Source organism: Pseudolabrys sp., from assembly GCF_035943735.1.
Taxonomy (GTDB): domain Bacteria; phylum Pseudomonadota; class Alphaproteobacteria; order Rhizobiales; family Xanthobacteraceae; genus Pseudolabrys.
Genome location: NZ_DASZBV010000016.1, coordinates 443,995 through 498,487, shown reverse-complemented (window position 1 = coordinate 498,487; position 54,493 = coordinate 443,995). Strand labels below are relative to the sequence as shown.

At 66.8% G+C, this 54,493-nt stretch carries 57 protein-coding genes (2 of these 57 running past the window's edge); 25 read left to right on the top strand and 32 right to left on the bottom strand.

Annotation, left to right across the window (positions count from 1 at the left end):
• From VGV41_RS10810 to mddA, 4 genes are all read right to left on the bottom strand, one after another.
• Positions 1–142: the 5' portion of a DUF3320 domain-containing protein gene (locus VGV41_RS10810; protein WP_326863824.1), read on the bottom strand. 4,595 nt of this gene lie to the left of the window's left edge; only the first 142 of its 4,737 coding nucleotides appear in the window; it begins with the start codon at positions 140–142; its stop codon lies off the left edge, out of view.
• 187 nt (positions 143–329) lie between these two features.
• Positions 330–1,184, bottom strand: a complete 855-nt coding sequence (locus VGV41_RS10805) for a fumarylacetoacetate hydrolase family protein (protein ID WP_326863823.1) — start codon at positions 1,182–1,184, stop codon at positions 330–332.
• Between the two features lie 117 nt (positions 1,185–1,301).
• Positions 1,302–1,451, bottom strand: coding sequence for a hypothetical protein (locus VGV41_RS10800; RefSeq protein WP_326863822.1), 150 nt, complete (start codon positions 1,449–1,451; stop codon positions 1,302–1,304).
• Positions 1,452–2,026: 575 nt separating this feature from the next.
• Positions 2,027–2,758 (bottom strand): methanethiol S-methyltransferase, encoded by a 732-nt coding sequence (mddA, locus tag VGV41_RS10795; RefSeq protein WP_326863821.1) that lies wholly within the window; start codon positions 2,756–2,758, stop codon positions 2,027–2,029.
• Between the two features lie 153 nt (positions 2,759–2,911).
• Here mddA and VGV41_RS10790 point away from each other — a divergent pair, with 153 nt between their 5' ends.
• Complete coding sequence (locus VGV41_RS10790) at positions 2,912–4,444, top strand: winged helix-turn-helix domain-containing tetratricopeptide repeat protein (RefSeq protein WP_414705086.1); 1,533 nt, start codon at positions 2,912–2,914, stop codon at positions 4,442–4,444.
• A gap of 221 nt (positions 4,445–4,665) precedes the next feature.
• Here VGV41_RS10790 and VGV41_RS10785 read toward each other — a convergent pair whose 3' ends face one another.
• The 4 genes from VGV41_RS10785 to VGV41_RS10770 are packed head-to-tail and all read right to left on the bottom strand — an operon-like array spanning position 4,666 to position 7,683.
• Positions 4,666–5,532 (bottom strand): isocitrate lyase/PEP mutase family protein, encoded by an 867-nt coding sequence (locus tag VGV41_RS10785; protein WP_326863820.1) that lies wholly within the window; start codon positions 5,530–5,532, stop codon positions 4,666–4,668.
• Positions 5,533–5,541: 9 nt separating this feature from the next.
• On the bottom strand, positions 5,542–6,522 hold the full coding sequence (locus VGV41_RS10780; protein ID WP_326863819.1) for a tripartite tricarboxylate transporter substrate binding protein: 981 nt from the start codon (positions 6,520–6,522) through the stop codon (positions 5,542–5,544).
• Positions 6,523–6,565: 43 nt separating this feature from the next.
• The gene (locus tag VGV41_RS10775) at positions 6,566–6,943 is read right to left on the bottom strand and encodes a carboxymuconolactone decarboxylase family protein (protein WP_326863818.1); all 378 of its coding nucleotides are present in this window, start codon (positions 6,941–6,943) and stop codon (positions 6,566–6,568) included.
• Positions 6,940–7,683 (bottom strand): GntR family transcriptional regulator, encoded by a 744-nt coding sequence (locus VGV41_RS10770; RefSeq protein ID WP_326863817.1) that lies wholly within the window; start codon positions 7,681–7,683, stop codon positions 6,940–6,942. Before VGV41_RS10770 ends, VGV41_RS10775 begins: the two co-directional genes overlap by 4 nt.
• A 200-nt stretch (positions 7,684–7,883) precedes the next feature.
• Between VGV41_RS10770 and VGV41_RS10765 the strand changes: the two genes are divergently transcribed.
• Positions 7,884–8,786 carry a sugar ABC transporter substrate-binding protein gene (locus VGV41_RS10765; protein WP_326863816.1) on the top strand — a complete coding sequence of 301 codons (903 nt, stop codon included), beginning with the start codon at positions 7,884–7,886 and terminating at the stop codon, positions 8,784–8,786.
• Positions 8,787–8,792: 6 nt separating this feature from the next.
• Here the strand turns inward: VGV41_RS10765 and VGV41_RS10760 are convergent, their stop codons facing one another.
• Positions 8,793–9,785 (bottom strand): tripartite tricarboxylate transporter substrate-binding protein, encoded by a 993-nt coding sequence (locus VGV41_RS10760; protein ID WP_326863815.1) that lies wholly within the window; start codon positions 9,783–9,785, stop codon positions 8,793–8,795.
• A gap of 234 nt (positions 9,786–10,019) precedes the next feature.
• On the opposite strand from VGV41_RS10760, the gene VGV41_RS10755 reads away from it, so the two are divergent.
• The gene (locus VGV41_RS10755) at positions 10,020–10,373 is read left to right on the top strand and encodes a hypothetical protein (RefSeq protein ID WP_326863814.1); all 354 of its coding nucleotides are present in this window, start codon (positions 10,020–10,022) and stop codon (positions 10,371–10,373) included.
• A 122-nt stretch (positions 10,374–10,495) separates the two neighbouring features.
• Here the strand turns inward: VGV41_RS10755 and VGV41_RS10750 are convergent, their stop codons facing one another.
• Positions 10,496–11,548: an ornithine cyclodeaminase family protein gene (locus VGV41_RS10750; RefSeq protein ID WP_326863813.1), complete on the bottom strand. Its 1,053-nt coding sequence runs from the start codon at positions 11,546–11,548 to the stop codon at positions 10,496–10,498.
• 40 nt (positions 11,549–11,588) lie between these two features.
• The gene (locus VGV41_RS10745; protein ID WP_326863812.1) at positions 11,589–12,572 is read right to left on the bottom strand and encodes a tripartite tricarboxylate transporter substrate binding protein; all 984 of its coding nucleotides are present in this window, start codon (positions 12,570–12,572) and stop codon (positions 11,589–11,591) included.
• A gap of 147 nt (positions 12,573–12,719) precedes the next feature.
• On the opposite strand from VGV41_RS10745, the gene VGV41_RS10740 reads away from it, so the two are divergent.
• On the top strand, positions 12,720–13,625 hold the full coding sequence (locus VGV41_RS10740) for a LysR substrate-binding domain-containing protein (protein ID WP_326863811.1): 906 nt from the start codon (positions 12,720–12,722) through the stop codon (positions 13,623–13,625).
• A gap of 70 nt (positions 13,626–13,695) precedes the next feature.
• On the opposite strand, the gene VGV41_RS10735 is transcribed toward VGV41_RS10740, so the two are convergent.
• Positions 13,696–14,670 carry a tripartite tricarboxylate transporter substrate binding protein gene (locus tag VGV41_RS10735; protein ID WP_326863810.1) on the bottom strand — a complete coding sequence of 325 codons (975 nt, stop codon included), beginning with the start codon at positions 14,668–14,670 and terminating at the stop codon, positions 13,696–13,698.
• Between the two features lie 103 nt (positions 14,671–14,773).
• The gene (locus VGV41_RS10730; protein ID WP_326863809.1) at positions 14,774–15,553 is read right to left on the bottom strand and encodes an SDR family oxidoreductase; all 780 of its coding nucleotides are present in this window, start codon (positions 15,551–15,553) and stop codon (positions 14,774–14,776) included.
• A gap of 347 nt (positions 15,554–15,900) precedes the next feature.
• Between VGV41_RS10730 and VGV41_RS10725 the strand changes: the two genes are divergently transcribed.
• Positions 15,901–16,134, top strand: a complete 234-nt coding sequence (locus tag VGV41_RS10725; RefSeq protein WP_326863808.1) for a hypothetical protein — start codon at positions 15,901–15,903, stop codon at positions 16,132–16,134.
• 85 nt (positions 16,135–16,219) lie between these two features.
• Here the strand turns inward: VGV41_RS10725 and VGV41_RS10720 are convergent, their stop codons facing one another.
• Positions 16,220–16,600 (bottom strand): response regulator, encoded by a 381-nt coding sequence (locus VGV41_RS10720; protein WP_326863807.1) that lies wholly within the window; start codon positions 16,598–16,600, stop codon positions 16,220–16,222.
• A gap of 191 nt (positions 16,601–16,791) precedes the next feature.
• Between VGV41_RS10720 and VGV41_RS10715 the strand changes: the two genes are divergently transcribed.
• The 4 genes from VGV41_RS10715 (at position 16,792) to VGV41_RS10700 (ending at position 20,488) form a co-directional block, all read left to right on the top strand.
• Positions 16,792–17,448 (top strand): class I SAM-dependent methyltransferase, encoded by a 657-nt coding sequence (locus VGV41_RS10715; RefSeq protein ID WP_326863806.1) that lies wholly within the window; start codon positions 16,792–16,794, stop codon positions 17,446–17,448.
• A gap of 110 nt (positions 17,449–17,558) precedes the next feature.
• Positions 17,559–18,368 carry a UDP-2,3-diacylglucosamine diphosphatase gene (locus VGV41_RS10710; RefSeq protein ID WP_326863805.1) on the top strand — a complete coding sequence of 270 codons (810 nt, stop codon included), beginning with the start codon at positions 17,559–17,561 and terminating at the stop codon, positions 18,366–18,368.
• A gap of 11 nt (positions 18,369–18,379) precedes the next feature.
• The gene (locus VGV41_RS10705; protein WP_326863804.1) at positions 18,380–19,441 is read left to right on the top strand and encodes a glycosyltransferase family 1 protein; all 1,062 of its coding nucleotides are present in this window, start codon (positions 18,380–18,382) and stop codon (positions 19,439–19,441) included.
• Positions 19,442–19,498: 57 nt separating this feature from the next.
• Positions 19,499–20,488: a threonine/serine dehydratase gene (locus VGV41_RS10700; protein ID WP_326863803.1), complete on the top strand. Its 990-nt coding sequence runs from the start codon at positions 19,499–19,501 to the stop codon at positions 20,486–20,488.
• Positions 20,489–20,491: 3 nt separating this feature from the next.
• Here the strand turns inward: VGV41_RS10700 and VGV41_RS10695 are convergent, their stop codons facing one another.
• The gene (locus VGV41_RS10695; RefSeq protein ID WP_326863802.1) at positions 20,492–21,049 is read right to left on the bottom strand and encodes a hypothetical protein; all 558 of its coding nucleotides are present in this window, start codon (positions 21,047–21,049) and stop codon (positions 20,492–20,494) included.
• A 76-nt stretch (positions 21,050–21,125) separates the two neighbouring features.
• Here VGV41_RS10695 and VGV41_RS10690 point away from each other — a divergent pair, with 76 nt between their 5' ends.
• A complete protein-coding gene (locus VGV41_RS10690) occupies positions 21,126–22,295 on the top strand; it encodes an MFS transporter (RefSeq protein ID WP_326863801.1) in 1,170 nt (389 codons plus the stop codon).
• Here VGV41_RS10690 and VGV41_RS10685 read toward each other — a convergent pair.
• The 3 genes from VGV41_RS10685 to dgcA form a co-directional block, all read right to left on the bottom strand.
• Positions 22,221–22,820 carry a hypothetical protein gene (locus VGV41_RS10685; RefSeq protein ID WP_326863800.1) on the bottom strand — a complete coding sequence of 200 codons (600 nt, stop codon included), beginning with the start codon at positions 22,818–22,820 and terminating at the stop codon, positions 22,221–22,223. The genes VGV41_RS10690 and VGV41_RS10685 overlap by 75 nt on opposite strands.
• Before the next feature lie 255 nt (positions 22,821–23,075).
• Positions 23,076–23,258 (bottom strand): hypothetical protein, encoded by a 183-nt coding sequence (locus tag VGV41_RS10680; protein ID WP_326863799.1) that lies wholly within the window; start codon positions 23,256–23,258, stop codon positions 23,076–23,078.
• Between the two features lie 89 nt (positions 23,259–23,347).
• Positions 23,348–24,337: an N-acetyl-D-Glu racemase DgcA gene (gene dgcA, locus VGV41_RS10675; RefSeq protein ID WP_326863798.1), complete on the bottom strand. Its 990-nt coding sequence runs from the start codon at positions 24,335–24,337 to the stop codon at positions 23,348–23,350.
• 157 nt (positions 24,338–24,494) lie between these two features.
• Here dgcA and VGV41_RS10670 point away from each other — a divergent pair, with 157 nt between their 5' ends.
• From VGV41_RS10670 to VGV41_RS10660, 3 genes are read left to right on the top strand one after another with little or no spacing between them, the layout of a single operon-like run.
• Complete coding sequence (locus VGV41_RS10670) at positions 24,495–25,625, top strand: MlaE family lipid ABC transporter permease subunit (RefSeq protein WP_326863797.1); 1,131 nt, start codon at positions 24,495–24,497, stop codon at positions 25,623–25,625.
• 3 nt (positions 25,626–25,628) lie between these two features.
• Positions 25,629–26,435 (top strand): ABC transporter ATP-binding protein, encoded by an 807-nt coding sequence (locus VGV41_RS10665; protein WP_326863796.1) that lies wholly within the window; start codon positions 25,629–25,631, stop codon positions 26,433–26,435.
• Between the two features lie 23 nt (positions 26,436–26,458).
• On the top strand, positions 26,459–27,379 hold the full coding sequence (locus tag VGV41_RS10660; RefSeq protein WP_326863795.1) for an MlaD family protein: 921 nt from the start codon (positions 26,459–26,461) through the stop codon (positions 27,377–27,379).
• Positions 27,380–27,463: 84 nt separating this feature from the next.
• On the opposite strand, the gene VGV41_RS10655 is transcribed toward VGV41_RS10660, so the two are convergent.
• On the bottom strand, positions 27,464–31,717 hold the full coding sequence (locus tag VGV41_RS10655; protein WP_326863794.1) for a hypothetical protein: 4,254 nt from the start codon (positions 31,715–31,717) through the stop codon (positions 27,464–27,466).
• 411 nt (positions 31,718–32,128) lie between these two features.
• Here VGV41_RS10655 and VGV41_RS10650 point away from each other — a divergent pair, with 411 nt between their 5' ends.
• The 3 genes from VGV41_RS10650 (at position 32,129) to VGV41_RS10640 (ending at position 34,172) form a co-directional block, all read left to right on the top strand.
• The gene (locus tag VGV41_RS10650; RefSeq protein ID WP_326863793.1) at positions 32,129–32,467 is read left to right on the top strand and encodes an Hpt domain-containing protein; all 339 of its coding nucleotides are present in this window, start codon (positions 32,129–32,131) and stop codon (positions 32,465–32,467) included.
• A 94-nt stretch (positions 32,468–32,561) separates the two neighbouring features.
• Positions 32,562–32,882: a 2Fe-2S iron-sulfur cluster-binding protein gene (locus tag VGV41_RS10645; protein ID WP_326863792.1), complete on the top strand. Its 321-nt coding sequence runs from the start codon at positions 32,562–32,564 to the stop codon at positions 32,880–32,882.
• Positions 32,883–32,945: 63 nt separating this feature from the next.
• Positions 32,946–34,172, top strand: coding sequence for an FAD-dependent oxidoreductase (locus VGV41_RS10640; RefSeq protein ID WP_326863791.1), 1,227 nt, complete (start codon positions 32,946–32,948; stop codon positions 34,170–34,172).
• Between the two features lie 101 nt (positions 34,173–34,273).
• Here the strand turns inward: VGV41_RS10640 and VGV41_RS10635 are convergent, their stop codons facing one another.
• The 3 genes from VGV41_RS10635 to VGV41_RS10625 all read right to left on the bottom strand — a co-directional run bounded on the left by VGV41_RS10635 (position 34,274) and on the right by VGV41_RS10625 (position 36,933).
• On the bottom strand, positions 34,274–34,726 hold the full coding sequence (locus tag VGV41_RS10635; protein WP_326863790.1) for a thioesterase family protein: 453 nt from the start codon (positions 34,724–34,726) through the stop codon (positions 34,274–34,276).
• A gap of 8 nt (positions 34,727–34,734) precedes the next feature.
• Positions 34,735–35,475, bottom strand: a complete 741-nt coding sequence (locus VGV41_RS10630; protein WP_326863789.1) for a transporter substrate-binding domain-containing protein — start codon at positions 35,473–35,475, stop codon at positions 34,735–34,737.
• Between the two features lie 75 nt (positions 35,476–35,550).
• Entirely contained in the window at positions 35,551–36,933 is a 1,383-nt protein-coding gene (locus tag VGV41_RS10625) for a hypothetical protein (protein WP_326863788.1), read from the bottom strand.
• Between the two features lie 73 nt (positions 36,934–37,006).
• Here VGV41_RS10625 and VGV41_RS10620 point away from each other — a divergent pair, with 73 nt between their 5' ends.
• Positions 37,007–38,179: a VWA domain-containing protein gene (locus VGV41_RS10620; protein WP_326863911.1), complete on the top strand. Its 1,173-nt coding sequence runs from the start codon at positions 37,007–37,009 to the stop codon at positions 38,177–38,179.
• Positions 38,180–38,240: 61 nt separating this feature from the next.
• Here VGV41_RS10620 and VGV41_RS10615 read toward each other — a convergent pair whose 3' ends face one another.
• Entirely contained in the window at positions 38,241–38,690 is a 450-nt protein-coding gene (locus VGV41_RS10615; RefSeq protein ID WP_326863787.1) for a hypothetical protein, read from the bottom strand.
• A gap of 163 nt (positions 38,691–38,853) precedes the next feature.
• Between VGV41_RS10615 and VGV41_RS10610 the strand changes: the two genes are divergently transcribed.
• On the top strand, positions 38,854–39,108 hold the full coding sequence (locus tag VGV41_RS10610; RefSeq protein WP_326863786.1) for a DUF6455 family protein: 255 nt from the start codon (positions 38,854–38,856) through the stop codon (positions 39,106–39,108).
• A 12-nt stretch (positions 39,109–39,120) separates the two neighbouring features.
• Here VGV41_RS10610 and hemN read toward each other — a convergent pair whose 3' ends face one another.
• The gene (gene hemN / locus VGV41_RS10605) at positions 39,121–40,446 is read right to left on the bottom strand and encodes an oxygen-independent coproporphyrinogen III oxidase (RefSeq protein ID WP_326863785.1); all 1,326 of its coding nucleotides are present in this window, start codon (positions 40,444–40,446) and stop codon (positions 39,121–39,123) included.
• On the bottom strand, positions 40,443–40,658 hold the full coding sequence (locus VGV41_RS10600; protein ID WP_326863784.1) for a ChaB family protein: 216 nt from the start codon (positions 40,656–40,658) through the stop codon (positions 40,443–40,445). The genes hemN and VGV41_RS10600 overlap by 4 nt, the downstream gene beginning before the upstream one ends.
• A gap of 296 nt (positions 40,659–40,954) precedes the next feature.
• On the opposite strand from VGV41_RS10600, the gene VGV41_RS10595 reads away from it, so the two are divergent.
• Complete coding sequence (locus VGV41_RS10595) at positions 40,955–41,398, top strand: hypothetical protein (RefSeq protein ID WP_326863783.1); 444 nt, start codon at positions 40,955–40,957, stop codon at positions 41,396–41,398.
• A gap of 134 nt (positions 41,399–41,532) precedes the next feature.
• Here VGV41_RS10595 and VGV41_RS10590 read toward each other — a convergent pair whose 3' ends face one another.
• The 4 genes from VGV41_RS10590 to VGV41_RS10575 form a co-directional block, all read right to left on the bottom strand.
• Entirely contained in the window at positions 41,533–43,185 is a 1,653-nt protein-coding gene (locus VGV41_RS10590; protein WP_326863782.1) for an L-lactate permease, read from the bottom strand.
• Positions 43,186–43,312: 127 nt separating this feature from the next.
• On the bottom strand, positions 43,313–43,540 hold the full coding sequence (locus VGV41_RS10585) for a hypothetical protein (RefSeq protein ID WP_326863781.1): 228 nt from the start codon (positions 43,538–43,540) through the stop codon (positions 43,313–43,315).
• A gap of 107 nt (positions 43,541–43,647) precedes the next feature.
• Positions 43,648–44,193 carry a PRC-barrel domain-containing protein gene (locus VGV41_RS10580; RefSeq protein ID WP_326863780.1) on the bottom strand — a complete coding sequence of 182 codons (546 nt, stop codon included), beginning with the start codon at positions 44,191–44,193 and terminating at the stop codon, positions 43,648–43,650.
• Positions 44,194–44,359: 166 nt separating this feature from the next.
• Positions 44,360–45,868: a hypothetical protein gene (locus VGV41_RS10575; RefSeq protein ID WP_326863779.1), complete on the bottom strand. Its 1,509-nt coding sequence runs from the start codon at positions 45,866–45,868 to the stop codon at positions 44,360–44,362.
• A gap of 133 nt (positions 45,869–46,001) precedes the next feature.
• On the opposite strand from VGV41_RS10575, the gene VGV41_RS10570 reads away from it, so the two are divergent.
• The gene (locus VGV41_RS10570) at positions 46,002–46,643 is read left to right on the top strand and encodes a hypothetical protein (protein WP_326863778.1); all 642 of its coding nucleotides are present in this window, start codon (positions 46,002–46,004) and stop codon (positions 46,641–46,643) included.
• 233 nt (positions 46,644–46,876) lie between these two features.
• Positions 46,877–47,125, top strand: a complete 249-nt coding sequence (locus VGV41_RS10565; RefSeq protein WP_326863777.1) for a hypothetical protein — start codon at positions 46,877–46,879, stop codon at positions 47,123–47,125.
• Positions 47,126–47,217: 92 nt separating this feature from the next.
• On the opposite strand, the gene VGV41_RS10560 is transcribed toward VGV41_RS10565, so the two are convergent.
• On the bottom strand, positions 47,218–47,742 hold the full coding sequence (locus VGV41_RS10560; RefSeq protein WP_326863776.1) for a histidine phosphatase family protein: 525 nt from the start codon (positions 47,740–47,742) through the stop codon (positions 47,218–47,220).
• 118 nt (positions 47,743–47,860) lie between these two features.
• On the opposite strand from VGV41_RS10560, the gene VGV41_RS10555 reads away from it, so the two are divergent.
• From VGV41_RS10555 to VGV41_RS10545, 3 genes are all read left to right on the top strand, one after another.
• Positions 47,861–49,213 carry an FAD-dependent oxidoreductase gene (locus tag VGV41_RS10555; protein ID WP_326863775.1) on the top strand — a complete coding sequence of 451 codons (1,353 nt, stop codon included), beginning with the start codon at positions 47,861–47,863 and terminating at the stop codon, positions 49,211–49,213.
• 141 nt (positions 49,214–49,354) lie between these two features.
• Positions 49,355–50,158, top strand: coding sequence for a MipA/OmpV family protein (locus VGV41_RS10550; protein ID WP_326863774.1), 804 nt, complete (start codon positions 49,355–49,357; stop codon positions 50,156–50,158).
• A gap of 40 nt (positions 50,159–50,198) precedes the next feature.
• Complete coding sequence (locus VGV41_RS10545) at positions 50,199–50,915, top strand: hypothetical protein (protein WP_326863773.1); 717 nt, start codon at positions 50,199–50,201, stop codon at positions 50,913–50,915.
• 43 nt (positions 50,916–50,958) lie between these two features.
• Here VGV41_RS10545 and VGV41_RS10540 read toward each other — a convergent pair whose 3' ends face one another.
• Complete coding sequence (locus VGV41_RS10540) at positions 50,959–51,804, bottom strand: MoxR family ATPase (protein WP_326863772.1); 846 nt, start codon at positions 51,802–51,804, stop codon at positions 50,959–50,961.
• Between the two features lie 66 nt (positions 51,805–51,870).
• On the bottom strand, positions 51,871–54,111 hold the full coding sequence (locus tag VGV41_RS10535; protein ID WP_326863771.1) for a tetratricopeptide repeat protein: 2,241 nt from the start codon (positions 54,109–54,111) through the stop codon (positions 51,871–51,873).
• Positions 54,112–54,295: 184 nt separating this feature from the next.
• On the opposite strand from VGV41_RS10535, the gene msrB reads away from it, so the two are divergent.
• Positions 54,296–54,493 carry the 5' portion of a peptide-methionine (R)-S-oxide reductase MsrB gene (msrB, locus tag VGV41_RS10530; RefSeq protein WP_326863770.1) on the top strand. Its footprint extends 312 nt past the window's final position, so 198 of the gene's 510 nt are visible here — the first part of the coding sequence; the start codon lies at positions 54,296–54,298; the stop codon falls past the right edge of the window.

Below are 54,493 nucleotides of genomic sequence, written 5' to 3'. Positions count from 1 at the left end.
TTAGTTCATCGACTATCTGGATTGCGCGGATATTGCGGGTGCGAAGGGGAACGTGAATAAGTCGGTTTCGAATTCCCAGATCAAGAAGCGCTTTGCGTTCCAATAATAGTCGATTTCGCAGCGATACTGACGATTCAGGCATTGCGTTCCTCTGTACGCTGGCCCGCTTCCGGGCTCTTCTCACAGTTGCGTATAAGAGGGGATAATCGTCTTAAGCGCAATTCGCCACAAGATATCGAGCGGAAAGTCGTTGAAATCTGAACAATAATCCCAATCCTGACCAAGTGAATACCACCCTCCGCTTTGGAGGGTGGTACCGTTGCAACCCCTCACTTCTTCGCCGCGACCACCTTCTGCTTCTGCTCGCCGAGGCCCTCGATGCCGAGGGTGACGACGTCGCCGACCTGCAGGAATTTCGGCGTCGGCTTCATGCCGAGCGCGACGCCCGGCGGCGTGCCGGTGATGATGATGTCGCCCGGCTCGAGCACCATGAACTGCGACACGTACCAGACGATGTGCTCGCAATCGAAGATCATCGTCCTGGTGTTGCCGCGCTGGCGCTTCTCGCCGTTGACGTCGAGCCACATGTCGAGGTTCTGCACGTCCTTGATCTCGTCTCTGGTGACGAGCCACGGACCGATCGGGCCGAACGTCTCGCACGACTTGCCCTTCATCCACTGGCCGCCGGAGCGCTCGATCTGGAACGAGCGCTCGGACACGTCGTTGCCGACGAAATAGCCGGCGATCGCCGCCTTCGCCTTGTCCTTCTCCAGGTAGCGCGCGCGGCGGCCGATGACGATGCCGATCTCGACCTCGTAGTCGAGCTTGGTCGAGTCGCGCGGCGTGACGGTGTCGTCGTTCGGGCCGCAGATCGAGGTCGTCGTCTTCGAGAAGATCACCGGCTCCTTCGGCACCGGCATGCCGGCTTCCGCGGCGTGGTCGGAGTAGTTGAGTCCGATGGCGATGAAGTTCCGGACGTTGCCGACGCAGGGGCCGAGCCGCGGCTTGCCGGCGACCGGCTTCATGCGCTTGAGGTTGAGCTTCTTGATCTTGGCCAGCCCGCCGGACGCCAGCATCGCGCCGTCGATGTCCTTCACGACTTTCGACAGATCGCGGATCTTGCCGTCCTCGCCGATAATGCCGGGTTTCTCCCGCCCCGCCGCGCCATACCGGACAAGCTTCATCGCAACTCTCCTTGGGATTTTCTGTGAGGACGGCCGGGACTCCAGCCGGATCGGCGCGGATCATGCGTCGCCGGCGCAACAGCGGCAAGAGGGGCGAAGACGGGCGACGAGGGGCGCCTAGAGCAGGGGTTCGCGGCCCTTGCCGAACAGGCGGCGGATGAGCGCCGGCAGCAGCGTCGCGGCGGCGAGGAATACCAGCCCGGCGCCGGCGACGATGAGCCAGTTGGTGGCCGAGGGGCCGATCAGGTCACGGAGGGGTGAGAGCATGTCCGGCTTCGGGCCACACTGCCGGCGCGGGTCGCGCCGCATGAGAGCCACCGTGAAGTGTAGGCGGGCCCTGCGCGGCGCTCCATAAAGCGCCGGTAAAGAAGCGCGGCCGCGGCGACAAGCCTGCGGCAAGCCGCGGCGTGAGCGTTGCCTTGGGCGGTGGGTGGCCACCGCGGCGGGCCGGCCTGGCCACATCACAGGTTGTGGCACCATACCGTTCCGCCGCAGCCGGCGGGCTAGCATCGACATCCGGGGCCTTCGCGGCACGCGCGGGTTGTTTCGGCGTGGCCGCCAGCGGCGCCTAGGGACAGCGGTTTTCCTATACCGGCATCGCCGCCGGCGGCGCGCTGTCGTCGATGTTCTGGAATCCGGCGACGGCTGACTCGCCGCCGGCTCGCCCGTCGTCATCGGCTACAGCGACGGCTGGTTCACCTCGACCGGCGCCGAGTACAAATGGAACGAGAGACCCGGCGCCGGAGAAGACTGCGGAGATGTTTACGAAGTGGGGAAGGGGAGCGGCGAGTCCGGAAACGGCCAGAAGCAGACGCGCCGACGCCTTCGGATCGAGGTAACGGTCAGGCCGATTTGCGCCAGGGCACGATCATCGACACGCGTTGCCGGTAGCGCCTGTAGTCGTCGCCAAAGACCGTGGTCAGGTCGTGCTCCTCCAGCATGATGCCGACGAAGATGTAAGCGGTGGTGACCGCTGCGAACAGAAGGTGCCCCATCGTCATCTTGGGTGCAGCCCAAAATGCAATGATGAAGCCAAGATAAATCGGGTGGCGCACGAAATTATAATACAGCGGCGTGCGAAAGCGGGGGGGCGGCATGGGCCGTCCGGTGAGATTGTTGGCGACTTGGTGCAATCCGAACAGCTCAAAGTGATTGATCAGGAACGTACTGGTGAGAACGATCAGCCAGCCGACAAGCGATAAGCCGATGACGGCCATCGCGATTCGTGGATCGTTGATCTGCCAGGCCAGTCCCTGGATCGGGCGCCATTGCCAGAACAGCAAGACAAGCGCGAGGCTTGAGAACAATACATAAGTGCTCCGCTCGACCGACTTCGGAACGAGACGAGTCCACCATTGCTTAAACTGCGGGCGCGCCATCACGCTGTGTTGAATGGCGAATATGGACATCAGCAAGATGTCGATCGTCAACGCTTCGAGCAGAGGCGCCGCCGCGCCAGTGTCAATGGTTTTCGGAACGCCAAGCGCGCTAACGAATCCGATGGCATAGAGAAACACCACGAAAAATACGAAGTAGGAAACGATGCCATAGAGAAGTGCCAACAGGCGTCCCATAGGACCCTCCGTTTTGCTGCCGTACCTGGGCTTGGATAGTTGAGGAGCAGCGGAAAGCCTTTGACGGACGCTTGATTTACTCATCAGATCATCATGATTGTTGGTCCAGACGCTGCGAAACCCCGCTGCCGCGGGGCGAGCGGGAGTGGCAATTTGCTATATTCTTTCGGGGCTTACGGGCTGGACACTGGCACGCGCGAACTCAAGCGCGGGGCCGAACTGGTCGCGATCGAACCGCAGGTGTTCGACCTCCTGGTGTTTCTGATCGAGAATCGAGACCGCGTCGTTAGCAAGGACGATCTCATCAGTTCGGTTTGGGCTGGGCGGATCGTGTCGGATTCGACACTGACCAGCCGCATCAATTCGGCCCGCAAGGCAATCGGGGATAGCGGTGAGCAGCAAAACCTGATCCGCACCGCCGCGCGGAAGGGCTTTCGTTTTGTCGGCGCTTTGCGCGACGAGCCGCCGCTACCGCCGACGAGTGTGATGTTTCCATTGCCCGACCGCCCCGCCATCGCGGTGCTTCCCTTCACCAATATGAGCGGCGAACCGGAGCAGGAATATTTCTCCGACGGCATAAGCGAGGACATTATCACCGCGTTATCGAAACTACGGTGGTTCTTCGTGATCGCGCGCAATTCCTCGTTCATCTACAAGGGCAAGGCTGTCCACATGAAGCAAGTCGCCAAGGAGCTGGGCGTCGGTTATGTGGTGGAGGGTAGCGTGCGCAAGGGTGGCGACCGTGTGCGCATCACGGTGCAACTCAATGATGCCGCCACCGGCAGCCACATCTGGGCGGAGCGGTACGATCGCGATCTCGCCGATGTCTTCGCCGTACAGGACGAGATCACCGAGGCCATTGTCGCGGCGATCGAGCCGCAGCTTTATGCCGCGGAGAACTTCCACGCCCAACGCAAACCGCCGGGTAGCATGGACGCCTGGGACCTGGTGATGCGGGCGCTGTCGCATTATTGGCGCGTGACACGCCAGGACAATGTCGTGGCCCAGGCGCTGCTGGAAAAGGCGATCAGTATCGACCCAAACTATGGACAGGCGCTCGGAGTGCTTGCCACCAGCCATACCTTCAGCGCCCACATGGGCTGGGAGGACATGGTCACTTCGGCACCAATCGCCAAGGCCGCTGCGCTTGCGGCCCTCCGAACCGATAGCGAAGATCCTTGGGCCCATCATGCGCTGGGATGTGTCTATTTGTTCATGCGGCGTTTCGATGATTCGCTAGCCGAGTTCGAGGTCGCACTTCGGCTCAACCCGAATTTCTCGCTCGCGCAAGGCTACCACGGCCTGGCTCTGTCGTATTGCGGACGCTGGCAGGAGGCTGACGGAGCGGCACGTCGTGCTATCCGCTTAAGCCCGCGCGATCCGTTTTCGGCGGTCTATTATGGCATCGCTGCTTATGCGCAATTCCTCGGGCGTGACTATGCCGAGGCAATGCGTCTTTCCCGCGAGGGCCTTCGTCAACGAGGCGATTTCGTCGGTGCCCACCGCGTGTTGACAGCCGCTGCGGGAATGGCCGGAGACAAGGCTGCTGCCGAATTGGCGCTGTATGAGCTTCGCCGCGCGCAACCAAATATTTCGCTGGACTGGATCGCGACCCACATGCCGATCATGCGGGACGAAGATCTGGAGCACTACCTGGAAGGCTTCCGGCGCGCGGGTTTGTCTTAACTTTGCCGTGTATGACAACGCCGGCGCCGCTCGGCGAGCCTTTTTTTGCACCAGCTCGTGCAGAGCATGCCGAAGCATTGTGTGCTGCGGCAGGGGCGATCTCCGCGGACCTCGCCAATCTTCGCTAGGCTGCGGAGACGAGCACGACGACGCAGGAGCGGGCGGGCGCCCGCCGGTCCGCCGGCACCCGCCCATTTCCGCCGGATCAGGTCGCGAGGATGTCAGCCGACACGCTTCGTGGTTCGCTTTTCGATGTCCAGAAGCTTTTGCAATCCGGTGGTGTCGTGCGCGCGTTTCATTTCCGCGACCGCGCCGCCTTTGCCCAGCAGCGGGTCGACCTCGCCGCGCGCGAGGGCTTCGTACGACTGGCGCACCGCCTTGTACATCGCCGCGAAGGCGGTGCCCGACGAGGCCGCGAGACGATAGCCGAGCTTCGTCAATTCGGCCGGCGTAATGCCGAAGCTCGAAAAGCCGTCCTGGGGCGCGAACATCATCAACGGGGCGGGAAGCCGTTCGGCGATCCGGCGCAGCTCCTCCGGATCGCGGGAGTGGATGAACAGCATATCGGCACCGGCGCAGTGGTACATCTCGCCGCGGCGAAGCGCCTCGTCGAGGCCGTGCAGACGACGTGCATTGGTGCGCCCGATAACGATGAGATTGGGATCGGTGCGCGCGGCGACCGCTTCCTTGATCTTGTCGACCATCGACTCGGGCGGAATGAGGTTCTCCTCGCCGATATGGTGCTGCACCCGCCGCGGCAGATACTGGTCCTCGATCTCGATGGCCGCGAAGCCGGCGGCTTCCGACATCGCGATGGTGCGGTGGATGTGCACCGGCTCGCCCCAGCCGCCGCCGGCGTCGAGAACGATCGGAATCCTGCTCACGCTGCGGATGTCGACGGCCACCTGGACCATGTCCGAGAGGCTGAGGTTGGCTTCCGTCACGCATTTGAGCCAGCCGAGCGAGCCGCCGCTGAGATAGACCGCCTTGAAGCCGGCGTCTTCGGCGAGGCGCGCCATCACCGGGTTCAATGCAACGGGCGCGACGACGAAATCGCCGGCGTCGACGAGTGCCTTCAATGTCTGCATTGGAGTTCCTTACTCGGCACCGAGCTTGATGCCCGTATCGCGCACGAGCTTCTGCAGCTTTTCGATGTCGCTCTTCATGTGTTTGTTGAACGCCTCCGGCCCGGCGCCGGGGACGGTCTGGATGCCGTGCACGTCGAGCTTGCTGCGCACGTCGTCGCTCTTGAGGGCCTTCTGCAGCGCGTCGCCGAGGATGGCGATGCGGTCCGCCGGCGTGCCTTTCGGCGCGACGAAGCCCGACCAGATGGCCATGTCGACGCCATTCACGCCCGCCTCGGCAAGCGTCGGCACATCGGGCAACTCCTTCTCGCGCGTGTCGGACGTGACCGCGAGCGGGACAAGCTGGTGGTCGCGGATCATCGGCAGCGCGGTGGAAATCGGCGCGAACATGATCTGCACGCGGCCCGCCAGAAGATCGGTCATGGCTTGCGAGCTGCCTTTGTACGGGACGTGCGTGAGCTTGATCTGCTCTTCGTGCGCCATGTATTCGGCGGCCAGATGCGACACGGCGGCGGCGCCGGACGAGCCGTACATGATGCTGCCGGGCTTCTCCTTGGCCTTCGCGATCAGTTGCTTGACCGACGTGATGCCCGCCGACGGATGCGCCACCAGCACGCTCGGCGTCGTGATCGCCACACCGATCGGCGCGAAGGCGGTGAGAATGTCGAACGGCGGCTTCGGCGTCGAGATTGCATTCACCGCATTGGCGTTGCCGGCCTGAAACAAGGTGTAGCCGTCGGGATTGGCGGTGGCGACGGCTTCGCCGGCGATCGAGGTGCTGGCGCCCGGTTTGTTCTCGACAACGACCTGCTGCCCGAGTTCGGTCGACATCTTGGCGGCGATCACCCGCGCGGCGATGTCGCTGGCGCCGCCGGCGCCGAAACCGACGAGAATGCGGATCGGGTGGTCCGGAAATCCGGCAGCGTGACCGGCCGCCGTCAGAAACAGCACGGCCGCGGTCGCCGCCGCTAGCCTCGATGTCGCCTTCAACATTGTTGTTCTCCCTTCGCCAGGCCGACAGGAGCGGCCATTGTTGTCATGCTTTGTCCGGAAACAGGCCGCTGATCATTTCACCGGCGAGATTGAACGCGGCAACGCCGCGGAAGAGCGTCGCCAGGCCCGCCGTGGCATGAAGCTCCTCGACGGTCGCGCCGGCCTTGACCGCCGCGCGCGCGTGGTTGGCCGCGGCCTCCGATGTCTGCGCCAGCAGGACGGCAAAGCAGATGAGCTGCACCGTCTTGGCGTCGAGCGCGTCGGGCGTGAGCGCGGCGATCCGCCAGTCCTCGAGCGCCGCGACGAGATCAGGGTCCACCGCCATGCCGAGCTTGAGCCGCTTGGCGATCTTGGGCGGCACGTGGCCGATCATGTCCTGATAGCGCCGCTCGAAGTCGGCGAGCGTTTTGTCTGTGCTCATCGTCTGTCCGTCGTTCGTGAGGAGCCCGGCCGGCCCGAACGGCCTTGCGGTTTTTTAGGCTTCGGTGACGGCGAGGCGGCCGCGCCCGGCTCGGACGTCAAGGCGCGGCGGACGTTCACGCCGGTTCGCGCGATGTGCTGGCGGAGCAGGGCGCAGGCCTGGTCGACCTTGCGCGCCATCGTCAACTCGGCGATGCGCGTGTGCTCGCCCGGCACGTCGCGGTCGCCGGCATGCGTGCGCAGGAACAGCCGCCGGTAGCGGTCGCTGTGATCGTGCAGCAGGGAGCAGAAATTCAACAGCAGCGGCATCGCGCAGGCCGACAACAGCGACATGTGGAAGGCGCGATGCGCGCTTTCCCATTCCTGCAGCCCGCTGCCGGACGGCGCCCGGCCGGTGCCGAGCAGCCGATGCAGCGCGGCGGCTATGCCGCTTTCCCACGCCAGATCGCCGTGCTCCATCGCGGCGCGGAGCGCCATGCTCTCGAACTCGATGCGCAGGGTGGTGATTTCCTTGAGCGTGGCTTCGGATACGGGCGGCATCCGGAAACCGCGTTGTGCCTCGACGTCCACGAGGCGCTCGGCACTCAGGCTCATCAGCGCCTCGCGCAGCGGGCTGAGACTCACGCCAAGTTCGTCGCGCAGGTCGGTCAGCCGCAGCCGGTCGCCCGGCTTGAACCGGCCGGCGACAATCGCCTGTCGCAGGTGGTCGACGAGCGCGGCGGTCAGCGTTCTGTCGGTCACGTGGATGTCCGCTCCGATCGTCATAACCGATCCGCGCAAAATCGATTTTATCGTAATCTATCGATTTCGACCTTGGCCGACTTTCGCCCTGCGGTCAGTTCGAACGGGCGGGTTGCCCGCAAGCGCGCCGGCTTCCGCCCGCGGCGGGCCCCTGATACCGATCTCGGTCGCGTGAATGTCCGCGAGACCCGAGTGCCTGCATGCCGCGCCGCATTGCCGTCTTCACCAAGAACCGGGTCAACCCCGGCTACCAGGGCGCCCGCATCGGCGCCGACCGCACCGCGGCGCGGCTCGGCGTCGTCACCAGCCATTACGTTCCCGTCCAGCCGGATGATGTCGACGAACAGATCGCGCTCATCGAGCGCGCCATCGCCACGCGCCCGGACGCGGTGCTCTTCACGCCGGTCCACGAGACGGCGGTCAACGACGCCATCGTGAAGTTCGACGCCGCGCATATCCCGCTGGTCAACATCGTTGCGCGCACGACTGCCGGACGGCGCGTGTGCTTCGTCGGTTCGGATGACGAAGCCCTGGGCCTGGACCTCGCGCGCTATCTCTTCGACGCGATGTCCGGACGCGGTGACGTCGTCATCGTCGAAGGCGCGGCCGCATCGCCGACGAGCAGAGCGCGCCTTGCCGGATTTCAGCGGGCGCTCGCGCAGCATCCCGGAATAAGTGTGCGCGTGTCGCTGCGTGGCGACTATCGCCGCGATATCGCCAGGCAAGCCTGGCTCGAGGCCGCCGACCGCCTCGATGGCGTCGACGCTGTCCTGTGCGCGAACGACCATATGGCTCTCGGCGTCCTCGACGCGATGGCCGAGCGAGGCATCGACCGGCTGCCGTCGATTGCCGGCGTCAACGCCACCCCGGACGCGATCGCGGCGATAACGTCGGGGCGCATGCTGGCGAGCGCCAACTTCGACGCCATGGCGATGGGCGCCATCGGGATGGAAGCGGCCATCCGCCATCTCGACGGTGAGCGCATCCCGTCTGAGATCATCCTGCCGGTGCAGATCGTCGATCGCCGCAATTGCGCGGACTGGAGCCGCCCCTTCGAGGAGCGGCTCTGTCCCGCGTGGGACGCGGTGATCGCGCGGCGGTGAGCGCCGTCAGCCGCCGGCCTTGATATTCGCCGCGCTGATGATCGGCACCCACTTGTCCAACTCGGCCTTCTGGAATGCGCCAAGCGCTTCCGGGGTCATCTGCTCCGGCGGGTAGAAATCCTGCCCGAGATCCGCCAGCCGCTTGTGCACGGCCGGGTCGGCGATCGCCGCAATGGCCGCCTTGTTGAGCTTTTCCACGGCGTCGCGTGGCGTGCCCTTCGGCGCCCAGATGGCATTCCACTGCAACAGGTACAATTCCGGCACGCCCGCTTCGTCCACGGTCGGCACGTCGGGTATGGCCGCCAGACGCTTTTTGGACATGATGGCATAGCCCTTGATGGTGCCGGCGCGGATCTGCGGGATCGACGAGGTCGGCGTATCGATCAGCATGTCGACGCGGCCGGCCAGCAGATCCTGCATCATCGGCGCGGCGCCCTTGTAGGGGATGAATTGCTGGCGCGTGCCGACCATCTTGTCCATGAACACGCCGCCGATGTGGCCGAAGCCGCCGACGCCGGACGTGCCTTGCCGCACCGTGCCGGGATGCGCCTTGAGATAGGCGATGAGCTCCTTGAGGTTGTTGGCCGGCAGATCCTTGCGTCCGACGATGAGCCCGGGATTGTTCGACAGCAGGGCGATCGGCTGGAAGTCGGTCAGCGTGTCGTATTGCAATTTGTAGATCGCGGCGTTGGCGACGTGCGTGCTCCATTGGCCGAGAATGAGCGTGTAGCCGTCGGGCGCGGCATGCGCGACGCGGCCGACACCGATGCTGCCGGCCGCGCCCGCAACGTTCTCGACGATGATCGGCTGGCCCAACGTCCGGCGCATATGGTCGCCCATGATGCGCGCCAAAGTGTCGACCGGGCCGCCGGCCGGAAAGGGCGCGACCAGGGTGATCGGCCGCGTCGGATAGGCGTCCGCCCGTGCGAGGTTTCCGAGGACCGGCAGGGCGGCGGCGCCCGCGGCCAGTTGCAGCATATTGCGGCGAGACAATTTCATGAGACCCCCCTGTGTCGTCGCGCGAGCGTGCGGTCCGACTGTCATTTTTATGACTTTGACGCTTTGAGCGCCCGCGGCCTTGTCGGCCGGGCGTATCAGGATGCCGAAACCGGCTTCCCCCGACAACTCATTATTTGTTCTCGCAATCCGGAACCCAACAAGGGAGGGCGCGGTTCCTCGGGGTGCGGCGGACTGCGGCCAATCCGGCCTCGCGCACGCATTTTGGAGCTATCGATGGACAAAAAGCTCGCAGGTCTTCTCGGCGCTGTCGCCGGCCTGGCGACGACGGGCGCCGCCCATGCCGCCACCCAGCACGATGCGACCATTACGCCGTTGCCGCAGGCGGCGTCGTACGCCGAGCTACTGGGCCCGGTGAGCGATGCGCCGACGCTGCTCGCCGCCGACGACGCGGCGCGCATGCAGCAGGCCGGTGGCCGCGTCCAGCTCGCCGCAGACCATCATCATCACCACCACACGAAGATCATCATCAAGCGTCGCCACCACCACCATCACCGCAAGATCATCATCAAGAAGACCCATCATCATCACCACAGCATGTACCTGCCGGGCGCGCCGAAGGAAGGCTGATCCCCGGCCCGACGCGACGAGGAGCCGCCCGATCGCGGCTCCTCGTTTCGTTCGGTCTGCGCGATCATTGTGATCGCGGCGCTGGTCCGCTTCGGTTATGCCGGTGCCGCTTGCGCGGCGACTTACATGGCGATGTCCATGCCGCGTCCGGCCTTGATCGCCTTGCGATAGGCGAGCGTCGTCAAGGCGAGGTCGGCGGCGCCCGTGCCGTTGTTGTTCTTGTGATAGGTGATCTGCGTCTCGTCGGTGCGGCCGGGCTTGTCGCCGGCGGCCAGCTCGCCGAGCTCGAAGATGTCGGCGAGCTTGATCAGCCCCTTTTCGAGCGGCTCCCACAGGTCGCCCTGTTTTTCGCTCAGGATCGACTCGCGCAGATTGGTGACGATGACGTTGGCGCGCTGCGCCGTCGTATTGTCGAGCTCGCGCCGGGATTGCTTCAGGAAGCCGCCTTCGACGAGCTGGATGTTGCCGCCGATGATGCCGGTGACATGCTGCCCCGGCCGCAGCCAGGCGCCGTCGAACAGCACCTTGTTCGTGTTGGTGGCGCAGACGATGACGTCGGCCGGCTCCACGACCGCGCGCGCGTCCTCGACCGGCTGGATGTCGACGCCGAACAGCTTCGAATAGCGCTCGGCGAAGGCCTTCCGGTTTTCCGGCGAACGGCTGTACACGAACACTTTCGATATTTGCGGCCGCTCGGTCAGCAGCGCGAGCAACTGGTAGGCGGCCTGTCCGCCCGAGCCGAACACGCCTGCCGCTTTCGCGTTCCGGGGAGCGAGGAAGCGAAAGCCGACGCCGCTCGTCGCGGCGGTGCGGAAGGCCATGAGACTGGAGGGCCCGAGCGTCTTCTCCGTCACCTCGCCCAGAACGATGCCCATCAACTGCGAGGTGTTCGAGTCGCACAGGACGTGCACCGGGTGCTCGCGGAAATCGTAGTGCTGATTGCCGTCGGCCTGCCGGACCAATTCGGCCCGCGTCCCGGAGCCGATGACGCCCAGCGAATGAACGCCGCCGGGGAAATTGCTCACGCGCACGCCGGTGGGGGCGTGCACGCGCCGCCGCGGCGCGTTGATCACGGGGAATTCGACGGCGCCGCGATACGCCTCGCTGACGGCGTCGATGGCGGATTCCATATCGACAAGACCGTGCAGCTCCTGTGGCTTCAAGAGGACAGGCATGGAGAGACTCCAAAAATGTAAGAGCGAAGGCGTCGGCCGATCAGCGCTTCGGGATGCCGATCTCCCGGATGATTGGCCGCCATCGATTGCGTTCTATGGCCATGAACTTCGCCGCGGACCCGGGATCGGTGAAGGACATCGGATGTCCGCCCACCTTCTCGATCGTTCCCAGCACGATCGGGTTCTTCATCGCTATCGCGTTCGCGGCCACCACCTTGTCGATGGCGGGCTGCGGCGTCCCCGTCGGCGCGAAGATGCCGTCGAAGACTTCGACAACGAGGTCGGGGAAGCCGGATTCTGCCGCCGTCGGGATATCCGGCGCGATGGTCAGGCGCTTTTCCGCTTCGACGCAGAGGATGCGGATCTTGCCCTGCTTGTGAAGCGCGAGCAGGGGCGCGGCGACGCTCAGCGACGCGATGGGCAAGGTGCCGCTGATCAGGTCGGCGATGACCGGCGCGCCGCCCCGGTAGGGCACGTGGACGATGTTCAGGTCGCCGCCGAGCTTCTTGAACAGCTCACCGGACAGGTTGGTCATCGTGCCGACGCCGGCGGAGCCGTACGACAGCTTGCCGGGATTTTTCCGGGCGTAGGCGGCGAGCTCCTTCAAATCGCGCGCCGGCAGCGACGCCGAGGCGACGATGACGTTCGGAATGGCGGTGAAGATGGCCAGCGCGATCAGATCCTTCTCCGCGTTGAACGGCGGGGATGCCATCAGCTCCGGATTGAGCACTTGATTGCTGGTATTGCCGACCAGCAGCGTGTAGCCGTCCGGCGCAGCGTGCGCGACTTCCGTCGCGCCGATCATGCTGCCGCCGCCGCCGCGGTTCTCGATCACGATCGTTCCCAATTCCGGCGCGGCGCCGTTGGCCCAGACGCGGCCGAGCACGTCGGTGATGCCGCCGGCGGCAAATGGCACGACCAGCTTGATCGGGTGGTCCGGATATCCCGCCGCGAAGGCCGCAAGCGGCCTCGCGGCAAGCGCGCCGGCCATGGACAGCAGAACCTGACGGCGATGAAGACCCATCTTTCGCTCCCCGGCGGCTTTATTATTCAGCGTTTTGTCAGCCCGGGGCCGTCTCCCTGAGGGCTTTTGAAATCTAAACACGCATTGCGCGAGGTTTCATTCCACTCGCTTGCCTTTTTTGTTTAGTCCAGGCTAACAATCGTCCCCATGGAGCAGCGCCATCTTCGCTATTTCGTCTGCCTTGCCGAGGACCTGCATTTCGGGCGGGCGGCCGACCGGCTGAACGTGTCCGTTGCCACGCTCAGCCAGCAACTGCGCGCGCTGGAAGGCGAGTTGGGCGCGCGCCTGCTGAACCGGAAAACCAAGAGCGCCATTTCGCTCACCCAGGCGGGCAGCAATTTCCTGCCGGAGGCGCGGGCGGCCGTGCTGCAGTTCGACAGGGCCGCGTTGATCGGCCGGAAGGCAGGTCGCGGCGAAGTCGGCACCATCATGCTCGGCTACGTGATGGCAGCGGTCACCAGCGGCATCCTGCAGAAGATCACGCGCACGTTCGGCGCCTCGCGGCCCGATGTTTTTTTTCAACTCCAGCGTCTTGAGACCTACGCGCAAATGGAGGCCGTCGCGCAAGGCCGCCTCGACGCCGGCATCACGCGGACACTGAAGCGGTATCCATCGGGGCTGACCGGGATCCGCATCCATTCCGAGCCGTATATCCTGGCGATCCCGGAGGGACACCGCCTCGCGCGCCTCAAATCCGTGCCGCCTGCGGAACTCGCCGGCGAACCGCTTCTGGCGGCGATCCTTCAGAAGGAGACCCGGCTGTGGGAGGACCTGATCCTGCCTTGCGCGCCGGACGCGTCGGTCAACATCGTCGCGCGCGCACAGGACATGCTTTCGGTGCTGGCGCTCGCGGCCTCCGGGCTCGGCATCGGCGCGGTCACCACATCGCACGAGCGCATCGCGGTGCCCGGAATCGCCTACCGGCGCATCGCCGGGACCGGGAGCCAGTCGGAGACGACGATCATCGTCCGATCGAACGACACCAACCCGTTGATGCGTGCATTTTTGACGATGGTCAGGGGTTTGAAGTTCGACGTCGTGTCCCGTGCGTGAGCGCGGCCTCGAGTCAGGACGCGGCCATTCGCGCAGTCGCTCGGCACGCTGACGGTCTGCGGCCGCCGCCTCACTTCACCTTCACGCCGGTCTCCTGAATGAGCTTCTTGTATTTTTCGGATTCGGCGTGGACGAAGCCGGAGAACTCGGCGGTCGTCATGGCGGTGACCTGCGCTCCGGTGTCGGCGAGACGCGCGTTGATCTTGGGATCGTTCAAGGTTTGATTGAAGGCGGTGTTGAGCGCCTCGATGACGGGCGCCGGCGTTCCCTTCGGCGCAAACAGCCCTGCCCAGAGACTGAAATCGAATTCCTTTATGCCGGTGACTTCGGCCACGGTCGGAATGTTCGGCGCGACCTTCACGCGCCGCGCGGTCGATGTGGCGAGGATCTTCAGCGTGCCGCCTTTCATGTGCTGCAGCACCGCGGGGAAGCCCGGGAAATACATGTCGACATGATTGCCGAGGAGATCGTTCAGCGCCGGACCCGCGCCCTTGTATGGCACATGCACCATGTTGCCCTTCAGGCGCAGCTTGAGCAGCTCGCCGGCGAAATCGCCGGGCGTGCCGGTGCCGGCGGAGGCGAAGGTAACCTCCTTGCCGGATTTGATCACCTTCACGAAGTCGGCAAGCGTCGAGTAAGGCGCGCTGGCGGGCACCGTCAGGGCGAGGGGCACGACGCCGGCGAGCGCAATGGGGATCAGGTCCTTGTCGGGATCGTAGCCCTGATTGGCGAACAGGCTCTGATTGATGGAGATTTCGGCGGTCTGCCCGACGAGGAGCGTGTAGCCGTCCGGCGCCGCCGCCGCGACGTAGCGCGCACCGATGGCGCCGCTGGCGCCCGCGCGGTTCTCCACGACGATCGGCTGGTGGAGCGTCTCGCCGAGCTTCTCGGCGACGATGCGGGCAATGACGTCGCCGGTGCCGCCCGGCGCGTAGGCCACGATCAAATGGATCGGCTTGTCCGGGAAGGTCTCGGCCGCGAGAGCACCAAGCGGCATGGTGCCACTCAGGGCGGCTGCGATGAGCCAGGCGATAGCGCGTTTCATTGTTGTCCTCCCGACCGCGATTGTTCTTGATCGCTTCAGCTTACGACGGCAGCGGCAGATTGCGACATTCGGCGGCGCCCAGGCGTCCAGCGCGTGCTGCGTCTCAGAACGCGCCGGGAAACACGCCGCCGTCGATCAGCAGGTTCTGCCCGGTGATGTAGCCGGCCTGCGCGGAACACAGGAAGGCGCAAGCCGCGCCGAACTCGTCCGGCTGGCCGAAGCGCTTGGCCGGGACCGATGCGGCGCGCTGCTTGGCCGCCTCCTCGAGCGAGATGCCTTTCGTCTCGGCCAGTTTTTTCAGCGTGCCCTTGAGACGGTCGGTGTCGAAGGCGCCGGGCAGGATGTGGTTGATGGTCACGTTCTTGTCGGCGACCGAGCGCGCCACGCCGGCGAGGAAAGCGGTCAAGCCCGCGCGCGCGCCGGAGGAGAGGTCGAGGCCGGCGAGCGGCATCTTCACCGAGCCGGAGGTGATGTTGACGATGCGGCCGAAGCGGCGCTCGAGCATCGGCCCGATCGTCTTCTGGATGAGCTCGATGGCGACGACCATGTTGCCGACGACGCCGTCAAGCATCTGCTCGCGCGTCAACTCGCGGAAGTCGCGCAGCGGCGGACCGCCATTGTTGTTGATCAGGATGTCGGGGTCGGGGCAGGCGGCGAGCAGCGCCTTCTGGCCCTCGGGCGTGGCGAGATCGGCGGCGACCGGCGTCACCTTCACGCTATAGCGCTTGGCCATCTCGGCGGCGGTGGCGGCAAGGCGCGCCTCGTCGCGGCCGTTGATCACCACCGCGCAGCCGGCCTCAGCCAGCTGCTCGGCGCAGGCGCGGCCGAGCCCGCGGCTCGAAGCGCAGACGATAGCCTTGCGGCCGGCGATGCCGAGATCCATGGCGGTGTCCTCACGAGGGGTCGGTGAAACAGGCCGCCTGTTAGAATGCGTGGGCGCGAGCCGGTCAAGAGCGGCGCTCTCGGCCGTCCGCAGCCGGGCCGGACGGCTATTGCGCCGGCCGCAAAAAGGGCTCCCGGCCGCGATCGGGAGCCTCATTCATTTTGTGGGGTGGCCCGCGTCAGGCACGCGTGCGTTCGGCGGTGGGGTCCGCTCGATCCGCTGATTGCGGCTTGGCGAGAACGCGCGCGCTATTGCGCCGGATCAACGCCGGCCACCATTCGGCGACGGCTCGGAACCAATCGCCCGGCGAGCGGGTTGTCAGATCATGCATAAGCATGGAGGCTGATATGCGCACGCTGGTAATTGGAATGCTTGCTGCTGCCGGAATTGCACTCGCTATGCCGGCGAATGCGGAAGGCGTCTATGTCGGTGCGGGCCCGGTGGGTATCGGCGTCGGCGTTCATCGCGATCACGATTGGCGCCGCGACCGCGACGAGACCGTGGTCGTTCATCGTCGGCATTGCCGCACGATCGTCGTGCACGAAGACGGCTACACCAGGAGAATCCGCCGCTGCAACTGAGTCGCGAGCGACGTTGAAGGAGCTCCCGCCGCGCGCGGGAGCTCTTTTATTTTGCGCGGAGCCCTCGGCTCGGAGGCGGCGCGCCTCAGGCGCGGAAACGTTCAGCGCGGATCAGCAAATCGAGCGGCCGCCACGGCTTGGCGAGAAACTCCGCGCGCGGCGGCAACTCGTGAATGCGTTCGCCGGCGGCGCCGGAAGTGACGATCACCGGCACTTCGGGGAGCGCGTCGTGCACCCGTCGCGCAAGCTCGATGCCGTCCATGCTGCCGGGCAGATAGATGTCGGTGAACAACAACTGAACATCATCGCGGCGCGCTTGAATAAGCTCCCATGCCTCGTCGGCGGTCGAGCATTCGGCGACCTCGAAATCCGCTTCCTCGAACAATGTTCCACAGAGAAATCTCTGCGCCGCGTCGTCGTCGACAACAACGGCGATCGAACGGCGCGGCTGATGCGGCTGCTTCATAGGTCGGCCTCAAATTAGTACCTCTGGGGGCCAACGCGACACCTCGCCGCAAGTTCGCAAGGAACCGAACATTTCCTTGTCCAGGGCGAGGCACGCGCGCCCGAGCGCCGGCCGTCGTGTGTCGCGGCACTGTCGCAGAAGCTTGCTAGCCCCGCACGCACCGAAGGTTTTCTGATTCGCGAGGGGCATTCATGCGCGATCCCGCCAAGGATGTGATGGAGAAGGCCTATGCCAAATGGGCGCCGGTCTACGATACGTTGTGCGGTCCGGTGTTCCTGAGCGGCCGCCGCGCCGCCGCCGCCGCCGCGCGTGAGGTAGGCGGACGCATTCTCGAGATCGGCGTCGGCACCGGCCTGTCGTTCGACGACTACGGTGCGACCACGGAGATCACCGGCATCGACATGTCGGCGCCGATGATCGCGCGGGCGCAGGAGCGGGCCGCCACGGGCCGCTATCCCTTCGTCAAGCAGCTCGCGGTGATGGATGCCGCGGCGATGACGTTTGACGACGCGACATTCGACTGCGTCGTCGGCCAGTTCGTCATCACTCTGGTCGAGGATCCGGAGCGCGTTCTGTCGGAATGCGCGCGCGTGGTGCGGCCGGGCGGGCAGATCATCCTGGTCAATCATCTCTATTCGGAGAAGGGGCTCGCGGCCGCGGTCGAGCGGCTGCTGGCCGAGCGAGCGCGCAAGGTGGGCTTGAGACCGGAATTTCCGTTCCAGCGGCTTGCCGCCTGGGCCGAGAGCCACGGCGGCGCGGAATTGATCGAGCGGCGCAAGGTCAAGCCGTTCGGCTTCTACACCTTGGTGCGTTTCCGTCGGCTGGCGCAGGAGCGGGCGGCGGCGTGAGTTCTCTTGTCCCTCCCCTGGAGGGCGAGGGTGAAGCGGTGTCATAAAATTGCAATAGAACCATGCTAGACGCCACGTCACATGAACAGCATTCCAACGAGAATCGGCTCGTGACGGACCTCGCCACGAAGCGATATCGCGCGCTCTTCATCTCCGACGTTCATCTCGGCGCGCGCGGTTGTCAGGCGGAAATACTTCTCGATTTCCTGCGCTGGCACGATTCCGACACGCTCTATCTCGTAGGCGACATCGTCGACGGCTGGGCGCTGAAATCCTCCTGGTACTGGCCGCAGGCGCACAACGACGTGGTGCAGAAGCTCCTGCGCAAGGCGCGCAAAGGCGCCCGCGTCGTCTATATTCCCGGCAACCACGACGAATTCCTGCGCGGCTATTACGGCACGCATTTCGGCGGCATCGAGGTGGTCGAGCATATCGTGCACGAGGGCCTCGACGGCAAGCGCTACTTCGTCGTCCATGGCGACATGTTCGACCTCGTGGTGACGCAGGCGCGCTGGCTGGCGTTGCTCGGCGACAAGGCCTACGACTTCGCGCTCACCGCCAACCGCGTGTTCAATGGCCTGCGCCGCGTCTTCGGCGCGCCCTATTGGTCGCTGTCGAAGTGGGCCAAGCACAAGGTCAAGAACGCGGTGAACTACATCGGCGCCTTCGAGAAGGCGCTCGCTACCGAGGCGCAGCGGCACCAGGCCGATGGCGTCATCTGCGGCCACATCCACACGCCGGCGCTGCACGACGACTTCGGCCTGCGTTACCTCAATTGCGGCGACTGGGTCGAGAGCTGCACGGCGATCGGCGAGCGGCACGACGGCACCTTCGAGATCATCACCTGGACCAAGGTGCTGGAGGCGCCGCAGGCCCTCGAGCGGGACGACGCCGAGCTCGCCTCGGCGCGGGCGGCGTGAGCGGAGACTTCATGAAAATCCTGATCGCGACCGACGCCTGGCATCCGCAGGTGAACGGCGTTGTGCGCACGCTCGGCCAGGTCGCGCGCGAGGCGCCGGCGCTCGGCGCCGAAATTCAATTCCTCGCGCCCGGCGAATTCCGCACCGTGCCGATGCCGAGCTATCCCGAAATTCGCCTCTCGCTCGTGTCGCCCGGCATGATCGAACGGCGGCTCGATGCGATTAGCCCCGACGCGATCCACATCGCGACGGAGGGGCCGCTCGGACACGCGATGCGCCGCGTCTGCCTGCGCCGCGGCCTGCCGTTCACCACCAGCTTCCACACGCGCTTTCCCGACTACATCGCCGAGCGCGTGCCGCTGGCGAGCCGCTGGTCGTCCGATCTCACCTGGGCGTGGCTGCGCCGCTTTCACGCGCCGGCGACGGCGGTGATGGCGGCGACGCCGACGCTGACGCAGGAACTCGCCGGCCGCCGCTTCCGAAACGTCAAGCTGTGGACGCGCGGCGTCGATGCGGAACTGTTCTGTCCGCGCGAGGACGCGACGCTCGATTTGCCGCGGCCGATCTTTCTGACCGTCGGACGCGTGGCGGTGGAGAAGAACATCGACGCGTTCCTCGCCCTCGATCTGCCGGGGACGAAAGTCGTGGTCGGTGACGGCCCGGCGCGTGCGTCGCTGGCGCGGCAATATCCCGACGCGGTGTTCCTCGGCGCCAGGCACGGCGCTGCGCTGGCCGAGGTCTACGCCGCCGCCGACGTGTTCGTGTTCCCGAGCCGCACCGATACGTTCGGGCTGGTGCTGCTCGAGGCGCTGGCGAGCGGCGTGCCGGTCGCGGCCTTTCCGGCGGATGCGCCGCGCGACGTGATCGGCGCTGCGCCGGTCGGCGTGCTCGATGACGATTTGCGCCGCGCCTGCCTCGGCGCGCTCGACTGCTCGCGCGACGCGGCGCGCGAGTTTGCGCTGAAGATGACCTGGACGGAGAGCGCGCGGCTGTTCCTGCAGCACGTGCGCGAGGGCAACACGCCGCTGCGCAAGAAGCGCGCGCGCCGGCTGCGGCGCTCAGTGGCGGCGTAGGCAGGCGCCGGCTCGAGCCGCGTGATTGCCGGCCGGAAATGCGTTACCCTCGCGTGCATGACCGCACACGCCAAGCCGCTGCCGACCGCCGCCGACGTCGATGCCGCCGCCGTTCGCATTCTGGGCGTCGCCGTGCGCACGCCGCTGATCAACAATCCCGCGCTCGATGCGCATCTTTCGGCCCGCGTCTTCCTCAAGGCGGAGACGTTGCAGCGGACCGGCTCGTTCAAATTCCGCGGCGCCTACAACAAATGCTCGTCGATCCCGGCGGACAAGCGCGCCGCCGGCGTCGTCGCTTATTCGTCCGGCAATCACGCGCAGGGCGTCGCCGCTGCGGCGAAGCTGCTCGGTATGCCGGCGGTGATCGTGATGCCGTCGGATGCGCCGGTGGCCAAGCGCCGGCGCACCGAGGCGCTCGGCGCCGAGGTGGTCGCCTACGATCGCAACACGGAGGATCGCGCCGCCATCGCCGAGCGAATCATGGCCGAGCGCGGCGCGACTTTGGTGCCGCCTTACGACGATCCGCTGATCGTCGCCGGGCAGGGCACGATCGGCCGTGAGATCGCCGAGGATCTGGCGGCGCAGGGGCTCAAACCCGACGTGCTCTTCATCGGCGCCTCGGGCGGCGGACTTGCCGCCGGCACGGCGCTGGGGCTGAAGGCGCGCGCGCCGGACGTTTCGATTTATACGGTCGAACCGGACGGCTTCGACGACACGCTGCGCTCGTTCAAGAGCGGCAAGCGCGAGACGAATGCGCGCATGAGCGGCTCGATCTGCGACGCGCTGATGAGCGCGACGCCGGGCGAGGTGACATTTCCGATCACCAGCACGCTGATCGGGCAGGGCTTCAGCGTCACCGATGCGGAGGTTGGCGCTGCCGTGCGTTATGCCTTCGAGGAATTGAAGCTCGTGGTCGAGCCGGGCGGCGCGGTGGGGCTCGCGGCGATGCTCGCCGGCAAGCTCGATCTCACAGGCAAGGTGGTTGCCGGCGTGCTGTCGGGCGGTAATGTCGACGCCGCGCTGTTTGCGACGTTGATCGCGGCTTAGCCCTTACGAAAACAGCGCGAGACGTTCTTCCTCGCTGAGCGCGAGGATGGCGGCAAGCGCCTCGGCGACGGCGGTGCCCGGCGGCGCGACGTGCTCGGCGGGGACCTCGGCAGCGATGACGTTCGAACTGACCGCAACGTCCGTCGCTTCGACCACCGGCTCGCTCGCCGCGTCAGGCGCGGGCTCGGCTCCGGCCGGCTCTTCCGCCGCAAAATCGTCGCCGGCAAAGCGGGCGGGCGGCGGCATCCGCCCGGCCTTGATCACCTTCATCACAGGCAGGTCGCTCTCGGCGGCGGCGATCGCCTGCGCGGCCACGGCGGCGAGCGCGGTGGTGGCGGGCGGCGCTGCCCGCGTCGGCTCGGGCGTGCGTTGCTCGGCCAAGGTCGCCTCGATGCGCGCGATCGCGGCGAGCAGCGTCTCGGTCTCGGCATGGCGGGCGCGGCGGGCGTGCTCGGCCAGGAACGCGCGGCCGCGCGCGCTCGAGGCGAGCACGCTGTAGAACGCCTTATAGTCGTCCTCGCTCGGGCCGTCCGCCGGCGCGGCGAGCGCTTCGCTGGACATGTGCAATCCCTGCCTGCGCAGTTTATCAATCATGACGGCTGATTCGGCCAGCCGGCCAACGGTGGACCTGCGCTCCATGCCGCCTCGGACCGCCCTGCGTCTCGGCTTCGCGCCGCGCCTCGCCGGGCTCTATATCGGCCTTTTCATCTTCTCCGGCATCCAGCTGCCGTTCCTGCCCGTGTGGATGAGAGCGAAGGGCATCGATCCGGCGCTGATCGGGCTTCTGGTGGCGGTGCCGTCGCTGGTGCGCGTCGCCGGCATTCCGTTTGCGGCGCGTGAGGCCGACCGCCGCGACGAACTGCGGCTGGCGATCGTCGTCTGCGCCGCGGCGAGCGTGTTCGCCTTCGTGCTGGTCGGTCTCTCGGCGGGGACGCTGGCGATCTTTCTCACCTATGCCTTCGCCTCGCTGCTCTATGCGCCGGTGATGCCGCTGACCGAAACCTATGCGCTGAAAGGCCTGTCGGCGCGCGGCCGCGCTTACGGGCCGGTGCGATTGTGGGGATCGGCGGCCTTTATCGTCGCCAGCTTTGCCGCCGGTGCCGCGCTCGACGTGCTGCCGGCGCGGCATTTGATCTGGCTTTTGGTGGGAGCGAGCGGACTTGTCGCACTGGCCGCTATTACCTTGCAGCCGATCTCGACACGCGCCGCCGCGGCCGCGGCGCCGCATCTCGCCAGGGCTGGCCTCTTGCGCGACCGCCGCTTTCTCGCCGTGCTGGCGGCGGCGAGCCTCATCCAGGGTAGTCATGCCGTCTATTACGGCTTCTCCGTGCTGCAATGGCGCGCCGAAGGCCTCGGCGGCGGCAGCATCGCCGCTTTATGGGCAATCGGTGTGCTCGCCGAGATCGTGCTGTTCGCGTTCTCCGGACGCCTGAACGTCTCGCCGACAACGCTACTGACGCTCGGTGCGGTTGGCGGGCTCGTGCGCTGGGGCGCCATGGCGCTCAATCCGCCTGAGGCGCTGCTGCCGTTTTTACAGATCCTGCACGCGCTGACGTTCGGCACGACCTATCTTGGCGCGCTCACTTACGTGACGCGGCACGCGCCGGATGGGCAGGCGGCGACGGCGCAGGGCCATCTCGCCATTGCGCAGAGCATCACGATGGCGCTGATGAGCGCGCTGGCCGGTCTGCTCTATGCGAAATTCGGCGTGGCGGCCTACACCGCGATGGCGCTAGCGGCGGTCGCTGGCGGAATATGCGCCCGAATAGCGGGCCGTCCGGTGATAATGAGTGTGGCGCATGACTGAGCGGGCGCGATAGCTGCGCGCGACGTGCATAGGGCGGCGATGCTCCACGTCGCGATAGCGGTGTTCCGCCCGCACCTGATAGGTGCGCACGCCGTCGCAACTCGCGACCACGCCATGCAGATCCGTGCCTTGCATGAAGATCATGTGCCGCGTCAGACCGCCGTGTCGATTGATCCAGCGTCGCACCGACGTCGGATAGATGTTCCACAAGGCTTCGGTGCCGAGCGGGCTGGTCACGGGCCGGCCGTTGTCGTCGGGCATCCACGCCGCGTGGAACCCGAAGCGCGCGCGCGAGGTGGCGCAGATGCGGTCGCGGGGGATGACGCCGAGCAGCAGCGTGCAGGCAGAGAGGCAGTTGCCGTCGACGACGACGCGCTCGCCGGATGAGCGGAGCGTCGCGTAATTCTGTAGGTACTGGCCGATCTGGCCGCCGCGGTCCTCGGAAATCCGCATCGTGGCCGATGCAGGCACCACAGCGGATGCCAGCATCGCAACGCAAACCAGAACCAGGCTCCCGAAACGCATGACCCCCGTCCCCGTGACGTGTCCGCGACTGGCGGTTGTTATTTCATCAGAAGTGTAGGCTGAACGGGGGACGATGGAAAGGATTGGTTAACCAAAAAACGGTGCACGTTTGGTGAACAAAGCCGGGCAATTACATTAAATTTTATCGATCGGCATGAGTTCCCGGAACGCCAGATGACGGACAATGTTTTTGCCCTTTCGTACGCCACACAATGCGGACGGAATTGGCAGGGAATTGCAATTGCGGCGTGCGCCTCAGGCCGCGTCCGGCTTGTTCTTTGCCGCCGTCGCCTCCGCGATTTCGGCCGCACGCACGCATTCCTCGGCGAGGCGGATGAGTTCCTCGGCCCGGGTCTCGCTCCACATCTGTTCGGCAATGTGCCGGTAGAGCCGCGCATGCGCGCGCAGACGCTCGGCAAGCTGCTGCGAATTTGGCACGGTTGCGGCCCATCGGTTGCGACGCTCGCACCCTGCACGCATCGGCAGAGCCCCGCCTTGATCAAGCGCAAGGGGCCGCGGGTGGTCGCTCAGCCCCACAGGGCCGGCGAGGGCGGGTCGACGCGGCTGCCGGCATAGTGCAGGGGCTCGGGACGGTCCCTGGCCAGCAGCAGGGGGCCGTCGAGATCGACCACGTCGGCGCGCTGGGCGACCAGCACGGCCGGGGCCATGGAGAGCGACGTCGCCACCATGCAGCCGACCATCAGCTTGAGCCCGAGCCGCTCGGCTTCCGCCGCCATGGCCAGCGCCTCGGTGAGGCCGCCGGCCTTGTCGAGTTTCACGTTCACCGCGTCGTAGCGGCCGGTCAGCGCCGCGAGCGAGTCCCGCGCATGGGCGCTTTCGTCGGCGCAGACGGCGATCGGCCGGGCGATCCGCGCCAGCGCGCCGTCGCGGCCGTCGGGAAGAGGCTGCTCGACCAGGGTAACGCCGGCCTCGGCGCAGGCGGCGAGGTTGGCTTCCAGGTGACGCTCGTCCCAGCCCTCGTTGGCGTCGACGATCAGGGTGGCGCCGGGGGCGGCGCGGCGGACGGCGGCGATGCGCGCCGGATCGCCATCGCGGCCGAGCTTGACCTTGAGCAGCGGACGCTGCGCCTCGCGCTCCGCCGCCCGCGCCATCTCCTCCGGTGCGCCGATGGAGATGGTGTAAGCGGTCACCAGCGGCTTGAGCGGCGGCAGGCCGGCCAGTTCGGCGGCGGAGCGGCCGGTCGCCTTGGCCTCGAGGTCCCAGAAGGCGCAGTCGAGCGCGTTGCGGGCAGCGCCCGGCGGCAGCGCCGCCTGCAGCCCCGAACGGTCGAGCCCGGCTTCGAGCCGCGGCCGCAACGCCTCGATCGCCGCCGCCACGCCCTCCACAGTTTCGCCATAACGCGCATAGGGCACGCATTCGCCCCGGCCGCGTGCCTTGCCGTCGCCCAATTCGGCGACCACGACCATGGCCTCGGTTTTCGAGCCGCGGCTGATGGTGAAGGAACCCGCGATCGGCCAGCGTTCGATCGCGACGGAAAGAGACAGACGGCGCGTCATCTTCAATATCCGACTTGCCGAAACCCTCGACAGGTTCCGCCGGCTGGGTCAAGTATCGGTCACACTCGCTCTTTCGGGGAGAGTGAGTCGGTTTAATACCCCAGCCGTTCCTTCGCACGATTCCCGGGCATACGGCAGCATTTGAGGCCCCCCCGCAATGGCGGATGCACTGCTGATCGACAGGACGGAAGGCGCAACTTTGCGTCTTTCCGCAAGCGGCGCGTGGACCTCGCACAACGCCACGCCGCTCGAGCGTGAGATCGACGCCGCAGCGCGCCGCCACGCGGACGCGAAGTCGGTCGCCATCGATATGGCGGCGGTCGAGCGGCTCGACACGTTCGGCGCCTGGCTGCTTGAGCGGCTGGTGCGCTCATTCACCAGCCGGGGCTGCGCCACCGAAGTCACCGGCCTCAAGCAGGACTACCGGGCGCTGATGGACGAGCTGCATCAGATCAAGCTCGAAGCGCCATCGCATGACGGCGGCAACCGCATCGTCGCTGGACTGGCGGCGCTCGGCCGCAACGTCGCCGGCATCGGCGACACTCTGACCTCCGTCCTCAACATGCTCGGCGCGCTCTGCGTCGCTTTGGTCCGCGTCATCGCGCATCCGCGCCGCTTCCGCTTCACCTCGCTGGTGCACCAGCTCGACAACGTCGCCTGGCGCGGCGTGCCGATCGTCCTGCTCATCACCTTCCTGGTCGGCGCGATCATCTCGCAGCAGGGCATCTTCCATTTCCGCAAGTTCGGCGCCGACATCTACGTCGTCGACATGATCGGCATCCTGGTGTTGCGCGAATTGGGCGTGCTCATCGTCTGCATCATGGTGGCCGGCCGCTCGGGCTCCGCCTACACCGCAGAGCTCGGCTCGATGAAGATGCGCGAGGAGATCGACGCGCTGCACACGATGGGCCTCGACCCGATCGAGGTGCTGGTGGTGCCGCGCGTGCTGGCGCTGATCATTGGCGTGCCGATCCTGACCTTCCTCGGCTCGCTCGCCGCACTCTATGGCGGCGGGCTGGTGGCCTGGCTATACGGCGGCATCGATCCCGACATCTTCCTGCAGCGGCTGAAGGAGGCGATCGACCTGAAGACCTTCGAAGTCGGCATGATCAAGGCGCCGTTCATGGCGCTGGTGGTCGGCGTCGTCGCCTGCATCGAGGGCCTGAAAGTGAAGGGCTCCTCGGAGTCGCTCGGCCTGCAGACGACGGCCTCGGTGGTCGAGTCGATCTTCCTGGTCATCGTGCTCGACGGCTTCTTCGCCATTTTCTTCGCCTCGATCGGGATGTGAGCAATGGCGCAAGGGAATGGCAAGGCGAAGGAGACGGTGATCGAGGCGCACGGCGTCAAGGTCGGCTTCGGCGAGCGCCTCGTGCTCAACGGCGTCGACCTCGACGTCTATCGCGGCGAGATCCTGGGCTTCGTCGGCGGCTCAGGCGCCGGCAAGTCGGTGCTGATGCGCACCATCATCGGCCTGCTGCCGAAGCGCGGCGGCACGATCAGCGTGTTCGGCCAGGACATGGACGCCGCGAGCGACGAGGAGCGGCAGGCGGTCGAGCGGCGCTGGGGCGTGCTGTTCCAGCAGGGCGCGCTGTTCTCGTCGCTGACCGTGAAGGAGAATTTGCAGTTTCCGCTGCGCGAGTACCTGAATCTGTCGCAGCGGCTGATGGACGAACTGGCGCTGGCCAAGCTGGAAATGGTCGGGCTCGACGCCAGCGTGCTCGACAAGATCCCGTCCGAATTGTCCGGCGGCATGACCAAGCGTGTGGCGCTCGCCCGCGCGCTGGCGCTCGACCCGGACATCGTCTTCCTCGACGAGCCGACCTCCGGCCTCGATCCGATCGGCGCCGGCGACTTCGACACTTTGATCGCCACGCTGCAGCGGACGCTCGGGCTGACGGTGTTCATGGTCACCCACGACCTCGACAGCCTGCATACGGTCTGCGACCGCATCGCGGTGCTGGCGGAGGGCAAGATCATCGCCGCCGGCAACATGGCCGTGATGCTCGCCTCCGAGCATCCCTGGCTGAAGGCCTATTTTCGCGGCAAGCGTTCGCGCGCGGCGCACCCCGTGGCGGAACCCGCCGCGGCGGCGCCGTAATTCGCAAGGTATAAGGACCCTCTATGGAGACCCGGGCGAACTACACCTTGATCGGACTGTTCACGCTGGTGGTGATCGCCGGCGCGTTCGGATTCATCTACTGGTTCCAGGGCTCTGGCGGCGGCGGCAATCGCGGCTATTACCAGATCGCCTTCGACGGCTCGGTGAACGGCCTTCGCACCGGCAGCGCCGTCATGTTCAACGGCATCCGCGTCGGCGAGGTGACGGGCCTCTCGCTCGATCCGAAGCACTCGCAGCAGGTTCTCGTGACTGTCGCGGTCGACAAATCGGTTCCGATCTACAACAACACCGACATCGGCCTCGAATTCCAGGGCCTGACCGGCATCGCCTCGCTCTCGCTCAAGGGCGGTAGCGGCGGCGCGGTCGCGGCCGGCACCAAGGCGAAGCCGCCGCTCCTGGAGGCCCCGGCCGGCTCCGCCGTCGACGTGACGCAGAGCGCGCGTGATGTCATGCGCCGGCTCGACAAGCTCATCGCCGAAAACCAGAAGGCGCTGCACGAGGCGATCGAGAACATCAACAAGTTCTCCGCCGCGCTCGCCAACTCGACCGACAAGATCGACTCCACCTTGACCAACGTCGACAAGTTCAGCGGCGTGCTGGCGACCAACGCCCAGCGCTTCGATCATATCGCGCAAGGGCTCGAGGATCTGACCGGCGGCAAGGACGGCAAGGGCGGCGAGATCAACGAGACCGTGCGCTCGGTGCACAGCCTGGTCACGAATGTCGACAAGCGTACCGCCGAGATCGCTACCGGCGTCAACCGCATGACGTCTGCGGGCACGAAACAGATCGATGTCATGTCGGCGAGCTTCCAGCGCACCTTGTCGACCGCCGACCGCGTGCTCAACAATCTCGACAAGAATCCGAGCCGCCTGATCTGGGGCGGATCGAGCCCGTCGGCCGCGGCGCCGAAGAGGCAGTAGTTTCCGATCCGCAGATAACCGCCTACGAAAACAAAAAGGCCGCACCGAAGTGCGGCCTTTTCATTTTGTGCCTCGCACGCGCGATCAGTCGAAGCGGCCGGCCGCGTGCGCCAACATGGTGTAGACCTTGCCGGTCTCCGAGGTGAGGTAGGTGCGCGCCACCACTTGGCCGCGGTCGTCGCGCGAGACCTCGTCGAGCAGGCGCTCGAACTCACCGACGTAGCGGTCGACCGTCTGCTTGAACTCGCGGTCGGTGCGGTACTTCTTGCGGATCTCGTCGAAGGCCTGCTGGCCCTGCAGCGTGTAGAGGCGGCGGGTGAACACGTTGCGCTCGCCGCGCTTGTAGCGGTCCCACAGGTCGATCGCCGCGTCGTGGTCGATCATGCGCGCGATGTCGACCGACAGACTATCGAGCGACTCGATCGAATGCCGCGGCGACCGCTCGTCGTTGCGGTTGTCGACTGTCGGCTCGCTGCGTGCCGCCTTGCGCTCGCGCTCGCGGTTGAATTCCGGGTCGTCGTCCTCGCGCGAGGCGCGGTTGAGCAGGTCGGAGAGCCAGCCGCGGCCGGCGGGCGGCTGCGGCAGCGGCGCCGACGGCGTTTCCACCGGGCTCGAACGGCGGGAGGAGGGCGAAGGCGCGAAGCTCGCAACGTCGCGCGGCGGCGTGCGCGGCTCAGGGCGCGCCGGCGGCTCGTTGCGGGGCGGTTCGCTGCGCGGGCTGTCGCTGCGGGCGGCCGGCTCGCTGCGGCCGCCGATCACGGCTAGCGAGGGCGTCTCCTCGCGGCTACGTCGCGCCGGCGTCGACTCGACCGCGTCGATGCTGCGGCCGTGGCGGGCGACGATGCGGTTGAGCTCGGCCAAGGCCTCGATCTGGTCGACGATGACGCGGCGCATCTGCGCCGTGCTCTCCGCGGTCTCCTCCGGCAGTTCGAGCACGCCACGGCGCAGTTCGGCGCGCGTGGCTTCCAGCTCGCGCTGCACGTCCTCGCGCGTACCTTCCAGCTCGCGCTGCATCTCGGACGCCATCTGCTTCATGCCGCGTAGCGTCTCGGCGAAGCGGCTATTGGCGTCCTCGAAGAGCGAATGGGTCTCGCCGGTCGACTGCTCGAAGATGTCGCGCATGGCGGCGCTGGCGCGGCGGCGCTCGGTCTCGGCCTGCTCGCGCATGCGCTCGAACTGCTCGCCGATGGCGCGCGTGCTCTCGGTGCTCGTCTCCTGCATGGTGCGGGCGACGTCCTCGCTCTGCTCGCGCACGCGCTCATACTGCTCGGCGATGGTGCGGGCCGAGTCGGCGGTCGCCTCGGAGACGACGCGGGCGACGTCGCGGGCGCGCGCCGCGGCGGCGTCCAGCGTCTGGTCGATGAGGCCGGAGAAGCGCTTGAGCCGCTCGGCGATGTCGCCGGTGCGGGCGTCGAGCGCGGTGACCAGCTCGTCGAGCTGCACGCGTCGCTCGTTGACGCTCTGCTCGGTGCTGCGGTTGCTCGTCTCGATGAGCTGCGTCGCCTTGACCAGCTCCTGGCCGTGCTGGTCGAAGCTGAGCGCGAGCTGGCCGAGGTCGGTGAGCACCTGGCTGGTCACCTCGCGGAAGCCGCCGATGTTCTGCTCCATGCGCCCGGTCGCCTCGCCGGTGGCGAGGGTGACGTCGTTCATGGCGCTGACGAACTCGGAGACGCGCAGCATCAGCGTGTTCTCTAGCGCGCTCATGTTCTCGTGCGAGCCGGTGAGCACTTCCTGCAGCAGCACGTTGGCCTCGCGCAGGCGGCCGAACAGCGCCGTCGTATCGGAGCGCAGCATGTTGTGCGTCTGCATGAGCTCGTTGACGGTCGCCGTCGCGGTCTCCTGCGAGCGCGCGATCGCTTGCTCGGCCTTTTCCTGCAAGCCGGAGAGGGTCCGGTTGACCGTATCGGCGGCGGTCTCGCCGGCGGCGTTGATCAGGCGGGCGATTTGCTCGGAGTTCTCAGCGACGGAGCGCGAGAAGCCGTAGCCACGCTCCTCGATGACCGCCATGGCCTGTTCGGTGGCCTTGGTGATCTCCTGGCCGAACTGCAGGCCCTGGTCGCTGATGGCGGCGAGCAGGCTGCCGCTCTTGTCGGAGAGGATGGTCTCGATCTCGTGCGTGCGGCTCGAGACTTCGCTGGCGATGCGTTCGGCGTCGCCGATGAAGCCGCGCGAGACCTCCTCGCTGACCGTGCGCAAGGTGCGCTCCGCCTCGCTGGCGCTGTCGCGGATGGCGTCGCTGGTGGTCTGCGCAAGCTGGCCGAGATTGCGCTCGGCGTTGGACGAGTTGACCTGGATGGCGTGGCTCAGCTGCTCGAAGCGGGCGATGAGCGTGTCGGCCGCGGCCTTGGTGCGGCTCTCGACGACATCGGCGACCTTCTCGGTGCGGCCGATGAGCAGTTCCTCGAGGCGGCCGTAGCGCACGTCGAGCGTCGAGCCGATGGCGTCGGCGCGCGAGCCGAGCGTATCGGCCGCTTCCGCGGCGCGGGTGTCGATGGTCGAGCCGATGTCGGCGATACGGCGGTCGAGCGAGCCGACCATCTCCTTGCCGCCTTCGCTGAGCGTCTTGGCCATGTCGGCGACGCGCGCGCCGAGCAGTTCCTCGAAGCGGGCAAGCCGCTTGTCGAGGTGTTCGGACAGTTCGCCGGTGCGGCCGGTGACGCGCTGGTCGAACGAGTCGAGGTAGGCGCGCATCGCGTCGGCGACGTCCTTCGTGCGGGCGCCGAGGCGCTCGACCAGTTCGCCGCCGTAGGTCTTCACCGTGTGGTCGAACTCGCCGACATTGTGGGTGATGACGTTGGCGAGGTTGGTCGCGTCGCGCGACAGCTTCTCGCTGAGCTCGCCGCCGTGTGTCTCGAACAGCTCGTCGAACGCCTTGAGCCGCGCCGCGAGCATCTCGCGCATCGCCTCGCCGCGGTTGTCGATGGTCTTGACCAGCACTTCGGCGTTGTCGCGGAAGGTGTCGGCGACGGTGTTGGAGCGGGCGATGACCGTGTCGGCGACGCGCGTGCCGGTCTGCTCGATGCGGCCGACGATCTCGCTGCCGCGCAGACCGAGCTCCTGCACCAGCGCGTTGCCGCTGTTGCGCAGGCGTTCGGTGATGTCGTCGCCGCGGGCGGCGAGGGCGTCGTTGACGGTTGCGCCGGCCTGCACGATCGCCTGCGTCGCCTGCTGCGAGCGCGCCACCATCGTGTCCATGGTGCCGCCGGCATTGACGGTGAAATTCTTCTGCACGGTCTCGAGGCGCGCGGTGAGGGTGCCCTCGAGCTTCTTCGCGAGCTCGGCGAACTCCTCGTGCACGGTCTCGCTGCGGAATCGCAGGCTGCCGACAAGCTGGTCGCTTGCCGAGGTAATGGCGCTGGTGGCGTTGAAGCTGGTGCTCTCGAGCTTGTCGAGTAGCGTCGAGCCGCGCTCGCTCAAGGCATCGATCATCGAATCGCCGGCCTGCCCGAGCGCGAGCGTGATGACCTCGCCCTTCTCGGTGAGCGAGCGGGTGACGCGCTGCGCGACTTCGCTGACCTTGTCGGCGACGAGATCGCCGACCGAGGTGATGTCGTGCGACAGGTCGAGATGCACGGAGGCGATGGCGTTGCGCACCTGGTCGCCCTGGTTGACCAAAGTCTCGCGCTGGCTGGCGAGCTGATTGATCAGGTCGCGGATGCGCACCTCGTTGTCGTTGTAGGCGCGCTCGATGGCGGAGACCTCATTGTGCACGAGCGCCTCGAGCTCGGCGGCGCGGGCGAGCGCGCGCTCGACGCCGTCGCCCATCGCCGCGACCTCGCGGCGCACCGCCTGGCCGACCGAGACCACCGCTTCGCGCGCCATGCTCTCCGGCTGCGCCATGCGCATGGCGACTTCGGCCATGGACTCGGCGACGATGCGCATGTCCTGCGCGCGCGAGAACATCTGCGCCAGCGCATAGAAGAAGCCGATCGGCACGACGATGCCGGCGGCGACGGCGGCCACCGCGCCGGCGAGCGCCTTCGGCGCCAGCCCGGCGAGTTCGCCCGAGAAGGTGTAGGCCAGTGCGACGCCGGCGGCGGCCCAGATGACGGCGGCAAGGCCGGCGATGAGATAGGGGGTGCGCGAGGGGCGGCGGCGCAGCGCCTGCAGGATCATGCCGACCTGCTCGCGGTCGTCGTTGGCGGGCGCGCGCAGGCCGACGCCTTCGCCTTCCGCCTCGGACGGGAAGAGATCGGGGGTGAGGGGGGCCGCTTCGGCGTCCGGCTCGGCGCCGACCGGCGCGGACGAGACGCCCGCCGGACGGATGTTCAGGGCCTCCTGGATCGCCGACAGGGCGGCTTCGGTCGGATCCTGGGTCTTCTGAGGATTATTCGCCATTTTCGGTCGTCGCCTCGTCGTTACGCCGGACACTTGCCGCGGCCCGTACCGTCACGGTCCATGAGGGCCGCGGGACGTCGTCCGCAACCGCCTCGAAAGCCGGAGTTAACCGCTTCGCTTAAGCCCCAATAGACCGCCGTGCGGCCATCCTATCGCCTTGAGTGTGCGAAAGAAACCACAGCAAGCCGGCAACTGCGATCATCGTTAACTCTCTGTTAACCATAACAGCAGGGGCTTTCGCGCCGGCGACCCACCATGGCTCGTGAAATACGGCGCGGCTTGGGCCGTAGGCCACCGATTTTGCGCCGCCCTTTTACCCGGCAATTAACCAGGGTCGGGCGGGCCTTTTGCCGCATTTACCCGGCCTTGGTTGTCCCCGGCGCAGCATCGTCAAAACGGGGAGGGACGGCCATGGCGCAGGCGGCGATCAGGGACAGGGACGAGGCTGCGGCGGTGATCGACCGGGCGCACCTGGCCCGCATGACCTTCGGCGAGGCGGCGCTCGAGCGCGAACTGCTCGAACTGTTCGACCGCCAGGCCGAGCTCCTCATTGCCCGCATCGCGCAGAGCGATCCGGCCACGGTGGCCGCGCTGGCGCACACGCTGAAGGGCTCGGCGGTCGGTGTCGGCGCGAGCGAGGTCGCGGCCGCGGCGGCGGCGATCGAGCAGGCGCCGACGACGGAACGGCGCGCCGTGCTCGCCGCGGCGGTCGCGCGGGCGCGCGCGGAGATTGCCGTTATCCTGCGCTAGCGCCTGCGGTCGTTAGACGTTATAGGAGGCGCGCCCGCCCGGCTCCGGCGCGGGTTTTTCCCGTGAGTTCTATCGATTCAAGGCGCGCCGCCTCATGCCCAAGATCACCTATATCGATGCCAGCGGAACCGGACGCACGGTCGAGGCCGAGGTCGGCTCGACGGTGATGGAGACGGCGATCCGCAACAACGTTCCCGGCATCGAGGCCGAATGCGGCGGCGCCTGCGCCTGCGCCACCTGTCACGTCTATGTCGAGGAAGAGTGGCGCGCCAAGACCGGCGAGCCCTCGCCGATGGAAGAGGACATGCTCGACTTCGGCTACGACGTACGGCCGAACTCGCGCCTCTCGTGCCAGATCAAGGTGACCGACGAGCTCGACGGGCTGGTCGTGCGTACGCCGGACAAGCAGGCGTAACGGGCAACCTCCGCGCCGGGTCCCCGCTTTCGCGGGGACGAACGGATGGCTAGGTTGCCGCTCATGGCAACACAAACGCTCACCACCACTTGCTGTATCGCCGGCGGCGGACCGGCCGGCACGATGCTCGGCTTCCTGCTCGCGCGCGCCGGCGTCAAGGTTGCGGTACTCGAGAAGCACGCCGACTTCCTGCGCGACTTCCGCGGCGACACTATCCATCCCTCGACGCTCAAACTGATGGTGCAGCTCGGGCTGATCGACGAATTCCTCAAGCTGCCGCATTCGCAAGTTCAGCGGCTGAGCGGGCAGGTCGGCGCCACCACCATCCATCTCGCCGACTTCTCGCATCTGCCGACGCACTGCAAATTCATCGCGCTGATGCCGCAGTGGGACTTCCTCGATTTCCTCGCCGCGCACGGCAAGACGTATCCGGCGTTCGACCTGCACATGCGCACCGAGGCGACCGAGCTGATCGAGGAAGGCGGCCGCGTCGTCGGCGTCAAGGCGAAGTCGCCGGACGGCGAACTGGATATCCGCGCCGACCTCGTCGTCGGCTGCGACGGGCGGCATTCGACGCTGCGTGAGCGCGCCGGTTTTGCGGTCGAGAACCTCGGCGCGCCGATGGATATCCTCTGGTTTCGCGTTTCGCGTCGGGCGGACGACTCGGCGGAGGCCTTCGGCCACATGGAAGCGGGCATGATGCTGGTCATGCTCAATCGCAACGACTACTGGCAGTGCGCCTATGTGATCCCGAAGGGCGGCTACGACAAGATCAAGGCGAAAGGCTTCCAGGCCTTCATCGACAATATCTTGTCCTTGTCGCCATTTCTGCGCGACCGCGTCGGCGAGATCAAAGGCTGGGACGATGTGAAGCTGTTGACGGTGGCGGTCGAGCGGCTGCCACGCTGGCACAGACCGGGACTGCTGCTTATCGGCGATGCGGCGCATGCGATGTCGCCGATCGGCGGCGTCGGCATCAACCTCGCCATCCAGGACGCGGTGGCGGCAGCGAATATCCTGGCGGCGCCGCTGAAAGAGGGGCGCGTCACCGAGGCGCTGCTCGCGCAAGTCCAGGCACGGCGGACGATGCCGATGCGCGTCATCCAGTGGCTGCAGATCCAGATCCAGAACCGCGTGCTGTCGCCGGTCCTGGGCGGCAGCGCGCGGCCGAAGCCGCCGATGGCGGCGAAACTGTTCAACTGGTTTCCAGTGCTGCAGCGTATTCCGGCGAGGATCATCGGCCTCGGTGTGCGGCCGGAGCACATCGAGACGCCGGAGGCGCGTCTCTGAGTTCGTCGTGGCCGGGCTTGTCCGGGCCATCCACGCCTTGCTTGCTTGGGCGCTGTAGAGACGTGGATGCCCGGCACAAGGCCGGGCATGACGTCAGAGGATTACGCCCCGCGATACGTCCACGGCTCCAGCTTCGCGATCGCCTCGGGGGTCAGCGCGCGCGGCTTGCGCGTTGCGGCGTCGAGCATCACCATGGTGGCGCGGCCCATCGCCGCGCAGTGCTCGCCGTCGAAGATCACCTGCGCCATTGTGAACGAGGTGCGGCCGAGGGCGGCGAGCGCGGTGCCGACCGTGACTTCGCCCGGCCAGCGCAGCTCGCGCACGAAGTCGATCTCCTGCCGCACCAGTACCACCGTCGCGTTCTCGACGCCGATGCCGAGATCGCGATTGCGGAACATGGCGACGCGGCCGGTCTCCAGGTAGGTCGAGAACACCGCGTTGTTGACGTGGCCCTGCGGATCGAGATCGGCGTACCGGATGATATCGGTTACCTGGTGCGGATAATCGGCAAGTCGTGGCGCCGGCTTGCGTGGACGTTCGGAGGTGTCGGACATCGCGGCGTCTACGGCTTCATGCCCGCCGGCGCGATCTGCGAGGAGGTCAGCCCCATCTCGTCGAGCGCCTTGCGCACGAGGCCGGAGGCCTTCGCTTCCTCGATGAAGTCGCTGACGTAGCCAAGCGCCGCCGGCCGGCCTTTCGGCACGCAGACGGCGGTCGAGGAATTGAGGAAGGCGTCGTCGAGCACGCGCGAGCCGGGAATCTTCTTGACCAGACCGCCGAGCGATTCGCGCGAGAGCGCGATCGCCTGGATGTGGCCTTCGAGCATGGCCTGCGCCGCCAGGTCGACCTTGGCGAATTCGACATGCGTGGCGTTCGGCGTTGCCTTGACGGCAGCGCGGAAGGTCGCGGTGTTGGCGACGCCGCCGATGCCGACGCCCTTTGCGTTGGCCTCGGCGACCGAGGCGATCTTCGAGCCGGGCGCCACCAGGAATGTGCTCTGCAGCAGGTGATAGGCGTTGCCGAAGTCGACGAACTTCTTGCGTTCGGCGTCGACGGGCAGGAAGGCGACATCCCATTTGTTGTCGGCGGCCGAATTCTGGATCTCGCCGGAAGCGTTGTGCGGCAGTACCTCACCCTGGACGCCGAGTCTTTTCGCCAGCGCCTGACCGAGCGTCACCGCGACGCCCTTGATGGCGTCACCGTCTCTGACGGCGAACTGCGCCGAAGGCGACGGCGAGATCGCCACGGCGATGCGCAGCGTTCCGGTGGGAGCGAGTTGTGCGAGCGCGGCGGCGTCGGCCATCGGCGGGTCTCCTGATTGAAAGCCCGGACGCATAGCACGCTCCCGCGTGCACTTGCAGGGGGCTGTCTCGCAGAATCAGTAGAACAGCGGCTCCGCGCCGGGCACCGGCTTGACGCGGGGCTGCCGCAGGCGCTGCAGCGCGTGCGCCGCCGCCAGCGCCACGACGAAGCCGGCGAGCCAGACCATGCGCGCGCCGTAGCGATCGTGCGGGTTGGACAGCGCGCCGCAGACGAAGCCGTTGCCGAGGAGCGCCACGATGGTCACCGCCGCGAGTTCGCCGATGCCGAAGGGCATGAGCCCGAACCAGGCGAACAGGACGACGAAAGGCAGCAGCGCCATCAGCCCCAGCGCGACCGGATAGTGCAGCTTGTTGATCAGCGGAAACACGTGCGCCAGCCCGTCGGGCCGTTCCTGCTGGCGCGCCGCCTCCATCGCCGGCACCAGCTGCGGCAAGTCGTCCTTGATGATGCCGTAGGTGTGCCAGACGACGTTCTCGACGCCTTCGCCGGTGTGCACGTCGATCAGCTGCTGCGCCGTGTCGCGTGCGGCGCTGTCGATCTGCATCAGCGGATAGTCGGTGAGGCTGCCGAGCGCGATGCGCTCCATCTCCTTGCCGAGGCCGGCGAAGCGGCCGAGCTTGTCGAACAGCGGGCTGCCCCAGAAGAACTCGTCGGCGTCGCGCGGCAACTGATCCTTGTACTTGCACAGGCGCAGGTACGGATCCGGGCAGTGGTCGTCGAGGTAGCGGTTGACGATGCCGTCCTGCAGCATGCGGCCGAACGACAGCGAGAAGCCGCCCGGCGTCCACGCGATCTGCTGCGCGATATAATAATTGCCGCCGTAGACCATGGCGACGCCGAGCACGAGCGCGGTGCAGCCGCTGGCGACGCGGCGGCCCGGCACCCATTTGCGGTTCACGCGCCAGAGCAGCACGGCGAGGATCAGGAGCCCGCCCTGCACCGCCAAAGTTGCGTTATGCGTGGCGGCGGAGAACGCCACCAGCACGATCAGGCCGGCGTGCTCGGAGCGGTTGAGCACATCCCGGTGCAGGACGATCAGGTAGAGACCGAGCACGCCGATGACGCAGAAGATGTCGGTGAGCAGGATCGAGGTGAGCCAGGGTAGGGTGGTGAACACCGACAGTGCCGCGACGATGCTCGTGAACAGCCACGGCCGGTTGCGCAGGCCCACGGCGCGCATGGTCAGCGCCAGCACCCAGACGGTGAGCAGGCTCTGCACGACGACGACCGGCCAGAAGCCGAGCGGCGAGCCGGCATTAAGGAACAGGCCGTAGGCGGTCGAGCGGCTGATCACCAGCGAGTGCTCGTACCAGCGCGCGATGTAGCCGCCGGTGTCCCACTGCAGCAGCGGAAAACGGTTCCAGACGGCGGGCGCGCTCAGGAAGGCAACGGACAGAAGAGTGGCCAACGCCCAGCGGGCGCGGTCGCGGCTAAACATGCGTTGAAATCCCCCGGCAATTGCCCCTTGGTACCGGCTTGACGCATGCATGGCCAGAGGCAAATGCTCGCATATGTTCGTCACGTTCTTTCAGGAACTCAAAGGCGCCGGAATTCCGGTGACTTTGCGGGAATATCTTGACCTGATGCAGGCCATGGAGGCCGACCTCGCCTCCCGCCGGGTCGAGGACTTCTATTATCTCTCACGCGCGGCTTTGGTGAAGGACGAGCGCAATCTCGACAAGTTCGACCGCGTGTTCGGCCACGTCTTCAAGGGGCTTGAAACGGTCGGCGATGCGGTCGAAGCCGAAATCCCCGCCGAGTGGCTGAAGAAGCTGGCCGAGAAATACCTGACTGAGGACGAGAAGAAGCAGATCGAGGCGATGGGCGGCCTCGACAAGCTCATCGAGACGCTTAAACAGCGACTGGCCGAGCAGAAGGGCCGCCATCAGGGCGGCAACAAATGGATCGGCACCGCCGGTACCTCACCCTTCGGAAATGCCGGCTACAATCCGGAAGGCATCCGCATCGGCGGAGAGAGCAGAAATCGCCGCGCGGTGAAGGTCTGGGACAAGCGCGAGTTCAAGGACCTCGACGACGAGGTCGAGCTCGGCACCCGCAACATCAAGGTGGCGCTGCGACGCCTGCGCAAGTTCGCCCGCACCGGCTTGGCCGAAGAGCTCGATCTCGACGGAACCATCAAGGGCACCGCGCATAAAGGCTACCTCGATATCCACATGCGCCCCGAGCGGCACAATGCGGTGAAGGTGCTGCTGTTCTTCGATATCGGCGGCTCGATGGACTGGCATATCAAGGCGACCGAGGAACTGTTCTCGGCGGCGCGCACCGAGTTCAAGCACATGGAGCACTTCTACTTCCACAATTGCCTGTACGAGAAAGTGTGGAAGGAGAACCGCCGCCGCTTCCAGGCGACGACGCCGACCTGGGACGTGCTGCATACCTATCCGCACGACTACAAGGTCATCTTCGTCGGCGACGCCTCGATGTCGCCTTACGAGATCACGGCGCAGGGGGGCTCGGTCGAGCACTACAACGACGAGCCGGGCGGGGCATGGCTCGAGCGCGTGACGCGCACCTACCCGGCCAGCGTGTGGCTCAATCCCGTGCCCGAGAAGGAATGGGATTTCACCTACTCCATTAAGATGGTCCACCAACTCATGGGCGGGCGGATGTATCCGCTGACGCTCCACGGCCTCGACCGCGCGATGCGGGAACTGGTGCGGTAAACTAACATAGCCGGCGCGCCGCTCGGACGCGCCGGCCTTCACGTTAAAGCAGAACTTTCGATCAGCAGCCGCCGTGGCCGCCGGCCCCGGTGGCGCCGGCGGTGCCGTTGAGCGTGCCGCCGCTGCCGGTGGTGCTGTTGCCCATCATCGGGTTGGCGCCCGAATTCGGCGATTTCGGTGAGGTGCTGTTGTTCATCGCCGAGGCGTTGAGGCCGCCGTTCACGCCGTTGCCGGTGCCGGTGCCGGTTGTGCCGCCTGCGCCGTTCATCGCGGTCGACGAATTGCCGTTCGCGTTCGGCGCGGTGCTGGCCGCCGAGCCCGCTCCGCACGGGTTCTGGCCGATGGTGGGGCTGTTGAGGCTGCGCGTGCCTGCGCCGCCAGCGGTGCCGGCCGTTCCGGTGCCGCCGCTCATCCCGGCGGCACCACCGCCCGCCTGCGCGAAGGCTGCGCCGCTGCCGGCGGCGAGGAAGGCGGCGGTGAGAATGGCGAGTGTGCGACGTGTCGCGTTCATCGGATGCTCCCGTGTATTGTCCGTGTCTGGCGGGAACGTGCGGGCGGGGGCGAGGTTGCGCCGTGCGATGCGCAAGTTGTCTCATTCACCATTTGCGATGCATCAATGCGCCCAGCGCGGAACCTGTCATTTTCGCGTCACGATGCCGAAGGATGAGAAAACCATGCTGTCGCCGCTGAACCAGAGCCAGCCTGCCGCCAATCTCGCCGAGATGGCCGGACGCGCCGGCCTGCGCACGGTCGCGGCCGCATGGCCGACCGGCATTGCGCATCTCGGCTTCGCGGTGACGGCGTGCGAGCGGTGCGCTGCGGCCGAAGTGTGCAGCGACTGGCTGGCGCGCGCGCCCAAGACTTTGGGCGACGTGCCGCCGTTCTGCCCGAACGCCGGCGAACTGCGTTCCGCCAAACGGCGCGGCTAGATTTCCCGATCCTCAGATGGCGAGCGAGTGCCGCTTCTGCCCGGCGGCGAGATGGGCGTCGAACGCCGCGGCGGCGATGCGTACATAGGCGCGGCCTTCCGCAGCCATGACGATGTGCTCACCCTCGATGCGGGCGAGCCCGGCATCGACGAGCGGCGCCAGCGATTCGACCTCTTCAGCAAAGCGGTCGCGGCCGCCGAAGGCGGCAAGATCGAGTTCCAGGTCGCACATCAGCCGCTCGATCATCGCCGCGCGCAGGCGATCGTCATTGCTGAGCGCCAGCCCCTTCACGATCGGAAATTCGCCTGCCGCTAGGCTGCGCGAATAGCCGCCGAGGTCGGGCGCGTTCTGGGCGAAGCCCTGCGGCAGCTTGCCGATGGCGCTGGCGCCAAGGCCGATCAGCGCGTCGGCCTCGTCGACGGTATAGCCCTGGAAATTGCGGCGCAGACGTTTTTCGCGGGCGGCGACGGCGAGCGAATCGTCGGGCAGCGCGAAATGATCGAGCCCGACGCTCTCGTAGCCGGCCGCGCGCAAGCTTTCGGCCGCGGCCTCCGCCTGCTCCAGCCGCTCGGTGAGGCCGGGCAATTGCGATTCATCGATCAGCCGCTGATGCGTCTTGAACCAGGGCACGTGGGCGTAGCCGAACAGCGCCAGTCGCTGCGACTTCAGCGCGGCGGCGCGTTGGGCGCTGTCGCGCACATGCGCCGCGGTCTGGCCCGGCAGGCCGTACATGAGATCGATGTTGAGATCGCGGATGCCGGCCTCGCGCAGCCACTGGGCGGCGCGCTCGACCAGCGCGAAGGGCTGCACGCGGCCGATCAGCCGCTGCACGTCTTCCGAGACATCCTGCACGCCGAGGCTGGCGCGCGTCACGCCGATCGCCTTGAGCGCGCCCACCAACGGGCGATCGACCCGGCGCGGGTCGAGCTCGATGGCGTGCTCTTTCACACCGGAGAGATCGAACAAAGTGGCAAGCCTATCCGCGATCGTCTCGAGCCATCGCGGACCGAGAATCGACGGGGTGCCGCCGCCCCAGTGCAGATGCGTCAACTCGCGTCCCGCGACCATGCCGAGGAGGGCGATCTCCTTGAGCAGTTCTTCCGCATAGGCGTCGATTGGCTCGCGCTTGCGCACAGCACGCGTGTTGCAGCCGCAATAGTGGCAAAGCTCCTGGCAGAACGGCACGTGGATATAAAGCGAGAGGGTCGCGTTCGGCGACAGCGCCTCCAGCCATTGCCGATAGACCGCCGGCGTCACCGCCGCGCTGAAATGCGGCGCGGTCGGATAGGAGGTGTAGCGAGGCACGTTGCGCTCGGCGAGCGCGAAAGGACGGTTCATGTGTGTCGCGAGACCCATTGCCGGTCGTCGGCCTTCTCGTAACGGCGTTTGACCGCCGCCCAGGCGATCATGTGGGAACGCTGCTCGCGGTCGGCCTCGCCGGCATGGGCCGCATAAGCGTGGTTGAACGCTTCGCGGTAGATGTCCTGCGCGTGATCGGGAAGGTGGCCGCGGACGGACGCTGGCAGATCGAAATTGGTTGGGTACGGCATATGCGCGCGTCCTCGGCCCGCCGGAGCGGCTTATTCCATCAAGCCGGGCCGGTTCGTCTTCTCCTTGCGCTAAATCAATAAGCGGGCATCCGTTCCGCGATTGCCAACAAAATCAACGGGCTGAAGAGTGATTGGAAAGCCGGCGCGCGGCATGCCACCGTGAGTGGCCGGCACGACGAGTGGAACCAAGTTGGTTGTGCACAATTGCGTTTGGGGTTCCCGTCGTGCTCGACGGGAGCCGCCTCGATCCATCACATTGCAGACTCGTGAATCAAACGCCGTAACGGGAGATTGGAATGTACCGGAAAGTCGCTTGTTTCGTGGCCGCGTTGGCCGTAATCGGCCTGGCGCAGGGGCCGGCCAGCGCAGGCGGCCGTCATCACCATGCCAAGAAGGTGCTGGCCGCGACCTCAGCCGTCGTTGGCGCCGGCGCGACGGCGGCCTATTTCGCCATCAACGACTGGAACTGGAAGTGGGATTCGGGCCGTTCAGGCCTCACCAGCGCCGGCGCCATCGCCGCGACGACGATTGGCTGCGCCGCGGTGTCGCCGATGGTCGCGACCGTCGTGCTCAATCGTCCGCTCAGCTATCGCGAGGCGCACGTGCTGGTGGCGAGCTGCATCATCCCGTTCGTCGGCGGCTGGCTGGTGAACGAAGCCTACGACCATCACATCATGTGGGCGCCGGACGAGCCGGCGGCGGCGCCGAAGCGGCACTGGAAGCGGCACGCGAAGAAATAAGCGCGCCCTCAACTCGCACATCAGAACGCCGGCGTCCCGCGACGCCGGCGTTTTTCGTTGCCGCGTTGCTGAGGCCCGCCTGGCAACAAAAAGGCCCCGCACGTCGCCGTGCGGGGCCGTCAGTGGGGAGAAGCTCAATGCACGATCATGCCGGTGAAGACGTAGGCCTGCAGCATCACGAGGATGCCGACCAGGCAGGCGAGCGTGATCGAGTGGAAGAACACGAAGCGTAAAATCGAGCCTTCGTGGCCGAACCAGTTGGTCGCGGTCGAGGCGACGACGATCGACTGCGCGTCGATCATCTTGCCCATGACGCCGCCGGACGAGTTGGCGGCGCTCATCAGGATCGGCGAGATGCCGAGCTGCGTCGCGGTGATCTTCTGCAGGTTGCCGAACAGGATGTTCGAGGCCGTGTCCGAGCCTGTCAGGGCGACGCCGAGCCAGCCGAGCAGCGTGCCGAAGAACGGGTAAAACACGCCGGCGCCGGCGAAGGCGAGGCCGAGCGTGGCGTCGATCCCCGACAGCCGCGTCAGCGTGCCGATCGCCAGCATCGCCGAGATGGTGATCAATGAATAGGCGCAGACCTTGATTGTCTTTGCATATTCGCCGAGCAGCTTCGCCGGCGAGAAGCCCATCAGCACGCCGGAAATGATAGCGGCGATGAGCATGCCCGAGCCGGTGTAGGACAGCCAGGTGAAGGAGAACACCGCGCCTTCCTTGGTCGGCGTCGCCACCACCGGCGCGACCTTGTTGATCATGTTGTGCAGGCCCGGCACCGGATAGTTCCAGGTGGCATAGGCGTTGAGCACGTTCTTGACCGCATTGGTGCCCCACAGGAGCAGGATCACGCAGACCACGATCCACGGCAGCAGCGCCAGCCACACTTGCGCCGTGCTCACCTTCTTCAGCGGCTTCGGCGGCGGCGCCGAGGCGGCCGACTCGTCCTTGCCGCGCAGCGCCGGCGAAGTCCAGATCACCTTCGGCTGCCACACGCGCAGGAAGCCGATCAGGCAAGCCATCGAGATCAGCGACGCGCCGATGTCGACGATCCACGGATTGATGTAGTTCGAGATGAGGAATTGCGGGACGGCGAAGGAGACGCCGGTGACCAGGATGGCCGGCCACACGTCCTTCATGCCCTTCCAGCCGGCGAAGGCCCACACCACCCAGAATGGCACGATCAGCGAGAAGAACGGCAATTGGCGGCCGACCATGGCGCCGAGCAGGAACGGGTCGATGCCGGTGACGCTGGACAGGCCGGCGATCGGCGTGCCGAGCGCGCCATAAGCGACCGGCGCGGTGTTGGCGATCAGCGACAGCCCGGAAGCGGCGAGCGGCGAGAAGCCCAGTCCGATGAGGATGGCGCCGGTGACCGCGACCGGCGTGCCGAAGCCGGACGCGCCCTCGAAGAAGGCGCCGAAGGAGAAGGCGATCAGCAGCAATTGCAGTCGGCGGTCCTGGGTGACGCCACCGATCGTATTCTGCAACGTCTCGAACGCGCCTTTCTCTACCGTGAGCCGGTAGAGGAAGATGACGTTGAGCACGATCCAGCCGATGGGGAAGAAGCCGGTGACGGCGCCGAGCACGGTGGCGCGCAGCGACATGTCCGCCGGCATGGTGAAGATGAAGATGGCGACGCAGTTGGCGACGATGAGCGCCACGACCGCCGCGATGTGCGCCTTCACCTTGTTCGAGGCGATGAGCACCAGCAGCGTGACCACCGGCAGCGCGGCGGCGACGGTCGACAGCACCGAATTGTTGAAAGGATTATAGACTTGACTCCACATCGAAGCCCCCCGGCATGTCCGATGATGCAGAAAGCACATCGTTTCGCTGCGGGTCGGCCGCTTCGAGTGTCGGAACCGTAACTTTGGCCAGATATCCCGTAAAAATCCGATAATTGACGATCGTCAATCAGTGCGAACGGCCGTCGGCGTTGTCGTCATAGCCGTGGCGCTCACTATAGAACATGAGCGTCATCAGGCCGCCGCCCAGCGCCAGCGAGAACAGCACGCCGCCGCCGATGGCGAACCAGCCGTAGAGCGGCACGTCGCCCACCAGCCCCTCCCACATCGAGACCGCGAACCAGAGCGCCCCGACCAGCAGGGCGAACAGCGGAACGAGGATGTACAGCGCCTTCATGTCATCGATATAGGGCTTGGACGCGCGCTTGTCAGTCCGGCTCCCGGCATGGCGGTGCGCAAAATGCCCGGCCGTGGGGGCCGGGCATTCGCCGCGTGCGGTATCGCTTACTTGCGGGCACCGCCCGCGCCCGCGGGAGCAGGGGCCGCGCCTGGCGTGTTCGCACCGGTCGTCGCCGTACCCGAAGGCTGCACCTGGTAATAGGCGAAGGTCGGCGCCTGCGAGAGCTGCTGCTTGCTGTAGGTCACCGTGATCCTGTCGATCGACGACGAATTCGCCTTACGCTGGATGTTCAGCGCGCTGAACGGCACCGCTATGTCCTTCTGGCCGACGCCGAGAAAGCCGCCGACGCCGATCACCGCGGCCTTGATGCCGCCCTCCCGGTCGACGATCAGGTCGTCGATGCTGCCGATCGACTTGTTATCGGGACCGTAGACGCTCGCGCCAACCAGCTTCGAGCTGCGCCATTGGCCCTGATCCTGCTGCTGCAGGAAGCCGGCCTGGTCATTCGAGTCCGTCGGGGCGGCCTTCACCGCCGGCGCGGGTTGATTGGCGGACGGCGTCGAGGCCGGGCTCGTGCCGGACATCTGCGCGTAGGCGGGAAGCGCCAGCACGGCGGCGAGCGCGGCTGCGGTCAGGCTGCGTTTGATCATAGTGCCTCCTCTCCGTTCCAGATGGTCCGTGGAACTTCAGGGCGCGCGACAATTCACGCGCGGCCCTCGGAGGAAATGCGGTTTCGCTACGTCACGTTCCGGACATCACGGTATTCGGGAACGCTCGCGCGCTTCGGTCGCACGCGCGCGCGAAGTGGGCGCGGCTTTACGCTTTCTGGCCGGCGGCGGCGACCGAGGGCGCTTCGGAGGAGGCGAGGGAGAGGGCAGTGTCCTCCTGCACCGGCTCGGCGGCAGGCGCCATCGGCGCGTCGTCGAAGGCGATGCCGCGCCTGACGCTCATGCGCAGGCCGGCGAGCTCGCTGCGCAGCCGCGCATTGTCGCCGCGCGCGGCCTCCAGCGCGCCTTCGACCACCGCGCGCTCCAGCCGTTCGCGTTCGAGCGCCGAATTGAGATCCTCGATGCGACGCTCGATACCGGTCCGGCTGACCTGGACGTCGGCCTCGAGCTGGCCGTTGCGGGCTGTCAGGGTGGCGACCGTTTCCTCGGCCCGCGCCAGCGCCATTTCGCGCGACTTGAGCGACTTGGTCACCTCGTTGTTGCGCTCGGCCAGCACGGCGCGGGCGCTCTCGAGATCGCGGATCTGCCGCTCGCGCGCCTCGTGCGCGGCTTCGATCTGCGCCAGGCGGCGCTCGGCGGCGCCGCGGGCGATGGTCGCTTCGACCGCCTTGCGGTCGAAGGCGCGCACCTCTTCGGTGCGAGAGAGAAGGCCGGCGCGCGTCTCGGCGAGCAGGCGCTCGGCGGTGGCGGCGCGCGACTGCAGGCCGTCGAGGCGCATGGTCAGCGTGTTGCGCTCGGCCTGATGTTGCTCCTTCGCCTCGTCGAGCGCGGCAGCGAGCCGGCCGCGTTCGCCATAGGCCTCGGCATAGCTCGCCTCGAGCTTGGCGAGCTGCGCGCGCGTCGCCGTCAGCGTGTTGTCGCTGTCGGTCAGGCGGCGGGTGAGGCGGGCATTTTCGGCATGCGCCTGATCGACGGCGGTCTGCAGCGACGCCTTCTCGTTCTCGGTGAGCACCAGGCGCTCGCGCGCGGCGGCGAGCTCGCCCTCGAGCGCGACGATGTGCTTCTCGGCGCCGTCGAGCTGCTCCTGCATGGCGCGCCGCGTCTCGCTCAGCGAGCGGCGCTGCGCGGTCTCCTGCTCGAGCTGACGTTCGAGCTCGGCGATGTGCGCGTTGCGCGCCTTCAATTCCTCGGACAATTCGGCGCGGGCGCTGTCGAGCGCACGGCCGTTCTCGCGCGACAGTTCGAGATCGCCGCGCAGCTTCTCGGTCTCGGCGCCGAGTTGCGTCGCCCTCTTCTCGGTGGCGTAGAATTCGTTGCACAGGGTGTCGTAGGCCGCGCGCTGCTCGTCGAGGCGCGCCGACAAGCTCATCGTCAGCGACTTCTCCGTCTCCAGCGAGCGCAGCGTCGAATTGAACGGCATCACCAGGCGGTCGAAGGCCAGCTTGAGCTCGTCGAGCTCGCCGATCTTGCGGCCGGCGTCGGTGAGCAGGTTGCGCAGCGCCTCGTTCTCTTCGCCGATGCGCGAGCCGACTTCGGTCAAGGTCTCGACCTCGTGCTCACTCTGGCCATTGCCCTTCAAAGGCATAGCTGGCAAAGGGATGACCTTGTCGGTGCCGCCTTCGTTCTTGCGGCCGAAAATGTCCGACAGCTTCGCCATGTGACGTCCCCCGAACTACGCAACCGACCGATCGGTCTTCGACCGGATTACCGAAATTAACATATTATACATGAATACCGTTGGGAACAATCGCGGCGTCCAAAGCCGCAATTGACCGGGATCAAGCGACATCATGGTTAACGGGAACTTTGGCGCCGCCGATAAAGCGCCCGCGGCCGCGACAGGCGCCGATCCCTCCGCTTCCGGGGAGGCGCTGTCATACGAGTACCGTTCGTCACTGCTCGGCGCCGGCTGGCATTTCAGCCTGACGCCCGCCGGCATTGACTGGAGAACCGGCCCGCGCTCCGGCTTCATTCCTTATGGCGACGTGCGCGGGCTGCGCCTGTCGTACCGCCCGACCAGCATGCAAAGTCATCGCTTTGTCACGGAAGTCTGGGCGCTGAAGGCGCCGGCGCTGCGCATCGTCTCGACGACATGGAAAAGCATGGTCGAGCAGCAGCGGCAGGACGCAGCCTATACGCGCTTCGTCTCCGAGCTGCACGCGCGTCTCGCCGCGGCGCGCGTCGCGGTCGACTGCGAGCGCGGGCGGCCGCCGCTGATCTACTGGCCGGGGCTCGTCGTGTTCGTCGGCGTGACCTTGGCGATGGCGATGCTGATCGTGCGCGCGCTTCAGGCGCACGTGATCGCCGGCGCGGTCTTCGTCGCGATTTTCTTCGCGCTGTTCGTGCGCCAGGGATGGATGTTCTTTGGCCGAAACCGGCCCGGCCGCTATCGCGTGAATGAGCCGCCGCCGTCTCTGCTGCCGAAGGGCTGACGGACGCAAAAATGTCCTCACGATCATGGCCGCGGTAGATGCCGTATGCGCTCCGCGCCGTCTTGATGAATATTCCCTTCGCGCGGTGACGCATGCCTCGCGTTTGCGTGAAGGGTGCGCGAAATTCTGTGACTTCAATGTTGGTTGAGTGTGATCCGCGTTGGCGCGACATGACGGCCCAGCAAGAGCGACATCTTGCTCATGACACGCAACACCAACCCTGGAGACCTACCATGAAGCTCACCATCAAGTTTGCCACCGCCGCCCTGTTGGCCATCTCGGCCGTCGCGCCGGCGCTCGCCTCCGATCCGGAAGCCTCGCTGCTCGCCGAGCGCAACACCTACGTCTACGCCAACGGTCCGGTCGCCAAGCCGGTCAACGCGCAGGCGATCAACGGCCGTGGCATGGGCGCGTTCGCGCAGGCCCCGGCGCAGCAGTCGAACTTCACCGTTCGCGACGCCGGCATCGGCAGCCAGAGCTGATTGCCGATTGCGATGACCTCAAAGAGGCCGCCGGCGACGGCGGCCTCTTTTATGTCCGGTGAGCTCCGGTCGAAAGGAGGGGGAGCGAGCGGTCAGGCCGCGGCGTCCAGTGTCTTCGGGCTGACGAAACGCTCCAGCCGGCCGGATTGTGGATGCAACTTGCTCCAATCATCAAAAGCGAAGTCGATGATGACGAGGCCAGAGGTCGGCAGCTTCTCGCGCAGGCGCTCGCGCGCGTCAATGTCGCCGGAGGCGATCAGCATCAGCGCGATTTCGTGCAGGCCGGGATTATGGCCGACGATCAGCAGCGTGTGCGCGTTCTGCGGCGCGTCCTTGATGGCGGCGAGGATCGTGTGCGGCGTCGCGTCGTAGAGCTTCTCGATCGTGGCGGCGCCCGGCGCCGGCTTCAGCGCGCCGGACAGACATTTCCACGTTTCCTGCGTCCGCCGTGCCGGCGAGACCAGCACGCGGTCGGGCATGAGCGCATGGCTCGCCATGTAGCCGCCGATGCGCGCGGCGTCGCGGCGGCCGCGCTCGATCAGCGCGCGCGTGATGTCCTTCTGCCCGGGCTGCGAGCTTTCGGCCTTGGCGTGGCGGAACAGGAAAAGTCGGCGCATGGTCGGGTATAACGTGGTCGCGGCGGTGCGGTTCTAGCGCGGCGCGCCAGGGTCGATTTCGAATCTGCCGCAGTCTAGCATGCGCCCCCCGCGGGGGGCCGCTCAGGAAAAGCCCGGAATGCCGGAGAACACGAGCAACTGGTACGAGGCGACGCGCGTTTCGGCGCCGTCGCGGGCGCGGCTGAATTTCGACCTCGACGTGGACGTCTGCGTCGTCGGCGCCGGGCTCGCCGGCCTGACCGTCGCGCGCGAGGTCGCCGAGCGCGGTTGGTCGGTGGCCGTGCTTGAGAGCCGGCGCGTCGCCGGCGCTGCCTCCGGCCGCAACACCGGCTTCGTGCTGCCGGGTTTTTCGGAAGACGTCAGCGACACGATCGAGCGCGTCGGTCTCGACGCCACCAAGCAATTATGGGCGCTGTCGGGGCGCGGCGTCGACTATGTGCGTCGCACGATCGCGGAGACGGCGATGCCGGGCGTCGATCCGGTGCCGGGCTGGCTTTCCGTGTCGAAGATCGACACGCCGGACGTGCAGCGCGCCGAGGTCGAGCGGCTGCGCTGGATCGGCGCCGACGTCGAGTTCTGGCCGACGGAGCGCGTGCGCGAGCGATTGCCCAATCCGCGCTATTTCAACGCGCTGCATTACCGCGACGCTTTCCACATCCACCCGCTCAATTACGCGCTCGGCCTCGCCGCACTGGCAGAAAAGGCGGGCGCGCGCATCTTCGAGGATACGCCGGCGCTGTCGATCGATGCGGCCGGCGTGCGCAAGCGCATCGTCACGCCGGCGGCGCGGCTGCGCGCGTCGAAGGTGGTGCTCGCCGGCAATGTGAATATCGGTCCGCTGATGCCGCGGCTGGCGGCGACGTTGCTGCCGCTCACCACGTTCGTGCTGGTGACGGAGCCGATCGCCAATCTCGCCGAGGTGATCCGCTATCGCGGTGCGGTCAGCGACGGCGAGCGCGCCGACAATCACTACCGCATCGTCGGCGCCGCAAACTCTTCCGACCAGAGGCTGCAATGGTCCGGCCGCCTGCGCACCTGGGAGGCCGAGCCGCAGCGCTTCACCCGCGCGCTCATAGGAGACATCCGCCGCAACTATCCGGCGCTCGGCGAGATCACGGCCGCCTCGGTGTGGCGCGGCACGCTCGGCCGCACCGTGCACCACATGCCGCAGATCGGCGAGTTGGAGCCCGGTCTGTGGCTGGCGAGCGGCTTCGGCGGACACGGGCTCAACACGACGGCGATGGCCGGCGAGCTCATCGCGCGCGGCATGATCGACAATGACGAGACGTGGCGGCTGTTCGCGCCCTACGAGCTGGTGTGGGCCGGCGGCCGCATCGGCCGCGCGCTGATCCAGAGCGTCTATTGGGGCGCGGGGCCGGTCAACGCCGCGCGTGCGGCCTGGTCGCGGAGTGCCGAGCGGCGGCGCGTGCGCCGCGCCACATCCAAGCCGGCCGATCAGGGAACCGCCTGACGCAAAATTGCCACAGCGTTCAATCGTTTGACCGGCCGGTGCGAACAAGTGCGGGCCGGCGAGCTTTCATTAGCCGCCGCCGTGTTACTGTGCCGGCGATGGTTCGATCGCAGCGCCGGTCGCGTCGGTAATGGGGTGGGAATGCAGGGCATTCGTGCGGCAGTGACGGTCATCGGGCTGGCTGCTTTCGGCGTCGCCGCGCAGGCCACCGAGCCGGCCGCGATCACGAACCAGTGGACCGTCACATTCGGCGTCGAGGCCGGCGTACTCCCAACCTATGAGGGCTCGGACCGCTACATGCTGCGGCCGTTCCCGCTGTTCGACTTGCGCAAGGCCGGGACGCCGCCGACGTTCCACGCGCCGCGCGACGGCTTCGGCTTCGGCCTCTATGACAACGGCCGCCTGCGCATCGGTCCGGCGGTGAAGATCCGCTTTCCTCGCCGCGAGAGCGATGATTCCGACCTGCGCGGCCTGGGCGTCGACTGGGCCTTCGAGGTCGGCGCCTTCGCCGATTACTGGCTAACGCCATGGCTGCGCACGCGCGCAGAACTGCGCCAGGGCTTCGGCGGCCACCACGGCATCGTCTCCGATCTGACCGCGGATTTCGTCGTGCCGCTGACGCCGCAACTGACCCTGTCCGGCGGCCCGCGGCTGACGCTCGCCACCGACAAGGCGGAAGATCCCTATTACAGCGTGACGGCCTCGCAAGCGGTGACCTCCGGGCTGCCGGTCTACACCGCGAAGGGCGGCATCCACTCCTGGGGGCTGGGCGCGCAGGCGCGCTACACCTGGTCGCCGCAGTGGACGGCCTATACTTATCTCGAATATCAGCAGCTGGACGGCGATGCCGCCAATTCCCCGCTAGTGACCCAGCGCGGCGCGCGCGACCAAATTCAGGTGGGAACCGGCATTACTTACTCTTTCGACGTGCCGGCATTGTGGTAGTAGGGCGCCTCCGAACACCACCGTCCGAGTCCTCTCATCCATGCGCGCAATTGCGATCTGCCTGTCCCTGGCTGCCCTGGCGCTTGCCGGCTGCCAGACCGATGGCCTCAACCTGACCTCCACGAACGGCACGCCGAAGCCGAAGACGGTGGTCGTCACCGACTTCGTCTATTCGCCCGACGTCACCGTGATCGATCGCGGCTACACCGTGCGGCTGTCGCGCAAGGAGAAGAACGACCTGCCGTTCCACATCCGCAAGGAGCGCACGCTGGCCCGGGTGAACGACGAGATCGTCGCCGCCATGGTGGTCACCGTGCGCGCTGCCGGGCTCGAGGCCGCACCGGGCAGCGTCGAGGGCGTGTCGCTCAAGGACAACGCGCTCATCGTCAGCGGCCGGCTGGTGCCGGGTGAGGGCGCCGACAAGGGCAAGGGCGCCGGTATCGGCGACGGACGCAGAGGGGTCGTCGCCGAGATGTCGATGGAGGAACTCGGCACCTTCGGCAAGAAGAAGCTGACCGGCTTCACCGCGCAGCCGGCGAGCGGCAAGGTGAAGGTCGACCTCGCCGCGGTCGCCGCGGCGCTGCCGCCGGATAGCGCCGCCGCCGGCCGGCTGTCGCCCGACGTCGAGGCGCAGACGCACGCGCTCGGCCGCGCCATCGGCGACAGGATCGTCGCCTATGCGCGCGCGCAGGGCTGGCTCAGGGACGCGGCGCCGGCGGCCGAGCCGGAGAAGAAAGAGAAGAAGGCGGGGGTCTGATTTCCGCTCACCGCCGCTCGCGCCGCGCCATGCAGAGGCCGCGTCAGCGGCCGTCCCTTCTCGCCATGAAGGCGAGGCGCTCGAACAGGTGCACGTCCTGCTCGTTCTTGATCAGCGCGCCGTGCAGCGGCGGGATGAGCTTCTTCGGGTCGCGCTCGCGCAGCATGTCGGCGCCGATGTCCTCGACCAGTAGCAATTTGAGCCAGTCGAGCAGCTCGGAGGTGGACGGCTTCTTCTTCATGCCGGGCACCTCGCGGATCTCGTAGAACAGCCGCAGCGCCTCGGCGACGAGTCGCTGCTTGATGCCGGGGAAGTGCACCTCGATGATGGCGCGCATCGTGTCGGTGTCGGGGAAGCGGATGTAGTGAAAGAAGCAGCGGCGCAGGAAGGCGTCGGGCAGCTCCTTCTCGTTGTTCGAGGTGATGACCACGATCGGGCGGCGGCGCGCCTTCACCGTCTCGCCCGTCTCGTAGACGAAGAACTCCATGCGATCGAGCTCCTGCAACAGGTCGTTGGGAAACTCGATGTCGGCTTTGTCGATCTCGTCGATGAGCAGCACCGGGCGCTCGTCGGCGACGAAGGCGTCCCACAATTTGCCGCGCTTGATGTAGTTGCGGATGTCCTGCACGCGCGCGTCGCCGAGTTGGCTGTCGCGCAGGCGCGAGACGGCGTCGTATTCGTAGAGGCCCTGCTGCGCTTTGGTGGTCGACTTGACGTGCCACTCGATCAGCGGCGCGCCGATCGCCTTGGCTACTTCGAGGGCCAGCACGGTCTTGCCTGTGCCAGGCTCGCCTTTGACCAGCAGCGGCCGCTCGAGCGTGATGGCGGCGTTCACGGCGATCTTGAGATCGTCGGTCGCCACGTAGCCGCTGGTGCCTTCGAAACGCATGTCATGTCCTTCCCGCCGGCGGGTCTTGCGGCATTCATATAGGCGGGAATGCGGCGCGCAAAGGGCCTAGCCGCGGACGGCGCGCTCGATCAGATCCTGCAGCGCCTCGACCGGCGCACGGTCGCGGTAGAGGCGGTGCTTTTGCGCGGCCATGCGCGCGACGATGCCGGCGCGGAAGACCTGGTCCTGCGCCAGCCGCGCAGCGATGGTGATGTAGTCGTCGACGCTGTGCGCGATCGTTTCCGGCACGCCGAGCATGGTCAGGATGGCGGCGCAGTGGCGGCCGCGCATCATCGGCGCCGCGAGCGTGACGATGGGCAGTTCCTGCGCCAGACTTTCCAGCGCCGAGTTGCACGCCGACCAACCGAGGCTGTCGAGGAACACGTCGGCGAGGCCAGCGGCGCCGACGAACTTCGCCTGGCTCATGCGCGGCAGGAAGACGCAGTGGCGCGCCGCATCGAGGCCGTGCGCGGCGAAGGCGCGGGTGAGGCGTTCGCGCACCAGCCTCGTGACGCCCTGGCCGGCGTGATGCTCGAGGAAGACGAACTGACAATCCGGTACGGTGGCAGCGATGCGCGGATAGACGGGGTCGTGGCGCGGCAGATATTTGTATAGCGACTGCGCGCTCCAGAACACGGTGGCGCCCTCGCGGAGGCCGAGCTCGGCGCGCGTGACCGGCTCCGGCTGCGTCGCGACCGGCTCGTAGCAGATCGACAGATTCGGCAGCCGCACGAGCTTTTCGGTGTAATGCTCCTGCGCGTCCGGCGCTTCCATCAGGTCGCTCGACAGGAAATAGTCGAGCGTCGGCAGGCCGCTCGTTTCCGGATGGCCCCAGGATGTCATCTGCACCGGCGCCAGCCGCTGTGCGGCGAGTTGCAGCGACTGCGTGTCCATCAACAGGCCGGGATAGATCAGGACGTGCGGCGCATCGGCCAGGATCTCGCGCCGCCAGCCGGCGGTGTCGAGGGCGCGATGCACGAAGCGGTCGCACATCGTTTCGGCAAGCGCGGTGTCGGCGTCGCGCGGGCCGCCGAGGTGATAGCCCGTGACGTGGAAGCGCGTGCGGTCGAGCCCGGCGAGCCAGCCCTTGATCGGGATCTTCCAGTTCGAGTGGTCGTAGAAGAACGCGCTGGCGATGCCGATGCGGATCGGCTCGCCCGGCGCGGGCCGCGGCGGCAGGGGCGCCGGCGGAAAGGCGCGGCCGACGATCGTGGCGACCATGCCGCCATAGATCTCCTGCAGCGGCCGGTCGTTGCCGCCCTGATAGGCGAGGAAGAAAGGCTGCTGCCCGCCGATGGCATTGACGAGATCGCCATTGATGCGCCCCGCCTCTACGTCGGCGGCGAGTGTCCGCAGCTTGCGCTCGTAGGCGGCGCGGCGGCAGGCAAGCTCGTTCTCGTCGGTGAAGGCGACCGGCAGTTCCGCCATGCAGGCTGCGAAGTGGGCGGCCGCCTCATCGGGGGTTAGCGCCAGCGCACGCGCCAGATCGGCAAGGGCTTCATCGTTACGGTTGAGATCGATGAAGTGGCGGCCGCGCAAATACCAGAGACGGGCATCGTTGGGCGCAAGCGCCAGCGCCGCCGTGAAGCTCTCGGTCGCTTCCTCGGCGCGGTTGAGCAGCATGAGCACGCGGGCCCGATTCTTGCGCGCCTCGAGAAAGTCGGGCGTCAGCGCCAAGGCCCGGTCGTAGGCGGCGAGCGCTTCCGCAGAACGCATCAGCGCTTCCAGCGCCGCGCCGCGATTGTTGTGCGTGCGCGCATCGTCCGGCCGCAGCGTCAGCGCGCGATCGAAATGCGTCAGCGCCTCTTCGTGGCGGCCGAGCGCGCGCAGCGCCGAGCCGAGATTATACTGTGCATCGGCATAGTCGGGCTTGAGCGCCACGGCCTTGCGCAAGCTGTCGAGCGCTTCTTGGTCGCGGCGGAGCGCGGACAGCACGGCGCCGCGATTGTTGTGGGCCTCGGCGAATTTCGATTTCTGCTTCAGCGCCTGATCGAAGCTGGCGATCGCTTCCTCGCTGCGGTTGAGCGCGTGCAAGATCATGCCGTAGTTGAGCAGGATCTGCGGCGAGGGGCGGCGCAGCGTCATTGCCTGCGCGATGAGTCGTAGCGCTTCCGCGTGCTCGCCTTTGGCGTGCTTGAGGACGGCGAGCATCTGCAACGCCTCGAAATGCTCCGGCCGCGCCATCAGCACCATGGCGTAGAGGCGCTCGGCCTCGGCGAGGCGGCCCTGCTCATGGCAGCGCAAGGCCTCGGCGAAGGCCTGCGCGACATTGAGCGAGGCGGCTTGCGGCAGCGGCGACGGCGGCATGAACGGCGGGGCTCCCTGCCGTCGATGGGTAGAAAAGCCCTGCTGAGTCGTCCAGAGGGCAGGGCCCTCGCACAGGCGTGATGGGCGGGTGAGCGCAATGTGAACGCGGCAGGCCCGGGCGGCGTTGTAGAGAAGGGCGGTCCGGCGCGACGCGCTGCGGGGCTTGAGACCAGGGAGACCAGCCATGCGACTTGATCGACGCAGTCTGCTGATGGGCGGCGCGGCTGTGGCCGCGCTCATCGCCACCCGCACCCCCACGAAGGCCAACGACATGCCCGCCGCCGACACCACTGATTTCAAGAAGCTGACCGACGCCGAGTGGCGCAAGCGGCTGACGAAAGACCAGTACTGGATCCTGCGCGAGGAGGGCACCGAGCGCGCC

Coding starts and splice junctions, on each gene's coding strand:
- VGV41_RS10775 (WP_326863818.1), bottom strand. CDS start 6,943: ATGAGCACAGACAAAACGCTCGCCGACTTCGAGCGGCGCTATCAGGAC.
- VGV41_RS10735 (WP_326863810.1), bottom strand. CDS start 14,670: ATGAAACGCGCTATCGCCTGGCTCATCGCAGCCGCCCTGAGTGGCACC.
- VGV41_RS10650 (WP_326863793.1), top strand. CDS start 32,129: ATGGCGCAGGCGGCGATCAGGGACAGGGACGAGGCTGCGGCGGTGATC.
- VGV41_RS10545 (WP_326863773.1), top strand. CDS start 50,199: ATGCGCGCAATTGCGATCTGCCTGTCCCTGGCTGCCCTGGCGCTTGCC.
- dgcA (WP_326863798.1), bottom strand. CDS start 24,337: ATGACGCGCCGTCTGTCTCTTTCCGTCGCGATCGAACGCTGGCCGATC.
- VGV41_RS10560 (WP_326863776.1), bottom strand. CDS start 47,742: ATGCGCCGACTTTTCCTGTTCCGCCACGCCAAGGCCGAAAGCTCGCAG.
- VGV41_RS10620 (WP_326863911.1), top strand. CDS start 37,007: ATGTTCGTCACGTTCTTTCAGGAACTCAAAGGCGCCGGAATTCCGGTG.
- VGV41_RS10750 (WP_326863813.1), bottom strand. CDS start 11,548: ATGCCTGTCCTCTTGAAGCCACAGGAGCTGCACGGTCTTGTCGATATG.
- VGV41_RS10800 (WP_326863822.1), bottom strand. CDS start 1,451: ATGCTCTCACCCCTCCGTGACCTGATCGGCCCCTCGGCCACCAACTGG.
- VGV41_RS10610 (WP_326863786.1), top strand. CDS start 38,854: ATGCTGTCGCCGCTGAACCAGAGCCAGCCTGCCGCCAATCTCGCCGAG.
- VGV41_RS10740 (WP_326863811.1), top strand. CDS start 12,720: ATGGAGCAGCGCCATCTTCGCTATTTCGTCTGCCTTGCCGAGGACCTG.
- VGV41_RS10575 (WP_326863779.1), bottom strand. CDS start 45,868: ATGGCGAAGCTGTCGGACATTTTCGGCCGCAAGAACGAAGGCGGCACC.
- VGV41_RS10785 (WP_326863820.1), bottom strand. CDS start 5,532: ATGCAGACATTGAAGGCACTCGTCGACGCCGGCGATTTCGTCGTCGCG.
- VGV41_RS10550 (WP_326863774.1), top strand. CDS start 49,355: ATGCAGGGCATTCGTGCGGCAGTGACGGTCATCGGGCTGGCTGCTTTC.
- VGV41_RS10705 (WP_326863804.1), top strand. CDS start 18,380: ATGAAAATCCTGATCGCGACCGACGCCTGGCATCCGCAGGTGAACGGC.
- VGV41_RS10760 (WP_326863815.1), bottom strand. CDS start 9,785: ATGAAATTGTCTCGCCGCAATATGCTGCAACTGGCCGCGGGCGCCGCC.
- VGV41_RS10570 (WP_326863778.1), top strand. CDS start 46,002: ATGGTTAACGGGAACTTTGGCGCCGCCGATAAAGCGCCCGCGGCCGCG.
- VGV41_RS10660 (WP_326863795.1), top strand. CDS start 26,459: ATGGAGACCCGGGCGAACTACACCTTGATCGGACTGTTCACGCTGGTG.
- VGV41_RS10700 (WP_326863803.1), top strand. CDS start 19,499: ATGACCGCACACGCCAAGCCGCTGCCGACCGCCGCCGACGTCGATGCC.
- VGV41_RS10690 (WP_326863801.1), top strand. CDS start 21,126: ATGCCGCCTCGGACCGCCCTGCGTCTCGGCTTCGCGCCGCGCCTCGCC.
- VGV41_RS10655 (WP_326863794.1), bottom strand. CDS start 31,717: ATGGCGAATAATCCTCAGAAGACCCAGGATCCGACCGAAGCCGCCCTG.
- VGV41_RS10615 (WP_326863787.1), bottom strand. CDS start 38,690: ATGAACGCGACACGTCGCACACTCGCCATTCTCACCGCCGCCTTCCTC.
- VGV41_RS10625 (WP_326863788.1), bottom strand. CDS start 36,933: ATGTTTAGCCGCGACCGCGCCCGCTGGGCGTTGGCCACTCTTCTGTCC.
- VGV41_RS10755 (WP_326863814.1), top strand. CDS start 10,020: ATGGACAAAAAGCTCGCAGGTCTTCTCGGCGCTGTCGCCGGCCTGGCG.
- VGV41_RS10730 (WP_326863809.1), bottom strand. CDS start 15,553: ATGGATCTCGGCATCGCCGGCCGCAAGGCTATCGTCTGCGCTTCGAGC.
- VGV41_RS10600 (WP_326863784.1), bottom strand. CDS start 40,658: ATGCCGTACCCAACCAATTTCGATCTGCCAGCGTCCGTCCGCGGCCAC.
- VGV41_RS10585 (WP_326863781.1), bottom strand. CDS start 43,540: ATGAAGGCGCTGTACATCCTCGTTCCGCTGTTCGCCCTGCTGGTCGGG.
- mddA (WP_326863821.1), bottom strand. CDS start 2,758: ATGGGACGCCTGTTGGCACTTCTCTATGGCATCGTTTCCTACTTCGTA.
- VGV41_RS10780 (WP_326863819.1), bottom strand. CDS start 6,522: ATGTTGAAGGCGACATCGAGGCTAGCGGCGGCGACCGCGGCCGTGCTG.
- VGV41_RS10555 (WP_326863775.1), top strand. CDS start 47,861: ATGCCGGAGAACACGAGCAACTGGTACGAGGCGACGCGCGTTTCGGCG.
- VGV41_RS10715 (WP_326863806.1), top strand. CDS start 16,792: ATGCGCGATCCCGCCAAGGATGTGATGGAGAAGGCCTATGCCAAATGG.
- VGV41_RS10765 (WP_326863816.1), top strand. CDS start 7,884: ATGCCGCGCCGCATTGCCGTCTTCACCAAGAACCGGGTCAACCCCGGC.
- VGV41_RS10745 (WP_326863812.1), bottom strand. CDS start 12,572: ATGGGTCTTCATCGCCGTCAGGTTCTGCTGTCCATGGCCGGCGCGCTT.
- VGV41_RS10645 (WP_326863792.1), top strand. CDS start 32,562: ATGCCCAAGATCACCTATATCGATGCCAGCGGAACCGGACGCACGGTC.
- VGV41_RS10805 (WP_326863823.1), bottom strand. CDS start 1,184: ATGAAGCTTGTCCGGTATGGCGCGGCGGGGCGGGAGAAACCCGGCATT.
- VGV41_RS10565 (WP_326863777.1), top strand. CDS start 46,877: ATGAAGCTCACCATCAAGTTTGCCACCGCCGCCCTGTTGGCCATCTCG.
- VGV41_RS10535 (WP_326863771.1), bottom strand. CDS start 54,111: ATGCCGCCGTCGCCGCTGCCGCAAGCCGCCTCGCTCAATGTCGCGCAG.
- VGV41_RS10635 (WP_326863790.1), bottom strand. CDS start 34,726: ATGTCCGACACCTCCGAACGTCCACGCAAGCCGGCGCCACGACTTGCC.
- VGV41_RS10685 (WP_326863800.1), bottom strand. CDS start 22,820: ATGCGTTTCGGGAGCCTGGTTCTGGTTTGCGTTGCGATGCTGGCATCC.
- VGV41_RS10630 (WP_326863789.1), bottom strand. CDS start 35,475: ATGGCCGACGCCGCCGCGCTCGCACAACTCGCTCCCACCGGAACGCTG.
- VGV41_RS10590 (WP_326863782.1), bottom strand. CDS start 43,185: ATGTGGAGTCAAGTCTATAATCCTTTCAACAATTCGGTGCTGTCGACC.
- hemN (WP_326863785.1), bottom strand. CDS start 40,446: ATGAACCGTCCTTTCGCGCTCGCCGAGCGCAACGTGCCTCGCTACACC.
- VGV41_RS10640 (WP_326863791.1), top strand. CDS start 32,946: ATGGCAACACAAACGCTCACCACCACTTGCTGTATCGCCGGCGGCGGA.
- VGV41_RS10725 (WP_326863808.1), top strand. CDS start 15,901: ATGCGCACGCTGGTAATTGGAATGCTTGCTGCTGCCGGAATTGCACTC.
- VGV41_RS10580 (WP_326863780.1), bottom strand. CDS start 44,193: ATGATCAAACGCAGCCTGACCGCAGCCGCGCTCGCCGCCGTGCTGGCG.
- VGV41_RS10720 (WP_326863807.1), bottom strand. CDS start 16,600: ATGAAGCAGCCGCATCAGCCGCGCCGTTCGATCGCCGTTGTTGTCGAC.
- VGV41_RS10665 (WP_326863796.1), top strand. CDS start 25,629: ATGGCGCAAGGGAATGGCAAGGCGAAGGAGACGGTGATCGAGGCGCAC.
- VGV41_RS10695 (WP_326863802.1), bottom strand. CDS start 21,049: ATGTCCAGCGAAGCGCTCGCCGCGCCGGCGGACGGCCCGAGCGAGGAC.
- VGV41_RS10595 (WP_326863783.1), top strand. CDS start 40,955: ATGTACCGGAAAGTCGCTTGTTTCGTGGCCGCGTTGGCCGTAATCGGC.
- VGV41_RS10540 (WP_326863772.1), bottom strand. CDS start 51,804: ATGCGTTTCGAAGGCACCAGCGGCTACGTGGCGACCGACGATCTCAAG.
- VGV41_RS10670 (WP_326863797.1), top strand. CDS start 24,495: ATGGCGGATGCACTGCTGATCGACAGGACGGAAGGCGCAACTTTGCGT.